Raw genomic sequence first — 56869 nt, 5'->3', positions numbered from 1 at the left:
AGGAGTACTGCAAGCGGATGCCCTACGGCACCCGTCTGGTCCACGGCTGCCTGACCTTTAGCCTTTGCTCCACCGTGAGCGGCATGGCGGGGGTGGACAGCGGACACGAGATCGTGGCCATGGGCTATGACGAGATCCGTTTTTGGAAACCCGTGCGCATTGGGGATACCATCACCGCGGTGTATAAAATTGTGGAGGTCAACGAGGAGAAGGGGAAAACCACCGGCGAGTGCGTCATGACCAACCAGTTTGGGGAGAAGGTCTGCTCCTGCCGGCACTACATGAAGGTGATCCAGCCTATTGCGGAGGTGTCCCAATGAACAAATGGCATAACGATTACTTAGCCGGGAAATTCCAGGGCCAGGGGGCGGAGGCGCAGTACCAACAGCGCCTGGGGACCATCCAAGACGCCCTGGACCTGATCCAGGACGGGGACTGCGTCACTTGGTCCACCCACGGCAGCGAGCCCAAGGCCTTCCTGAGCCAGTTCCATACCATTGCCCCCCGGTTGGAGAAGGGGGTGCAGTGCTGGAACACCATCAGCCGCTATGAGTACCCCGTCACCAGCGACCCGGCCTTGGCGGGGAAATTTCAGATCAACACCTTTTTCTTCGACCGCTGGTCCGTGGCGGCCAGGGGGAGCGGCCTGTACTCCTACTTCCCTGTAAACCAGCACAACTACGGCCAGGAGATCCAGCGCACATTGGCCCCCAACGTGTTTGTGGGGCAGGTGTCCCCCATGGACGCCCACGGCTATGTCCACCTGAGCTGCGACCTTATCATGACCTTGGAGCACCTTTACCGGGCGGACAAGATCATCTTTGAGGTCAACGCCCGTGCCCCCAGGGTGGGGGGCGAGTGTGCCATCCCGGTGTCCATGGCGGATGTGCTCTATGAGGTGGACGAGCCCATCTACCAGCTCAGTGACCCGCCCATCGGGGAGACCGAGACCACCATCGCCGGATACGTGGCGGACATGATCCAGGACGGGGACTGCATCCAACTGGGCTTTGGGGGTATCCCCAACGCCATCGGCTTCAACCTCAAGGACAAGCATGACCTGGGAATCCACACCGAGCAGATCGGCACCTCTATGGCCCACCTGATGGAGTGCGGGGCGGTGACCAACCGCTATAAGCGCATCGACAAGGGCATCACCGTGGGTTCCTTTATCTCCGGGGACAACTTCCTCTATCAGTTTGTGGACCAGCACCCCCGGCTCTCCCTGCGCCGCAGCCGCTACACCAACGACCCCTATGTCATCGCCCAGAACGACAACGTGGTGTCTGTGAATGCCTCCCTACAGATCGACCTGACGGGGCAGGTGAGCGCGGAGTCCATCGGCCCCATGCAGCACTCCGGCACCGGCGGGGCCAGTGACTTCGCCCACGGGGCCTACCACTCCAAGGGCGGCCGGGCGATCTTGGCTCAGTCCTCCACCACCAAGAAGGGGACCCTGTCCCGCATTGTGCCCATCTTGGAGCCAGGGGCCATCGTCAGCGTCTCCCGGAACCTTACGGACATGGTGGTGACGGAGTACGGCGTGGCCAAGCTCCGCCAGCGTACCGTGCGCCAGCGGGTGGAGAACCTCATCGCCGTGGCCCATCCGGACTTCCGGGCGGAACTGCGGAAGGATGCGGTGAAGTATATGTACTTTTAATGAAAACAAAAAGGTGGCCTCTTTTCCAGAGGCCGCCTTTGGGCTATGGTCTGCCGTGCTCCTGGGTCCACTCGTCCACCCGCTTTTGGAGCAGGCGCAGGAAGGTGGCGGTGAGGGCGGTGTTCTTGGCGTCATTGGGGCACAGCAGGCTAATGCTGCGGCATACCGGCTCCTGAAAGGGGATTGCCCGCACCGGCTGTTCTGGGCTGATGTGGTCAAGGCTCAGCCCTGGAATGATGCTCACCCCCACCCCCTGGGCCACCAGGGCAATGGCGGTGCTGTTTTCTGGGGAGTAAATTTTCACCAGGTCGTGTGCCATGAACTGTTTGCGTAACTGCGTATAGCTCTCATCCCAGTCGAAGTCCTCGTTGGTGTGGATGTAGGGATATCGGCCTGCCACCTCCTCCATGGAGACGGCCATGCGGGAGGCCAGGGGGCAGTCCGCGTGGACCAGCAGGTAATACGGGTCCTGGAACAGCGGGAAGCACTGCATCCCTGTGGGGACATTGGAGCCAGAGAAGAAGCTGCAATCCAGCCAGCTTTCCCGTACCCCCAGCTCATCGTCCAGATAGCGGCCCAGGTATTCCATCTGTAGTACGGTGTCCGGGTGCTCCTGGCAAAATTCCCCGACGATTTGGGGCATCCACTGGGTGGCCACGCTCTGGAATACCCCCACACGAAACAGCGCCTTGCGCAGGCGCTTGGCGGTCTCCTGCAAGTAGTATTCCATGCCGTCGATCTGCCGCATGATCTTCACCAGTTTTTCTCCCGTTTCTGTCAGCGTCATGCCGCGCTGGTTCCTGGTGAAGATCTTGACGCCCAGTTCCTCTTCGCAGCGGGTGATAATATGACCCATGTTGGGCTGGGCATAGCCCAGGACCTCCCCAGCACGGGTCAAGCTGCCGCAGTCTGCGGTTACAATGACAGGTAAATACTTTCCCATTGCCCCTCCTGCTCTCAGCCGTTATTTTATTTCAGTATACCATATTTTTATACCCCCTTGTAGTATAGGATTTCAATAATGATATACTTTTTTTGAATTTTACTTTTCTGTATTTTTCGCTATACTTAGAGGTAAGGGACGAGTGCCCCGGATTGAAGGTCCCAGGACCTTCCTGTCCGCCCCATCTTCCAGGCAGGCGGGCGCAGGGCCTCCGGGCGGAGGTGCGCTTGGCACGGGTGTTTTTCTCTTCCTGATTACTCATAAGCAAGGAGCAGTCGCTGGTAGCGGCTGCTCCTTGTCTTTTGCCCGTTTTGGCCTGTTCCATATCAAAACAATATATCGAAATACAAAACTGGTATTTCCCAAAGGCATTGGCATTTTTTATAATGATACTGACTTATACGACCCCTGCTCTCATACAGAATGCCAGGGCAGGGGAGCCGGAGAGAAAGGGGGCGCAGTTTGGCTCCGGTGTGTAAAGCCAGCTTTTTACATTCGCAATCATGGATGTAGAGAGAGTTCCACCAACTTCGCTGAAAAGAAACACAAGCGAAACGGAAAAGAAAAGAGGTATGTTATGAGTAATAGTCCCGAAAAGAAGGGCGTAAGCGCCATTGACTTTTTCTGTATTGGGTTTGGCGCCATCGTCGGGGTCGGCTGGGCCGTGTCTATCAACGGCTGGATGACCAACTGCGGCGGCCCTGTGCCCGCCGGTATCGGCTATCTGCTGTGCCTGATCATGATGGTCCCTGTGGCTCTGTGCTACTGCGAGCTGGTGCCTATGATGCCCGTTGCTGGCGGCGGCATGGCCTTTGCATTTAAGGCCTTCAACGATAAGATTGCCACCATCTCCGGCTGGGCCGCATTTGGTGCTTTCGTGTTTATCATCCCCTGGGAAGCCATCCAGATCACCGACGTGCTGGGCTATCTGATCCCCAGCCTGAAGGAAGGCAACCCCCTGTACAGTGTGATGGGTTCTGACGTTTACCTGTCCACCATCATCATCGGCGTGGTGTGCTCCGTGGTGATTTTCGCCATCAACATGAGAGGCCTGGCCTCCGCCGCCCTGCTGCAGAAGGTGCTGTGCATCTTCCTCATCGGCTGCGCCATCGTGGGCGCCATTGCAGCCCTCGTCGGCGGCAATCCGGAAAACCTCAAGCCCATCTATAGTGTTTCCGATCCCACCATCTATGGCACTGCCGAAGGCCTGAAGTCTGTTTCCCATAACTCCATGTTCGGCGGCTGCTTCGCCATCGTGTCCCAGGCGGCCTTCTTCCTGGCTGGCTTTGAGACCATCCCCCAGGGCGTTGAGGACGCCGGCGGCGACATCAAGGGCGTGGGCAAAACCGTGGTTCTGTCCGTGTCCATGGCTTGTATCTTCTATGCCCTGCTGCTGTTCTGCTTCGGCTACGGCTATGATTGGCAGGAGTTCGCACATCTGCCCCGTCCCGCTGCCGCTTCCATGTTCCCCCTGCTCTTCCCCGGCACTGCGGGCACTGTTCTGTACTGGGTTCTGACCATCGGCGCTGTTGCCGGTCTGTTCACCACCTGGAACGGCTTCTTCACCGCTTCCGCCAACCTGCTCATGGCGATGGCCCGTGGGCGTCTGATCCCCAAGCTGTTCGCCAAGCAGAACGCCAACGGTGTTGCGGTCAACGGCCAGATCGTCTGCCTGGTTCTGTCCCTGGCCGGTCCCTTCGTGGGCGCCAACATGATCGACCCGCTGACCACCTTCTCTGCCGCAGCCTTCATGCTGTCCTGGACCCTCACTGCTTGGTCCCTGGTGCTGCTGCGGAAGAACCATCCTGAGATGGAGCGCCCCTACAAGATCCCCGGCGGCATGGCCATGGGCCTGTTCGCGGCCATCTTGATGACGGTCATCCTGGTGTGCGCGTTCATCCCCGTCAGCCCCTTCTACGTAACGGATATGGCCGTGAAGATGTTCATCATCTGGATGGTCATCGGCCTCGTGTTCTACCTGGTCTCTGGCGGCCAGCGCAAGGGCTTGTCTGAGGCTGAGCTGGAAGCAGGCGTCTTTGGTGAGAAGAACGGATGATTTTACAGTCCCTCTTACATAAGCTGAACGGATGTAGGTCAATGTAGTTGGCCCAAAACGAATCAGCTTAGCAAGATCGTGTAACAAGAGACCCCGGAGGGTGTGCCCTCCGGGGTTTCTTTCTGTCATGCTATCTTAGGCAGCTGCCGGGTCTGCCGGGCCATCATCACGGCCACATACACCGCCACCAGCAGCTCCGCCAAGGGTACCGCCAGCCACAGGGCGTTGGCCCCTGCCACAGCGGGGAGGAGGTAGATGAAAACGCCGCTGACCACTGCACCTCTGGCCACAGAGACGATAAAGGAAGTGGTAGGCTGCAATAGGGCCTGGAAGTAGTAGGTGGAGAACACGTTGAAGGGCAGCAGCAGAAAGCCCAGGGCATAGCTGCGGATGATGCCAGGGGCCACCGCCAGGATTTCCGGGGTGGGGGCCATAAAGAGGCGCACGAATAGGTTGGGGAAGAGCACGGACAGGGCAGTCCAGAGGAGGCCGAAGAAAGCCGCTGTCCCCAGGGCATACTTGAGCAGGGCGCGGATCCGCCCCCCCTGCCGGGCGCCGAAGTTGGCGGAGATGATGGGCTGCGCCGCCTGGCCGATGCTATAGGCGCAGCAGGTGACGAAGGTGCCGACATTGATGAGGATGCCGTACACCGACAGGGCGTTGGTGTCCAGGTAGGCCAAAATCTGCCGGTTGATCATCATCGCCAGGATGCCCATGGCGATGTCCACAAAAAAGGAGGAGAAGCCCGTGACGCAGATGGAGCGGAACATGGAGAGGAATTGGCTGGGTTTTACCAGGCGCAGGGTGTTTTTCCTGCTGCGGAAGTGGGTACACATCAGCACCACCGAGAGCAGGGAACCCACCGAGGTGGCCAGCCCCGCCCCTAGGATGCCCATATCCAGGGTAAAGATGAAAAAGTAGTCCCCAAAGATGTTGAACACGCCCCCAAAGAGCACCGCCTTGGTGGCCAGGCCGGGGTTGCCGTCGTTGCGGAGAAAGGCCGCCAAGAGCTGGGAGAACATGAAGCTGGGGACGGCAAACTTTACCGGCAGCACATACCGTCGGGCCAGGGGCAGCAAGGTCTCCTCCGCCCCGAAGAGCCGGAGCATGGGGGCGTCCCAGAAGATCACCAGCAGCCACACCAGGGTGGCCAGCAGGGCCATCCCCAGCAGGGAGGTGGTGAAGTAGGCGTTGGAGCGTTTCACATTCCCCTCTCCCCGCAGGGTACCGAAGAGCACCGAGCCGCCAATGCCCACCAAAAGCCCTAAGCCATAGATGATATTCCAGATGGGGCTGATCACCGCCAGGGCGGCGGCACCGTCTGGGCCGTGGTACTGACCCACCATCACAGCGTCCACGATGCCGTAGATGGAGACAATGATGGTGCTGCCGAAGGCGGCGTACAGGTAGCGGAAATAGAGGGGACGTATCTTGGCCGTGAGGAACTCCATAGGGGCCAGCTCCTTTCTGTCTATAAAAAGGGCTGGACAGGTCTCAGGCATTCCAGCCTGTGCCTTATCCAGCCCATCATTTCCAACGAATGATTTGCCCTCCGAGCAAGTGAGGCCATTTTACAGGAAGGGACAGAAAATGTCAAGGGGTCGGGGCAGATTGTAGTGCTTTGGTGAGAAAAGAAGTTGGCAGGATTGCGGAAGTGTGCTATACTGGCAGCAGTAAAAATTTTATGAGGAACCGAGGGTATTGTATTATGGAACTGCTGGAATTGAAGGAAGAAACCGTGGCCCAGGAGACCGTGTATGAGGGCATCATTGTCAACGTCCGCCGGGACCAGGCCCGTCTGGCCGACGGCCGGGTCACCAACCGGGAGGTCATTGAGCACCCCGGCGGGGTGGCCGTGTTCGCGGTGGATGAGCAGGAGCGGGTGATTATGGTCCGCCAGTTCCGCTACCCCATGGGGGAAGTGGTGTTGGAGCTCCCCGCCGGGAAGCTGGAGAAGGGGGAGGACCCCCGGGACAGCGGCCTGCGGGAGTTGGAGGAGGAGACTGGCCTGCGGCCGGGGACCTTCCAGTCCATGGGATGCAGCTACTCTTCTCCGGGCATCCTAGAGGAGAAAATCCACCTGTATTTTGCCAAGGACCTGGTCCAGGGTCCCTGCCACCCTGACGACGGGGAGTTTTTGGAGATTGTCCGGGTACCCTATCAGGAGCTGTTGGAGATGGCCCGCAAGGGGGAGATCAAGGACGGTAAGACCTTGGTGGGCATCTTGAAGGCGTCCTTCCTCATGGGAAAGCTGTGAGGCTGGGCCGCCAGACTTTGAATGCGTAGGAGAGGCAGAGAGAACGTATGGACAGGAAGCAGACCGTCCTCATCGTGGAGGACGAAAAGAATATCGTGGATATCCTCCGCTTTAACCTCCAACGGGAGGGCTACGAGACCTTGGAGGCCTACGACGGCGTGACGGGGTTGCAGCTGATTCTGGCGGAGAAACCGGACCTGATCCTGCTGGACCTGATGCTGCCGGGGATGAACGGCTTCGAGGTGTGCAAAACCGTCCGGGACAAGGGATTGAACACCCCTGTGCTCATCATCACCGCCCGGGAGGCGGAGCAGGATAAGATTCTCGGGCTGGGCCTGGGGGCTGACGATTATATCACCAAGCCCTTTTCTGTACGGGAGCTCATGGCCCGGGTGAAAACCAACATCCGCCGCCAGGTTATGACCAGCGGCCAGAGTGCCCCTGGCAGCCGTATGGATTTCGGCCGGGTGGTGGTGGATAAGGGGGCTGGCATTGCCACCAAGGACGGCACCGACCTAGAGCTCACCCAGCGGGAGTTCGACCTTTTGACCTATCTGGCCTCCAACCCCGGCCGGGTGTTCTCCCGGCAGGAGCTGATGGAACGGGTGTGGAACTATGAGGGCTATGTGGGGGATGTCCGGGGGGTGGATGTGGCCATCCGCCGCTTGCGGGAAAAGCTGGAGGACGACCCCGCCCAGCCACGGTTTATCCTCACCCGCCGGGGGGCGGGGTATCTCTTCCAACATGAGTAAGCGTAAGGGAGTGTGACGCCCGTGCTGCGAAGCCTGCACATGAAGCTGGTGTTGATTATGATCCTGCTGGTGGTCTGCTTGATGACCATTGCCGGGGCCTTTCTCACCAGCTCCATCAACCAATTTTATCTCAACGAATTTTACTCCCAGATGTCCGGGGTCTTTCAGGACACAGAGCTGGTCCGGGACCTCACCATCCAGACCGAGGGAGAGGAGGACGGAGGGCTTGCCATGGAGCAAGTCCTCAAGGCCTATATGGGCGCCCTGGGGGTGGATGGCCGGAACCGGAACTACTTCGTTCTCAGCGGTGGGGACCTGCGCTATCTGGCCGGGTCTGATGACGAGGAGGGGGCGGACTTGGAGGTTACCCCCAACTTGCTCATCGCCCTGAATGAGAAGCGGGAGGGCAGCGAGAGCGACCCCACTGCCGGTTACATGGACTTGGCGATCCCCGTCCACCGGGGGGGACAGGACTACATCATCTATATTCTGGACAGCCAGAACAACCTGCGCCAGCTCAACAGCGAAATCTTCCGTCTCATCATTGAAGCCCTGGGCTTTGGACTGGTGATTTCCGTGCTGCTGTCCTTCCTCCTCTCCCGCACCATGGTGACCCCCATCCGGGCCCTGACCCGTGGGGCCAAGCGGGTGGCCGAGGGGGACTTCGGCCATGAGATCCAGGTGGAGTCTCATGACGAGATCGGCGTACTCACCGGCACCTTCAACGACATGGCTGGACAGCTGAAAACCACCCTGGAAGAGGTGGAGAACGAGCGCACCAAGCTCAGCACCCTCTTCCTCCACATGACCGACGGGGTGGTGGCCTTCGACCGGGACGGGGAGGTCATCCACGCCAACCCGGCGGCGGAGGACATGCTAGGCCAGTCCATCCCCATCGGCGGCCCCATCCGTTACTTTGACCTCTTTGGGGAGATCACTGCTTTAGAAAAGGTGCTGAACTTGGAGGGGGATTGTCTGGAAAGCGAGATGGTCCGGGAGGACCGAAGCCTCCTCCTCCTTCTGGCTCCCTTCGACCGGGAGAAGCAGGCGGGGGTCTTGGTGGTGGTCCACGACGTGACCCAACAGGTGAAGAACGAGACCACCCGCCGGGAGTTTGTGGCCAACGTTTCCCACGAGCTGCGCACCCCCCTGACCAACATCCGCAGCTATGCAGAGACCATGGCGGAGACCCCGGACCTGCCCCCGGAGATGACGAAAAACTTCCTGGGCATTATCCTGGGGGAGAGCGACCGGATGACCCACATCGTCCAGGACCTGCTTACCCTCTCCCGCTTCGACTCCGGCTACAGCCAGCTTACCCTGACCCTCTTCCCCTTTGGGGAGGTGCTCCGGGATAGCTGCCAGGCGGTGCGCCTGGACGCAGAGCACCATGGCCACAGCTTGGAGCTGGTGGGGGACAGGAACCTGCCCAACATCCGGGCGGACCGGGAACGGGTGCTGCAAGTGATTATGAACATCCTCTCCAACGCCATCAAATACACCCCCGACGGCGGCCACATCCGCATGACCGCCGGTTGGCGGGAGGACATGGTGTGGGTGGAAGTGGCCGACGACGGCATCGGCATCCCTGACGGGGACCGGGAGCGGATTTTTGAACGCTTCTATCGGGTGGACAAGGCCCGCTCCCGGGAGTCCGGGGGGACAGGCCTGGGGCTGTCCATCGCCCAGGAGATCGTGGCCCGCCATGAGGGCAGCCTCACCCTGGTGGACAGCGACGGCCCCGGCACCACCGTGCGCATGGAGCTGAAGATCGGAGGGCCGGAGGCATGACGGCCAAGAGACGCCGGCTGGACCGGCTGCAAAACCTCCTCATCCTCCTGCTGGTCTGCTCGGCCCTGGTGCTCATCGGCCGGACGGGACTATTTCAAAGCACCCTGGGCCAGGAACGTGGTTTGGCGGGGGTGAGTGTCTCCGATGGCACGGAGACCACCGCCCTCTCCCAGAGTACCCCGGTGGCCCTGGCGGCCCAGGCTGGTGGGGAGCGGTACAGCCTCCAATATGACCAGGAGGCGGTGCGCGCTTGCTACACTGGAGGGCTGGAAGACCTGTTGGCCCAGGCCCTGACCACCATGGGGGATGCCGCCCAGGTGTCGGAACAGGACTGGCAGGCGGCGGTGAGCCAGGGGGAAAACTGGGTGTTCTATGACTTCCTCTACAACCTCTCCTTTTCGGGGAAAAACCAGGGCCAGGCCCGTTGCTTCCTGCTGACCTTCCACAATGGCCATGCCAACAGCCTCTACTATTATGTCAACCAGGACGGATACTACCGCGCCCCGGTGGATTCCAGCGGCTCCCCCAACAGCCTGCTGGGGGGGATGCAGGCTGTCGGCAGCCACTTTGCCTTTGAATTGGAGGAAGTGGAGCTGCCCTCTTACCAACTGGTGCGGGACCGCCCCCCCAACTGTCCGGTGTATGTCACAGCCAACCCTCTGGCGGGGCTGGACAACGACGGCCGGGGGGCCTTGTTGGAGCGCTTGTCCTTCAACCCCAAGGCGGTGTCTATCCATGAGACGGCGGACGGCACCCTGATCCACGAGGGGGCGGACAGCCTGCGCCTTCAGAAAAACGGCAAGCTCATCTACCACGGCGCGGAGAATGGGGAGGCCCGCTACCAGGCCCTTTCCGTCCGGGACCGGGACCTTCAGCGCAAGGCGGAAGAAATCCTCTCCCTGGTGTCTGTGGGCCAGGGGCAGCTGTGCTGCCAGGGGGTCACCAGCCTGGGGGACCAGGGGACGGAAGTGACCTTCTACTACCTCCTCAACGGGGCCCGGGTGAACCTCTGGGACAAGGACTATGGGGCACGCTTCGTCTTTCAGGGGAACAACCTGCTGTCCTATGAGATTTTCCTCCGGGACTACAGCCAGACGGAGCAGCGCTGTGCCATCCCCCCCCTGCGCCAGGCGGCGGCGGCGGCCCAGACCATGGGCCAGGGGGGCCGGGAGCTGCAAGTGTGTTACCAGGACAGCGGGGAAGAGTTTATTTACGCCCACTGGGCAGTGCGGGAGACGGAGTAAGGAGGCGGGAGCATGGAACGTTCCAAGTTAAAGCTGACAGTGATCCTCCTCCTAGCCATCCTCAATGTGGTGCTCCTGGGGAAGATCTTAGCCCAGGACCAGGCCAGCCGGGCCTATGCTGAGACGGGCCGGACCCAGGCGGTGGTCTATCTCCAAAACAACGGCATTGGGGTCCAGGAGGCTGCCGTCCCCTGGGAGAGCGGTTTGCGCAACAAACCGGCTGCGGAGCTGGTGCTCAATGGGGACCAGCTGCCGGAGGGGAAGCTCCCCCAGGCCTATGACATCCTGGAATTGCGGGGGGCGGAGACCTTGCTGACGCAATTCGTGGTGGGCTTGGCCTCCCTGGGGGAGACTTGTACGGCCATCCGGGAGATTCAGGAGGGATATTGGTATTCCAGCGATGGGAAGCAGGCCTTGCTAACGCCGGTGTGGCGGGTGGTAACGGACCGGGGGAGCTATCTGCTGGATGGCAATACGGGGACGTTGCGGCATCTTTATGAGTGAGAAAATAAAAGAAAACCGTGTCAGGATGGTTTGTCCTGACACGGTTTTGTGTTTCTATCTTTGATATTAGCCTTCCTCTTGGATGGCCTTGGCGTCGTCAATGGCCTTCTGCTGTGCGGCAGGGGGAGCCTCCTCATAGCGCACGAAGTGGAAGGAGAAGGAACCACGGCTCTGGGTGATGGAGCGCAGGTCGATGGCATAGGTGGTCATCTCAGCCATGGGCACCTCAGCTTCGAGGATTTGGTCCCCGTCGGGGGTGGGGTTCATGCCCATGACCCGGCCACGGCGCTTGTTCAGGTCGCCCATAACGTCGCCCAGATAGCTGTCGGGGATGGTGACCTTCAGCTCACCAATGGGCTCCAGAATGGTGGGGTTGGCGTTGGCGATGCCCTCTTTATAGGCCAGTTGTGCGGCGGTCTTGAAGGCCATTTCGTTGGAGTCCACGGGGTGGTAGGAGCCGTCGTACAGGGTGGCTTTCAGGCCCACCAGGGGATAGCCAGCCAACACGCCCCGGTTCACGGCGTCCCGCAGGCCCTTTTCCACGGCGGGGAAGAAGTTCTTGGGCACGGAGCCGCCGAACACTTCCTCGGCAAAGATCATTTCTTCGGATTCGTCCTGGGGCTCGAAGCGGATCCACACGTCACCGAACTGGCCGGAACCGCCGGTCTGCTTTTTGTGGCGGCCGTGGGCCTCCACGCTCTTGCGGATCTTTTCACGATAGGCCACCCGGGCGTCGGAGAGCTCAGCGTCTACGCTGAAGCGGCTTTTCAGGCGGGACACCAGCACGTCCAGCTGGATGTCGCCGGCGCCGGAGAGCACCACCTGGTGGGTCTCGGCGTTGTTGACGATGGTGAAGGTGGGGTCCTCCTCGTTCATGCGGATGAGGCCGGAGGCCACCTTGTCGTCCTGCCCCCGGGTCTTGGGGGAGATGGCCTTGGAGAAGCAGGGCTCGGCGAAGGGGATGGGGGCGGGCTTCACAGCGAACTTGGGGTCGCACAGGGCCTCGCCGGTTTTGAGGCGGTCCATTTTGCCGATGGTGCCGATGTCGCCGCAGATGATCTCCTTGACCTCGTCGTTCTTCTTGCCCTTCATGGTGTACAGGCGGCCCAGCTTTTCCGTGTTGCCGCTGGTGGTGTTCACCAGGCCCATGTCGGAGGTGAGCTTGCCGGAGAGGAGCTTGACGAAGGAGTATTTGCCATACTGGTCAGAGACGGTCTTGAACACAAAGGCCACAGTGGGGCCATTGGGGTCGCACTTGATCTCTACGGCCTCGCCGTTGTCATCCTGGCCCTGGACGGGGGCCACCTCATTGGGGGCGGGGGCCAGGTCCACGATGCAGTCCATCAGGTAGTTGGTGCCCAGGCCTGTGGCGGCGCTGCCGCAGACCACGGGGGCGATGCTGCCGTCCTTCACACCGGCTTTCAGGCCCTGGATGATCTCCTGGGCGCTGAGGCTGCCCTCGTCGAAGTATTTTTCCATCAGGGCTTCGTCCGCCCCGGCGGCAGCCTCCATGAGGGCGTCGTAGGCGGCGTCCACGTCCCCGGCGGCGTCGGCGGGGATGGGGGCCTCACCCTTTTCGTTGTAGGCTTTCTTGTGGAGCAGGTCCACGAAGGTGGTGACCACGCCGCCGGCCCCGACGATGGGGTGGACGATGGGGGTCACGGCGGTGCCGAACTTCTCCTTCAGGGCGTCCACGGTGCCGTTGAAGTCGGCGTTCTCCTCGTCGCAGCGGGAGATATAAATCATCCGGGGCATATTCCGTTCCCGGAGCATTTTCCAGGCCCGGTCGGCGCCCACGCTGAGGCCGTCCTTGGCGGAGCAGACCATCACGCCGGTGTCGGCGGCGTAGAGAGCGGAGCACACTTCACCGGCAAAGTCGAAGTTGCCCGGCGTATCCAGCACGTTCAGCTTGTGATCCCGGTAGGTGAGGGGGGCACAGGCCATGGAGATGGAGATCTGGCGCTTTACTTCCTCCTGGTCGTAGTCGCAGGTGGTGTTGCCGTCGGGAGTTTTGCCCAGGCGGTCAATGGCCCCAGTGAGGAAAAGCATGCTTTCAGCCAGAGAGGTCTTTCCGTTGCCGCCGTGGCCCAGCAGGCAGACGTTGCGGATCTTGTCGGTGGAATAGCTCATAACTGTGTTCTCTCCTTATTTAGACTAAAGCGGGAGGATTGGTCCCGCGCCATAACGGGGGAAATGGCTTCATAAGATTAAGTATACAACAAGAGGCAGGAACTGACAACAGAAAAAACAGAAAAAACGGGAAAATTTTTGGCAAAAGCGCCGGGACTTCCCCTCAATCCTCCCCGGGCGGGTCTTTCAGCTCCCGTTTGATACCGGCGGTGACCCGGTAGACGTCCTCTAAGGTGGTGATTTTGGAGATTTCTCCCTTCCAGTAGGCGGCGTGGGGCACACCCTTTAAGTACCAGGCATAGTGTTTCCGGGCTTCCAGACAGGCAATGCGCTCCCCCTTGTGTTGGGCGGCCAGCTCAAATTGGTGTACAGCTGTATCGCAGCGCACCGACAGGGGAGGCAGGGGGGGGATCTCCTGGCCGTGGATGGCCGCCAGGGCTTGCTGGAACAGCCAGGGGTTGCCAAAGACGCCTCGGGCCAGCATCACCCCGTCCGCCCCGGTATAGGATAGGATACGGGCGGCGTCCCGTCCAGAGAACACGTCCCCGTTGGCGATGAGGGGGATGGAGAGCTGTTGCTTCATCTCCCGGATGGCATCCCAGTTGGCGGTGCCGGCGTACATCTGCACCTTGGTGCGGCCGTGGAGGGTGATGGCCGCCACCCCCAGCCCTTCCAGGGCTTTGGCCAGCTCAAAACAGACGATGCTGCCCTTGTCCCAGCCCAGGCGCATTTTCACCGTGACCGGCTTGCCCCTGGCCCCCTTGAGGACGGCCTCGGCCACCTGACAGGCCTTGTCCAAATCCTTGAGCAGACCGGAGCCGTCGCCGTTGTTGGCGATCTTGGGCACAGGGCAGCCCATGTTGATGTCAATGAGGTCCGCTGTGGTCTCCTCTGCCACAATAGCGGCGGCCTCTTCCATGCAGCTGGGGTCGCTGCCAAAGAGCTGTACCCCGGCGGGGTGCTCCTCTGGGCCCAGCTCCATCAGGGGGCGGGTCTTTTTGTCCTGGTAGCACAGGGCCTTGGCGCTGACCATTTCACTAAAGGTGCAGCCTGCCCCCAGTGCCCGGCACACGGCCCGAAAGGCGATGTCCGTGACCCCCGCCATGGGGGCCAGGAGCAGGGGGGTGGGGAGGGGGATGGGACCGATCTGCATGGGGAACGCCTCACTTTCAAACAACAGGGGGTTTCCTGCATCTTACCATAAACCCTGGGGGTTTGACAAGTGGGCGGATTGTTGCTATAGTGTGGGAACTAGGTTCAAAAGCTTGGAGGGAGCAGGAGATGAGGGAGAAAGAGACCCCGGTGAAATCCCGGCCCAAAGACCACATCCTCCGGCGGCTGTATGCGGAGCTGCGTTTTTCTGGGGAGAGCCTGCGCATCAACGGCCGTGCCATGGTGTTTGCCCTGGCGGTGGGGGTGGTGGTGGGCCTGTGCGGTGGCAGCTTCGTCTACCTGCTGGGCCAGGCGGAGCTGCTGTGCAACGACAGTGCTTGGGCATCGCTGCTGCTGCCCTTGGCGGGGCTGGTGGTGGTGTGGCTTTACCGCCGGGGCGGCATCAAAACCGCCGGGGGGACGGACCTGATCGTCCAGGCAGCCCGGGGGGAACAGCCGGTGTCCCGGCTGCTGGCCCCGGTGATTTTCCTCTCCACCCTGCTCACCCACGCCTTTGGCGGCTCCTCGGGACGGGAGGGGGCGGCCTTACAGCTGGGAGGGTCCCTGGCAGAGCTGGTGCGCAAGGGTTTCCGGATTGGGGATGAGTTCTCAGACCTGGCTATCATGACCGGTATGAGTGCGGGGTTCTCCGCGGTCTTTGGCAACCCCATTTCTGCCGCTATTTTCGCGTTGGAAATCTCCTGCGTGGGCATCCTGCCCTTGGGGGCTATGTTTCCCTGCGTGGTGGCCTCCCTCACCGCCAAGACCGTGGCCCGGACCCTGGGCAGCCGGGGGGTGAATTTTTACATCCACTCCCCCGGCGCGGATTTGCTTTTTTATGGCCAGGTTTTGATTCTGGCCGCTGCCTGCGGCCTGCTGAGTATCCTGGTGTGCTATACTTTTTCCGGGATACGCACCGGGCTGGAACGGCTGCTGCCCAACCCCTACCTCCGGGTATTGGCCGGGGGGAGCGTGGTGGTGGTGCTGACCCTGCTGATGGGCACCAAGCTGTATTTGGGCACCGGGGAGGGCATCATTGCCGCTGCCATCAACCGGGGGGAGGGCCATCCTCTGGACTTCTTGTTGAAGCTCTTCTTCACCGCCCTGACCTTGGGGGCGGGGCTGAAGGGGGGAGAAATCGTCCCCTCCTTCGCCATTGGCGCGGCCTTTGGCTGTGCCGTTGGCCCCTTGCTGGGCCTGCCTGCCCACTACGCCGCTGCGGTGGGGATGATCGCCCTGTTTTGCGCCGTGACCAACTGTCCCCTCACCGCCCTGGTGCTGAGCTTTGAGGTGTTCTCCTTCTGCAACGCCGGGGGGTTCCTTTTGGCGGTGTCCGCCAGCTTCCTGTTCTCCGGCTATGGGGGGCTGTACGCCAAGCAGAAGTTTGCCTTTTCCAAAACGGCAGACGCCGGGGGGACCCTCCACTATTCCAGGGACCACCGCCCCCCTAACGCCCCCAGATAAAATTCCCTAGGTTCTGTGGGCCTCCTCTGGTAAAATGCCTTCCATACTTTACCAGAGGAGGAAACGCCTATGAAGTATGTGTGGAAGGGAATGGCCACCCTGGCTGTCACCCTGCTTGTCCTCAGCGGCTGTGGTGGGGAGGCACCGGAAGCGGCCCAGGTACCAGAGCCGGCGGAGGACCAGCTCCGGGCGGGGGTCACCCAGGAGCTGGAACGGATCAAAGCCCTGAGCCGGGGCACCATGGGGGGCCTGGGGTCGGAGACGGTGGTGTCCCTAGAGGACTACACCGTAGACCCCCAGGCCCTGATCCAGGCGGCCATGGCCGAGTTTGATTACCGCATTGAGCAGGTGGCCCTCAACGAAGGGGAGACTGCCGCCGATGTGACCATGCGTTTCACCATCAAGCCCACGGGCAAGGCGCTGGTGGGGTGGTTGGAGTCCCAGGACCGGGCTCAGCTCTCCGACCTGGCTACCCTGCCCAAGGAAGAGCTGGGGCGGCAGCTCCGGGTGGACCTGGTAAAAGCCATCCACGCGGCCCCGGCGGTGGAGACCAGCTTGGTGCTGCCCTGGGCCTACATAGAGGGGTGCTGGACCCTCACCCAGGAGGGACAGGAGGCCCTTACCGCTCTGTTTTTGGGAGAAGGGGTTTGACGGCTCAAAAAACTTTTTGGAACGCACTGCATAATCTCCCCTGCCTGCGCCAAACTAGCTCCTGAGGTGATAAAACATGACCGAAAAGGAACTTTTGTATGTGGAAGATGCCCTGGGCCATGAGCAGTACTTCCAAACACAGTGCAAGCAGACGGCCCAAGACCTGAAAAATGCCAAGCTCCGCGCCTGCGTGGAGGACATGGCCAAGAAGCACCAGCAGCTCTTCCAGAGCTTCTATGACCTGCTGTAAGGGAGGGACGGACAGTGAACGACAAGAACCTGATGGAGAACATCCTCTTATTGGAGAAGGGCGGCTGCGACCTTTTCCTCCACGGCACCATCGAGTCCGGTACGGAGAACGTACACCAGGCCTTCCAGACGGCCCTGAATGCCTCCCTAAACATGCAGGACAGCATCTACGATGAGATGACCGACATGGGCTGGTATCCTACCCAGCAGGTGGAGCAGAAGAAAATCAACACCGTGAAACAGAAGTTCAGCGCCCAGAGCCAGAGCGCGCAGTAAACAAGTCAGGGCCGGCAGCAAAGCTGCCGGCCCTTAGCGTATCAAGGTCCTGTAGAAACTATGCCTGCAGGCCGGTGGTACAGCTTACAGTCCGCTTGCCCACGCAACCACAGCGTCGGTGTTGTCCTCTGGTTCTCCATCCACCTTCAGGACGGGGCAGACCAGATTTCCACCGCACTCCGTGACTTTTTTGCTCAGAATGTCCGCGGCCCAGCAGAAATAATCCTCATAATTTTCCTTGTCTCCCAGGCCAAAGACGGCTACATTTTTCCCCTTGAGCAATGCGGGGGTCATCCTGTCCTGATAGTAGGGGATGAAATCCTCTTGCAGCTCGCCCAGGCCCATGGTGGAGCAGCCGTACAAAACCAGGTCAGACTCTGCCACGACGCTGTCGTCCTTCACGTCAGTGACATAGACCACCTGAACATCATAGCCTTGCATGGTTTCTGCGATTTTGTTGGCCACCGCCTCTGTGTTACCGGTGGTGCTGCCAAAGATAATTGTTGCTTTCTTCATTTGAGAACACTCCAATCTAGTTAGTTGATGCTAACTGGTATACAGAGATATTAGCATAGGCTAACTGAATTGTCAAGAGGAAAAATACATCCGGCAGGTCCACTTGCATGAAAAAACGCCGGCAGGAGGCGGTTCGGGCATCCTGCCGGCGGCTATGTTTCCCTATTTTTGCCCCTTGGTGAGCATGGACAGCAAGCGCTCCATCTGCCGGATTCCCGCACTCTGGGAACGGATGATGGACTGAAGGATGGGCTGCAATTCCTCGCACAGGGGGAAGCGCAAGGCGTTGTCCGCCATCTGGATGGCCCCCTGGTGGTGGGGGATCATCTCCCGGATGAAGTTGGCGTTGATGTCGTTGGTGGCTTTGGCCTGGGCCATCCGGCAGAACATTTGGCGGCTGACTTGCTCGAACTGACGGGCGTAGAGCCCCAGGTCTTGGGGGCTGCTGGTGCAGGCCATGCAGTGCTCCAAGGCGGCTTCCATGGCGGCAATGCTCTGGTTCTGCTCTTGGATGATACCCTGGGCCACCTCTTGCAGGGGGACGAAGGTGGTGTAGTGCAGGATATTCTGGGCCATTTCTATGGCCCCCTGGTGATGGGGGATCATCTGGACGATGAAGTTATAGGAGACGCTGTCCCGCAGGGCCGCGCTGGTCATCCCCTCCTCCATCTGGTCCAAGATCTCATAGAAGTTGCTCAAATAGGTTTTCGTGACGTTGCTGAATGTCTGGGACATAGGTACTCGACTCCTCTCTGCCCCCATTGTATGGGGGAGAGAGAAAAATGTGCTATAGAGCGGGGGGATGAGGAATCCTGGGGTTCAAGGCCGGTTGTTGTCCCCCATTCACACAGGGCATCCCCAATAGGGATCAGGGACAGGGTGCAACTGAAGCCTGTGTCCCCCAGGTGTTCCTGTGCAATGCATCGTTCCAGCATGGTAGAGGCGCTTTCCTTTGGGTAAGTGTCACACCTAAAGGTGCGTACTTGATTTTTGTTCTGTTCTTGTTACAATCATATCATTGACTGTGGGGGTACGTCAAGCTCCACAAATACGGGAGGTAGAGCTTTATGAGCGGGAATATCGTTATTTTGAATGGCAGCCCTCGGAAGAAGGGGAACACAAGCACCTTGGTGCAGGCGTTCCGGGAGGGGGCGGAGAGCGCCGGACATCAGGTGACGGAGCTTTTCCTGGGGGATTTGGAAATCCACGGCTGCAAGGGTTGTTTTGGCGGACATAGCGGCAAGGAGTATCCCTGCGTGCAGCGGGACGGCATGGAGAAGCTATACCCGGCGGTGCGAGACTGTGACGTGATCGTGCTGGCGTCCCCGCTGTATTACTGGAGCCTGAGCGGCCAACTGAAAACGGCCCTGGACCGGCTGTTCGCCCTGGAGGAGGCGGAGGGCAATCTCCTTCGGGGGAACGGCCGCTCCTGCGCCCTGCTGATGGCGGCGGAGGGCACTGGCTTTGACGACGTGGTTCTGTACTACGACCATCTCATGGAGCATTTGCAGTGGAAGGACCTGGGCAAGGTCCTCTGCGGCGGTGTGATGGAGGTGGGGGATATCACGGGCAGAAGCGAGCTCCAGGACGCTTACGCTTTGGGGCGATCCATCACCTAAGCACAGAGAAAACACAAAAACAGGTCATCCAAACGGTGGGACAACACCGTTTGGATGACCTGTTTTTTCTGCCGGGAGCCCTCAGCCCCTGGCGAAATATTCCCTGGTCTGCTCCACGTTGTGGGCGATCTCTGCCTTGAGGGCGTCGAAGGAGGGGAACTTGCGCTCCTCCCGGAGGTATTCATAAAACTCCATCTGAATCTTCTGGCCGTAGAGGTCCCCGTCGAAGTCCAGGATGAAGCCCTCGATGGTCAGTTCCAGCCCGTCGTCTACCGTGGGGCGGTTGCCCACATTGGTGACGGCGATGTGCTCTTGTCCGTTTTCCAGCCGTACCCTGGTGGCATAGACCCCCTTGGCTGGGGCCAGGACGTTCTGTCCCAGCTTCAGGTTCACCGTGGGGAAACCCAGGGTGGTGCCCAGTTTCTTCCCGTGGGACACATGGTCGCTGAGGGTATAGGGATGCCCTAAAAACTCGTTGGCCCGCTGGATTTCCCCTTGGGCGATGAGGGAGCGGATATAGGTGGAGGAGACGGTGATGCTGTCCTGCTCCACCTTGGGGATGATGTCACAGCCAATGCCCAGCTCCTTGCAGGTCTCCTGCAAGCGCTGGGGGTTGCCCTCCCCCTTATAGCCAAAGTGGTAGTCGTGTCCGGCCACCAGGTGGACGGCGTGTAGGTTATGCACCAAGGTTTCCTCTAAAAAAGTCCGCCAGGGCTGCTTCATGAAGTCCGGGGTGAAGGGTTGGACGATCACGTCCTGGATGCCATAATAGTGGCGCATCAGGTCTGCCCGGTCCTCCGGGGAGGAGATCAGGGGCGTGGGCTTGCCCAGGATCACGTCCTGGGGATGGGGGTCGAAGGTAAAAGCAGCGGGGACAGCGCCTGTGGCCTCGGCCACCTCGGCGGTCCGGTGCAGCAATGCGCCGTGGCCTTTGTGGACCCCGTCGAAAAAGCCCAGGGCAATGACTCGTGTTTGCTCGTCCATAGTTACACCTCGAAAAAGCTCTTGATGGTTGTCAGACGGCCCCGCTCTAGCCGGGCCAGGGCCAGGAATTCCTGCCGGGAGCTGTAAACCCGATAGGTTCCGTCGCGCCCGTCCAGGGAGAGGGGGCTGCCGTTGCGCAGCCGCTTCTCCGCCGCGCCCTCTTTCAAAAGGAGGATGGGATGGCCGGCGAAATAGCTGTCCACCGGCAGCAGCAGGGCGGTGGGATCCTCTGCCTGGGCCACCTGCTCTAAGGTTACAGCCTCGTTTAGGGAAAAACCTGCCGAGCGGGTCCGCCGCAGGGCGGCCAGGGTGCCACCGCAGCCCAGGGCCTGTCCGATGTCGTGGCAGAGGGTGCGCACATAGGTCCCCTTGGAGCACAGCACCCGGAGGGTGAAGTCCGTGGGGGAGGGCTGGTCCAGCAGTTCCAGTTCGTGAATGGTGATGGGCCGGGGAGTCCGCTCCACCTCCTGGCCCCGACGGGCCAGCTCGTAGAGCTTTTTCCCCTCCCGCTTGATGGCGGAGTACATGGGCGGGACCTGTTGGATGTCCCCCCGAAAGCCCGCTAGGGCTTCCTCCACCGCCTCCCGTGTCGCGGTGATGGGTTGGGTGGAGAGGATGGTGCCGGTGATGTCCTGGGTGTCGGTGACAGTCCCCAGGCGCAGGGTGGCCAGGTATTCCTTCTCCCGTTCCGCGGCGAACTCCACCGCCCGGGTGGCCCGCCCCACAAACACCGGCAGGACACCGGTAGCCATGGGGTCTAGGGTTCCTGCGTGGCCGATGCGCCGCTCATGGAGAAGCCCCCGGAGCTTGGCCACCACGTCATGGGAGGTCCAGTCCCCGGGCTTGTCGATGATGAGGATGCCGTTAGCCATGGCGCACCGCCTGGATGGCCTCCATCAGGGCGTCGTGGACCTCCTTGGGGGAGCCGGGGATCATGCACCCTGCCGCCGCTGGATGGCCGCCCCCGCCAAAGCGGGCGCAGACGGCGGAGGCGTTGAGGCTCTTCCCGTCGGTGCGCAGGGAGACCTTACAGCCCCCCTTTGGCAGCTCCTTAAGGGTTACAGCATTTACTACCCCGGACAGCAGGCCGATGAAGGAGGAGATGTCGTCTAAATCCTCCTCGGTGGCCTTTAAGTCCTGGACAAGGGCCTGGGTGACGTAGGCAAAAGCCAAGGTACCCTCCTCCTCCAAGTCCATTTCCTCCACCAGGCGGCTCTCCACCAGGATACGGGTACGGCTCTTGATTCGGAAGTGGCGCTTGTTCACCCACTGGGTATCACAGCCGGATTCCATAAGCGCGGCGGCAATGCGGTGGGTCTGGGGGGTGGTGTTGGAGTAGACGAAACAGCCCGTATCCGTAGCGATGGCCATATACAGGGGAAGGGCAATCTCCGGGGTGATGGAGACGTTCAAAAGGCCGAAGATACGAAACAGCAGTTCCCCGCAGGCAGCACAGCTGGGGTCTACACAGTTGTTTTGCGCATACCCCTCGTTGGAGCCGTGGTGGTCCAGTGCCAAGACAATCTTGTCCTGGTAGGGCTTGGCGCTTTTGGGGAGCATCCCCAGGGAGGCGGTGTCCACGCTGACCACCTGTTTGGGCACAAAGCCTTTTGGGGCCAGCACCCCTTCAAAATAGGGGTCAAAGAGATGGTGGGCGTCCTCGTTGGGAAGGACGTAGGCGGCCTTGCCCAACTGCCGCAGGGCCAGGCACAGGGCCACGGCACAGCCGATGGTATCCCCGTCCGGGCGGCGGTGGGTGAGGATGAGCACGTCCTCTAGCCCGCCCAGGAGGGCGGCGGCTTCTCGCTCAGTCATGGTGCTCCTCCGCCTCCTTGCGCTCAATGTCGTTGAGCAGTTTTAGGATATGTGCGCCCTGGTCAATGGAGTCGTCCTCCTGGAAGATCAGCTCCGGGGTGTGGCGCAGGGAGAGGGCCCTCCCCAGCTCCCGGCGCAGGTAGCCCCCAGCCGAGCGCAGGCCCTTCAAGACCTCCTTGCCGTCCTCCTTGTTCAGGACACTGACGTATATTTTCGCGTAGTGGAGGTCCGGGGTGGTGTCCACCCGGACGATGGACACCAGGCCGTGGACCCGTGGGTCCTTCACCGAGCGCAGCAGGTCGCTGAGCTCCCGTTGGATCTCCTCGTTGATGCGTCCGATTCGATTGGAGGCCATAGGATCACACCTCGATCTGCTCCATCACGAAGGCTTCAATGATGTCGCCCACCTTGATGTCGCTGTATTTCTCAATGCTGATGCCGCACTCGTAGCCCTGGGCCACTTCCTTCACAGAATCCTTGAAGCGTTGGAGGGAGGCCACGTTGCCCTCGTGAATCACGATGCCGTCCCGCACCAGACGCAGCTGGGCGGAGCGCAGGATCTTGCCCTCGGTGACGTAGCAGCCGGCCACGATGCCCACGCCGGTGATCTTGTAGACCTCCCGGACCTCCACGCTGCCCAAGGCCACTTCCTTGAACTTGGGGGAGAGCATGCCCTTCATGGCGGATTCCATCTCGTTGATGCAGTCGTAGATGACCCGGTACATCCGCATATCCACCTTGTTCCGGGCGGCGGAGTCCTTGGCGGCGGCATCGGGGCGGACATTGAAGGCCACGATGATGGCGTTGGAGGTGGAGGCCAGCATCACGTCGGATTCGTTGATGGCGCCCACGGCGCAGTGGATCACCCGCACCCGGACCTCCTCGTTGCTCAGCTTTTCCAGGGAGCTCTTGATGGCCTCGGCGGAGCCCTGGACGTCGGCCTTGACGATGATGTTCAGGTCCTTCAGCTCGCCCTGCTGGATCTGAGAGAACAAATCGTCCAGGGTGACCTTCTGGCTTCCGGCGCTGGCGGCCATTTTGTTTTCATGCTTACGCTGCTCCACCAATTCCCGGGCCATACGCTCGTCGGCCACGGCGTGGAAGTCGTCCCCGGCGCCGGGGACCTCGCCCATGCCTGTGATCTCCACAGGGACGGAGGGACCGGCCAGGTTGATCTTCCGGCCTTTGGCGTCGGTCATGGCGCGGACACGGCCTACGGCAGTCCCGGCGATGATGACGTCCCCCTGGTGGAGGGTACCCTTCTGCACCAGCAGGGTGGCGATGGGGCCCCGGCCCTTGTCCAAACGGGCCTCGATGACGGCGCCGTGGGCGGAGCGGTTGGGGTTGGCCTTCAGCTCCCGCATCTCGGCGGTGAGGGCCACCATCTCCAGCAGGTTGTCGATGCCCATGCCGGTTTTGGCGGAGATGGGGCAGCAGATGGTGTCACCGCCCCATTCCTCTGTGACCAGGCCGTATTCGGTGAGCTGCTGCTTCACCCGGTCGGGGTTGGCTTCGGGCTTATCCATTTTATTGATGGCCACGATCACAGGGATTTCTGCGGCCTTGGCGTGGTTGATGGACTCCACCGTCTGGGGCATGATGCCGTCGTCGGCAGCCACCACCAGGATGGCGATGTCGGTAATCATGGCGCCCCGGGCACGCATGGCGGTGAAGGCCTCGTGGCCAGGGGTGTCCAGGAAGGTGATGGGCTTGCCCTTCACCTCCACCTGATAGGCGCCGATGTGCTGGGTGATGCCGCCGGCCTCGCCCTCGGCGACCTGGGAATGGCGGATATAGTCCAGCAGGGAGGTCTTGCCGTGGTCCACGTGGCCCATGACCACCACCACGGGGGCCCGGGAGACCAGGTCCTCTTCCTTGTCCTCGGCGGTGTCGATGAGCTTTTCCTCAATGGTGACAATGACTTCCTTCTCCACCTTGCAGCCCAGCTCTTCGGCGATGATGGCGGCGGTGTCGAAGTCGATGATATCGCTGAGGGAGGCCATGACGCCGTTCTTGATGAGGCACTTTACCACATCTGCCCCGGTCTTTTTCATCCGGGAGGCCAGCTCGCCCACGCCGATCTCGTCGGGGATTTTCACGGTGAGGGGGGTCTTTTTGGCGATCTCCAATTGGAGCCGGCGCATCTTCTCCTGCTCCTCCTGGCGGCGCTTGTTGCCAAAGTTCCCGCCCCGGCGCTGGTTGCCCCGGTTCTGGATCTTCTGCTTGCCGCTCTGCATCCGGTTGGCCCGTTCCGGGGCCAGCTTTTCCAGCTTTTCGTCGTATTTGTCCAGGTTGACGTCGCCGCCCTTGCGGGTGTCCACCAGCTTCTTTTCCGGCACGCGGGTGGTGGGCTTCTGGGGCTGGGGGGCCTCCGCCTTGGGGGCGTTGCCCTGGTTCTGGCGGGCTGCCTTGTCCTTGGTGGGTTCGGCCTTGGGGGCATTCTTGCCGCCCTTGGGGGCGGATTTGCCCTTGCCGTCCTTGCTGCCTTCGGCCTTATCCTTGCCCTTGCCGCTGTCGCCCTTGGCTGCCTTGGGCTTGGGGGCGGGGGCGTTGGCAAAGACGGTTTCCAGGCTTTCCACCTGGTTATGCTGGGTGAGATACTCAAAGATGATGGAGAGCTCCTTGTCCTCCAGCACCTGCATGTGGTTCTTGGGCGTGGTAGCGTACGTGCTGAGGATTTGGGTGATGTCCTTGGTCTGCTTCCCAAAATCCTTGGCTACCTCATGCACACGATATTTTTCAAAACTCAAATAAGCCACCTCCGTTATGGCCGCTGGGCGCTCTGGCCTGCGGCCTATGCCTCACCGGCCCTTGAAAGGCCGGGATCACTTTTTCTTCTCCTGCTTCCCTTGGCTGGGACGTTTCTTCCGGGCCTGGGTCGCTTTGCGGCGCTGTTTGGCCCGGGCGGCCCACTGGGCCAGGGTATCTCTCCCCTGGCCGTAGGCCTCTGGGTCTAACTGGGCCAGCTTTTCCGCCACCGAGGCGGCCAGACCTACGTCGGTGAGGGCCACCATGGCGCAGCTCTTCCGGCCCAGGCAGGCCCCCAGGGCCGTCTTGTCCAGGGGCAGGGGCAGGGTTATGGTCTTTACGGCTTGGGTGAACTGGTGAGCCCGGCGGATGGTGTTGTCCGCAGCGTCGCAGGCCAGCAGCAGCAGGTACGCTTTGTGCGCCCGGCAGGCCGCCCCGACTGGCTCCTCCCCCACGGCAAGCCGTCCCGCTCTGAGCGCCAGGCCCAGAAGGGAGGTCATGCTATCCATCCGTGCCGCCCCCTTCCATCTGGCCCTCTAGCGCATCGTAGACCTCCCCGGGGATGGGGAGGCTGAAGGCGCGTTCCAGGGCTTTGGACTTGCGCACCTTCTTCAGGCAACTGGGGTCAGGGCAGAGGTAAGCGCCCCGGCCGGGCTGTTTGCCGTGGAAGTCCAAGGAAATCTCCCCCTGGGGAGAGCGGACCACCCGGATCAGCTCCCGCTTGGGCTTCATTTCCCGGCAGCCAAGGCATTGCCGCAATGGGATTTTTTTTGGCATGGGGACGCCTCCTTTTTTATCGTAACCAACAGGCGGATAAGCCGCCTGGGGTTCTTACAGGGTATCTTCGCTGTTCTCTTCCTCCGGCTGGGACACCTCTGCTGGGGCTGCGCTGTCCTCAGCCTCGGGGCTGTCCTCTTCCAGCATTTCCGCCTCCGAGTCGGTGGCGGGGGCCTCGGTGCCCACGGCTGGTTCTGTTTCTTGGGAATCTTCCTCGGGATCAGCAGGGTCAGCCGTCATGCTGTCCGCCAGGTCTGCTTCCAGACCGTCTTCCTCGGGGAAGCTGTCGTCCTCTTCCAGGGCTGCCTGGGCCTCGGCCAGGGCGGCTTCGGCGGCGGCAGCGGCGTCCTCTTCCTCCCACTCGTGGGCGGAGGACTGGGACTTGATGTCGATTTTATAGCCGGTGAGCTTGGCGGCCAGGCGGGCGTTTTGGCCCTCCTTGCCGATGGCCAGGGAGAGCTGGTCGTCGGGGACCATCACCCGGCAGCTCTTGCTCTCCTCCCTGGGGACGACGGAGAGCACGTCGGCAGGGGAGAGGGCGGCGGCGATGTACACCGCCGGGTCGTCGTTGTATTTGATGATATCTACCTTTTCGTTGAGCAGCTCCGCCACCACGTTGTTCACCCGCTGGCCCTTGGGGCCTACGCAGGCGCCGATGGGGTCCACGTTCTCGTCGGCGGACCACACCGCGATTTTGGTGCGGCTCCCGGCCTCCCGGGCGATAGAGCGGATTTCCACGGTGCCGTCGTAGATTTCCGGCACTTCCAGCTCGAACAGGCGCTTTACCAGCCCCGGATGGGTCCGGGAGATGAGCACCTGGGGGCCCCGGCTGGCCCGGCGGACCTCCACCACATAGACCTTGATGCGCTCCCCTTCCCGGATGACCTCCCCCCGGACCTGCTCGGAGGGGGAGAGGTAGGCGTCGGTGGTCTCACCGTTGCTGGAAATGCGCAGGGACACGGCCCCGTTGCGGGGGTCCACCCGGGTGACGGTGCCCAGGAGCATTTCGTGTTCCTTGGAGCTGAACATGTCATAGATCATGTTGTGCTCCGCCTCACGCATTCCCTGGATAATCACCTGGCGGGCGGTTTGGGCGGCGATGCGGCCGAAGTTGCGGGGTTTGATCTCCATGCGCACCACGTCGCCGATCTGGGCGGTGGGGAGGCTGGCACGGGCTTCGGTGAGGGAAATCTCCGTATAGGGGTTATCCACTTCTTCCACCACGTCTTTTTTGACAAACATACGGACGGTGCCGGCGGCCTCGTTGGCGTCGATCATCACATTGTCGGTGATGCCCTCGTGGTCCCGCTTATAGGCGGTAATCAGGGCCTGGGTGATCTTCTCCATCATATAACTTTTAGGGATGCCCTTTTCCTGTTCGATGAGGGCGATGGCGGCGAAAAATTCTGCGCCGTCTAGCTCGTTGCTCTTTGCTGCTTTCGCTGATCTTTTAGCCATGGCGAAATATTCTCCTCATTGCAATTGCATAAACTATATCTGAAGGGTCAAAGGGGTTCAAAAACTCAAGTGCAGGCGCACAACGGCCACGTCTTTCTTGGGCAGGGTCACCTGTTCCCCGTCCAGATCCAGGACCACATCCCCGCCGTCATAGCCCATCAGGGTGCCGGTGCAGCTCTTTTGGCCGTTCACCGCCTGGTAGAACTTCACGTCCACCTGGGCCCCCAGGTAGGCGGCGAAATGCTCCGGCTTTTTCAGGGGCCGGTCGGCGCCAGCGGAGGAGACCTCAAAGGTGTAGGCGTCCTGGATAGGGTCGGCTTCGTCCAGCAGGGGGTCCACGGCGCGGCTGACGGCCTCGCAGTCGTCAATGGACACGCCGCCTTCCTTATCGATATACAGGCGCAGGTACCAGCTCCCGGCCTCTTTGAGATATTCCACATCCCACAGGGAGCAGCCGTTGTCCTCCACCACGGGTCGGGCCAGGTCAGTCACCAGTTCAGTGATCTTAGACATGAGAAACCTCCATAAAGAAAGAGCGGGGCAAGCCCCACTCTCTTATACTTCCATCTTGAAAACACGCTTATTATACCACGCCGGGGGGATGCTTGCAAGGGGCTTGGGTCAAATTCATGAAAAAATATGGAGGGATTTGCAAACAATAGAAGGGACGCCCCGCCAATGCCCGTCCAGGAGGCATAGTGCCGGCCTTTTGAGGATAAGGTATCGTGTATATGGCGATGTTGGGGAAAATGTGAAGGAATTATAAACAATGGAAAAACTTCCCCTGGGGGCCTTGCCGAAAAACCTTCCTTTATGTATAATGGTTAAAATTATAACGTGGGACACCATGGGGATGCAGGCGCATCCTTGCGGAAGAGGAGTAAAAGGAGGACCCGATTTTGGCTCAAACTCCAAATGATTATCACCGGAACCGCCCCTCTGGCGGGTCGAGAGACTCTCAGGGCAGGTATCCGAACCGAAATATAGATGGGCAGAACAGGAATCAACAGTCAGAACTGGACTATGAGTGGCTGTCCTATGACGACCAGCCCCGGCGCAGAGGGGAGAGCCGCAGTGCTTACGACAGCTGGGAGGATGGGCCCTACCGGGGGGGCGGACAGCACCGCGCCTCGTCCTCCGGCCCCGCCCCAGGGGGGAATGGGCCCAGGAAGAAGAAACGAAAGAAAAAGGGACACGGAGTCTTGAAGGCCATCTACGGCACCGTTGTGATTTTGGCGGCGGTGATTGTGGTGTGTTACGGCGTCTATAAAGTCGTCCTGCCTGCCCCGGAGATTCCCGCGGACAACATCGGGAACCAGCAGATGCAAGAGGGCGTGGCCCCCAGGGTGGGCGGCGGCCTCTATCCACGCAGGGAGCAGACCTATACCTTCCTGCTCACCTGCCCCGACCAGGAGAGCGGCAACGCCGACGCCATCATGGTGGTCACCTATGACGTGCCAAACCAGAAGCTGGGGATGCTCTCAGTTCCCAGGGATACCCTGGTCAAGGAGGACTATCCGAAGATCAATGCCTCCTATCATGGTGGCATTGAAAACTTGGAGCGGGTGGTGACGGAGCTGCTGGGGATCCCCATCGACTTCACGGTGGAGATCGACCTGAACGGCTTCATTCAACTGGTGGACGCCGTGGGGGGCATTGACTTTGACGTCCCGGTGGAGATGTATTATGAGGACTACACCCAGGACCTGGAAATTTACTACCAGCCGGGGATGCAGCACTTGACCGGCCAACAGGCTATGGAGATTTGCCGCTTCCGAAAGAATCCTGATGGCACTGGCTACCCCTTGGGGGACGTCCAGCGCTCGGAGACCATCCAGAACGTGATGAAAACCGTGGCAAAAAAGGTTGTTTCCTGGTCCAGCATCACCAAGGTCAATGACTATTTGAAGATATTCCAGGACAATGTGAAAACCAACCTCAGCGCCACCAATATGGCATGGTTCGCCAGCCAGGCTCTGAGCTTGGATTTGGGCACAGGGATCCAAGGGGGCACCCTGCCAGGGGATGGTACGGTGAAATACAGGGATGTGGACTGGTGTTATCAGCTCTATCCAGAGGAAGCCCTGACCCTGATCAACGACCTGGTGAACCCCTATACCCAGACCATGAGCCTGACGGATTTGAATATCTTCCAGGCAAAGAAATAAGGGAAACAAAAAGCGGAGGGATGGCCCTCCGCTTTTTTAGTCTTTTTGTGTGGGGAAGTGGGGGACATCAGTGGAAGGGATGAAGCCCCCAAGCCTCCCGCAGGCCTTCCAGCTCCCGTACCGTGGATTCCGGCATCACCCGTGTACAGTTCAGGGCGTTCAAGTGCAGGCTCACCTGGGCCAGCTGTTCCAGGCTTTCCATGCGGAACCAGGCCCGCTCCATGGTGGCCCCCCAGGTTACGGCCCCATGGTATTCCAGCAGGGCCCCCCGGCAGCTCCGGCAATGGGGGGCCACACCGTCGGCCACCTCTTGGGTCCCTGGCAGGGCAAAGGGGATTAGGGGCACAGCCCCCAACTGGACCACTGCCTCTTGCAGGACAGGCTTGTCCAAGGGGATGCCTGCTGCGGCAAAGGCGGTAGCGGCAGGGGGGTGGGCGTGAACCACAGCCCGGACCTCCGGGTTTTCCTGATAGATGCGCAGGTGCAGCTTGGATTCGGAGGAGGGCTTCCAGTGGCCTTCCAGCACCTGTCCCTCCATGTCCAGCTTTACCAGCATTTCCTCCCCCAGGGCCCCCTTGGATACCCCAGAAGGGGTCACCCACAGGGCGTTGCCGCCCACCCGGAGGCTGAGGTTGCCGTCGTTGGCAGCCACCAGCCCCCGCTGGTAGAGCCGCAGGGCGGCAGAGAGGATTTCTTGCCGGGCCTGGTGGTCGCTGATGTAGTGGCTCATAGGGAGGCCTCCTTCCAACGGGGCCCAAAGAGCTGGGCAAAGCTCTCGGCAAAGGGAGGGTAACAGATACCCTTCTCCGTGACGATGGCGGTGATGAGGCTATGGTCGGTGACATCAAAGGCGGGGTTGTAGCACGTTACCTCCGGTAGGGCGGAGGGGGCGGCGAAAAACTTCTCCTTGATTTCCTCCCCGCTGCGCAGCTCAATGGGGATATGGTCTCCGTCGGGGCAGGAGAAGTCGATGGTGGAGGAGGGGCCCAGCACGTAGAAGGGGATGCCGTAGTGCTTGGCCAGGATGGCCACCCCAGAGGTGCCGATCTTGTTGGCGGTGTCCCCGTTCCGGGCCACCCGGTCGCAGCCCACGAAGCAGGCGTTGATCTTTCCCTCCTTCATTACCAGGCTAGCCATGTTGTCGCAGATCAGGGTGCAGTCCACCCCTGCCCGTTGGAGCTCATAGGCGGTGAGCCGGGCGCCTTGGAGCAGGGGGCGGGTCTCGTCACACCAGGCGTGGAGGGGGATGCCCCGCTCCTTGGCCAGGAAGAGGGGGCCCAGGCCGGTGCCATAGCGGGAGGTGGCCAGAGGCCCCGCGTTGCAGTGGGTGAGGATGCCGTCCCCCGCCTTCACCAGAGAGAGGCCGTATTCCGAGATGGCCCGGCACATCTCAATATCCTCCCGGTGGATGGCCAGGGCCGCTTCCCGCATGGCATCCTGGATGGAGGCCACGTCCATGCAGGGCATAGAGGCTGCCACCGCCACCATCCGGTCCAGGGCGTGGCGCAGGTTCACCGCTGTGGGACGGGAGGCGTTGAGGTAGTCCCGGTGGCGCTGGCACTCCGCCAGGAACGGGGCGTAGTGGGGGGCCTTGCTTTGGAGGGCCAGCACATACAGGGCGTAGGCGGCGAAAATCCCAATGGCGGGGGCCCCCCGGACCCGTAGGCTGGCGATGGCCTCATAAAGTTCCTCTGGGGTAGACAGCTCCAAATAGACCGTCTGATTGGGCAGCAGGCTCTGGTCCAGAATCCGCACCGCCCGCCCGTCATCGGAGAGGCGGACATTGTCCACATGGGTGACTTGTTCCAGTTCCAATGTATGTCACATCCTTTGCATTCCAGTTTATTTGCTACCATTGTAACAAGAAGCGTGGGGAAAAGCAACGCGGAAGGATGTCCCGGCGGGAGAAAGGGAGAAATAGGGGCGGGTGAAAAAATGGATTGTGCAAAATGCCGAAGGGCAAAATGACCAAAGGAGACAGAAAACTCCCGGGCTAAGACAAAAAAAGTGGACAAAAGAGGGTTTTCTAAGAATTAAAACCTGTTTTTTTCCGGGAAAACAAAAACGAAGGGAGAAATTGCGACAAAAAGTGCAGGATTTCTTGCATAAACCTGGCTGTTTTTGCAGGAAATATGCTGGAATAATTTGTGCAAAAGGTGTATTTCATTTTTGAGAAAATGATGTTATTATGTTCACAAGTTACAGGACAACCGATGTTAAGTCCCGTATTCTTAAGATTCACAACAGCTTGTCTACCTAGTGGAGAGCTGTCGCGAATACTGGTTTCGGAACGCCGGAGCCAGCGGATCCCTAAATTATTTTTATATTTGAATGGGAGGAAATCTATTATGAGACTGAAAGACACTGGCATGAGCGCCGCTGAACTGAAGGCCCAGGTCAAAAAGTACATGATCGAGACCTATGAGCGTATGGACTTCGTCTGCGACCATGCAGAGGGCATCTATATGTATGACGAGAACGGTGAGCCCTACCTGGACTTCTATGCAGGTATCGCTGTTAACTCCCTGGGTAACTGTAACCCCAAGGTCGTTGCTGCTGTCATCGACCAGGTTCAGGACGTCATGCACACCTTCAACTATCCGTACACCATTCCCCAGGCCATCCTCTCCAAGGAGATCTGCGAGGCCGCCGGCATGGACAAGATCATCTATCAGAACTCCGGTTCCGAGGCCAACGAGGCCATGATCAAGATGGCTCGTAAGTACGGTGTTGACCATCATGGTCCCGAGCATTTCGAGATCATCACCGCTAAGAAGTCCTTCCACGGTCGTACCCTGGGCGCCATGACCGCTACCGGTCAGCCCGAGTCCGCCATCCAGGTCGGTTTCGGCACCCTGCCCGTCGGCTTTAAGTATGCCGAGTACAACAACGTGCAGGCTTTCGCTGACGCCATCACTCCCAACACCTGCGCTATCATGTTCGAGCCTGTTCAGGGCGAGGGCGGCGTGTTCCCCGCAACCCAGGAGTTCATGGAAGGCATCCGTAAGCTCTGCGACGAGAAGGGCATCATGTTCCTGCTGGACGAAGTCCAGGCTGGCTGGGGCCGTTGCGGCGCTTTCATGTGCTATCAGACCTACGGCGTGAAGCCCGACGGCGTGTCCATGGCTAAGGCTATGGGCGGCGGCATGCCCATCGCTGCTGTCTGCGCTACCAACGAGCTGGCTTCTGCTTTCACCCCCGGCTCCCATGGTTCCACCTATGCTGGTCATCCTGTGGCTTGCGCCGCTTCCCTGGCTCAGCTGCGTGAGATGCTGCGCATCGACGCTCCCAAGAACGCTCAGATCGTTGGCGATTACTTCGCTGAGAAGCTGGCTAAGATGCCTCACGTCAAGGCTGTCCGTCATCGCGGCCTGTTCGTCGGCGTCGAGCTGGAAGACGGCATCAACTCCGTGGAAGTCAAGCATCACTGCATCGACAACCACCTGCTGGTCACCGCTATCGGCTCCAACATCATCCGTATGGTGCCTCCTCTGATCATCCGTGCTGTTGACTGCGACGTCGCTGTCGAGAGACTGTCTGCCGCTATCAACGCTGTTGCGAAGTAATTTTTGCAAGATTAAGAGTTGAACAGCAATCAACCCCCGCTGGCTTCGGCCAGCGGGGGTTCTTATCTTTTCGGAATCAGTATGTGAAAAAGCCTCCCAAAGCTTGGGCCCACAGGCACGAATCAGAACGCGTCAGGCTATATCCCCTCATTGAAAACGGCGAAGTTCTTTTTGTGACCTGTTTGAGCCTTAAAAAAGAGGGCCTCCCATACGGGAGGCCCTCTTTTATTATGAACTTAGAACGTGTTATTCTTCTTCATCCAAAATGAAGGAAACCAACAGATCCTCTGCGTTCACCCGGTCGCCGGGGACCACATAGAGTTTATCCACCTTGCCGTTGACCTTGGAGACAAAGGTGGTTTCCATCTTCATGGCCTCCACGATCATCAGCGGCTGGTTGACCTTCACCTCGTCGCCCTCCTTCACCAGGACGGTTTCCACAGTGCCGGGGATGGTGGAGCCCAGGTGGCAGGGGTTGTTTTTGTCGGCCTTGAGCTTACGGTCTTCCAGGACTTCCAGGGTCTTATCCAAGACCTTCAGTTCCCGGAGCACGCCGTTGACCTCGAAGGTCAGGATGCGGTAGCCCTCCTTGTCCGGATCAGACATGTGGTCGAATTTGATGATGATATCCTGGCCATTGCCCGCCTTGAGCACGGTCTCCTCGCCCTGGCGCAAACCATAGAAGTATACATGGCTTTCCAGGTTGGTGACGTCGTTATAGGCCTCGAAGTGGGTGCAGTAGTCCTCGTAGACCTTGGGATACAAGGCATAGCTGACGGCTTTTTGGGCCATCTCGAAGTCGGAATAGCCGGACATGTCGTACTTTTCCTTGAGGTGGGCGATGATCTCCTCAAAGTTTACATCAGGCAGCAGGGTGCCCGGGCGGACCGTGATGGGCTCGATGTCCTTCAGGACGATCTTTTGCAGCTCCTTGGGGAAGCCGCCGTCAGGCTGGCCGATCATGCCCTTGAAGAAGTCCACCACGGAGTCGGGGTAGGACAGGCCTACGCCGTCGGTGAGGATGTTGTCCATGGTCAAATCGTTCTTGAGCATGAAAATGGCCATATCGCCCACCACCTTGGAGGAGGGGGTGACCTTAATCAGGTTGCCCAAGAGGATGTTAGCCTGACGGTAGAGCTCTTTGATTTTTTCAAACTCGTCCTTGGAGCCCATCTCTGTGACCTGGGCCAGGAGGTTGGAGTACTGGCCGCCGGGGATCTCATACTTGTAGATCTGGGCGTTGGGGGCGACCATGCCGCTTTCGTTGGACTTATAGACCTTGCGGACGTGCTCATAGTAACGACTTAACTCATCCAAGCCCTCGAAGTCTAGGCCGGTGTCCCGCTCGGTCCCCCGGAGGGCTTCCACCACAGCGTTCAGGGAGGGCTGGCTGGTGCAGGAGCTCATGGACTCAATGGCCAGGTCCGCGATATCCACCCCGGCCTCGGCAGCTTTCAGCACGGTGGCCACACCGGCACCGGTGGTGTCGTGGGTGTGCAGGTGGATGGGGATGTGCAGCTCGCTCTTGAGGGTTTCCACCAGCTTCTGGGCGGCATAGGGCTTCAGCAGACCTGCCATGTCCTTGATGGCCAGGATGTGGACGCCCATATTTTCCAGCTCGTGGGCCTTTTTGACATAGTAGTCCAGGGTGTACTTGACCTCGTTGGGGTTGAGGATATCGCCGGTGTAGCAAAGGGCGCCCTCTACGATCTTGCCGGTTTTCAAGGCTTCCTCAATGGGCATCTTCATGTTCTCGATCCAGTTCAGGGAGTCGAACACACGGAAGACGTCAATGCCGTTGATGCCGGAGATGCGAATGAACTCCTTCACCAGATTGTCGGGGTAGTTGCTGTAGCCCACGGCATTGGAGGCCCGGAGAAGCATCTGGATCAGGGTGTTGGGCATCCGCTCGCTGAGGATTTCCAGGCGCTTCCAGGGGGATTCCTTCAGGAAGCGGTAAGCGGTGTCATAAGTGGCCCCGCCCCAGGCTTCCACGGAGAACGCGTTTTGGAACACGTAGTTAGAGGCACGGGCGGCCCCCACGATGTCCTTGGTACGCATCCGGGTGGCGATGAGGGACTGTTGGGCATCACGCATGGAGGTGTCTGTCACATACAGTCGCTTTTCCCCCAGGATTTTCTGGGTGAAGCCCTTGGCGCCCAGCTTCTTGAACTCATCCTTGGCACCGTAGATGGGGATGGTCTCGTCAAACTTGGGCAGCACCCGGTCCTCGAAGTAGGGCTTGTTGCCAGCGGAGACGTTGACGATCTTGTCCCCCAGGAAGTCCAGGATTTTGGAGGCCCGGTCCAGGGAGTGGGTGAGGGTGAAGAGCTCCGGGGTCTCCTCAATGAAGGTGGTGTAGCAGCGCCCATCCTGGAAGGTGGGGTTGTTGATAACGTTGATGAGGAAGGAGATGTTGGTCTTGATCCCCTGGATTTTGATCTCCCGCAGGGCACGGCGGGACTTGGCCACAGCGCCCATAAAGGTACGGTCGAAGGAGCAGATTTTTACCAGCAGGGAGTCATAATAGGGCAATATCTCTGCGCCGGTGTAGATGTTGCCGCCGTCCAGACGGATGCCGTTGCCGGAGCCGGAGTGGTAGACGCTGACCTTGCCGGTGTCGGGGAGGAAGTTGTTGGAGGGGTCCTCGGAGGTGACACGAGTCTGGATGGCGTAGCCGTGGCACTGGATGGACTCCTGGGAGGGGATGTTGATCTCCGGGGAGTTCAGGGGATAGCCCTCGGCAATGAGGATTTGGGAGCGGACGATGTCCACGTCGGTGACCAGCTCTGTGACGGTGTGCTCCACCTGGATTCTGGGGTTCATCTCGATGAAGTAGGGGTTGCCCTCCAAGTCCACCAGGAATTCACAGGTGCCGGCATTGCGGTAACCCACCTGCTTGCACAGGCGCAGGGAGCTTTCGAAAATTTCCTGACGGGTCTTTTCCGGCACGGAGAAAGCGGGGGCGTATTCCACCACCTTCTGGTGGCGGCGCTGGACGGAGCAGTCGCGGTCGTAGAGGTGGACTACGTTGCCATAGTGGTCCGCCAGGACCTGGACCTCCACGTGCTTGGGGCCCCGCAGGTATTTTTCGATAAAGACCTGGTCGTCACCAAAGGCCTTTTTGGACTCGTCGATGGCCTCTTTGAACTCTTTGGCCATATCGGCTTCCTTGTAGACGATACGCATGCCACGTCCGCCGCCGCCGTTGGAGGCCTTGAGCATGATGGGGTAGCCTACCTTCTTGGCCACCTCGATGGCTTCGTCCAAGGTTTTCATGGCGTGGTCCACACCGGGGATGATGGGGACCTGGGAGGCGATGGCGATCTGCTTGGAGGAGATTTTGTCGCCCATGGCGTTCATGCTCTCCACTGTGGGGCCGATGAAGGTGATGCCGTTGCGCTCGCATTCCTCCACCAGGTTGGGGTTTTCTGCCAGGAAGCCATAGCCGGGGTGGATGGCGTCGATGTTGTGTTCTTTGGCGATTTTCAGAATGCCTTCAATATCCAAATACGCATCGATGGGCCCCTTGCCAGGGTTCAAGGGGTAGGACTCATCGGCGATGGTCCGGAACATGGCGTATTTGTCCTCCTTGGAGTAGACGGCCACCGAGGTGATGCCCAGCTCCTTGAGGGCGCGGAAAACGCGGATGGCGATTTCGCCCCGGTTGGCGACCAACACGCGCTTGAAGGTTTTGATGCGTACTTCACTCATAGAGACAAACTCCTTACTTGTGTGGGTTTGCATGGGAAGCCCCATACTTTGATTCAATTTTATTATACACGAAAGGCAAAACCCCCGCAAGGGCTAGCCCTTGGGGGAAAACTACAAAATTCATCTTTACAAGCGGGAGGAAAAGAGATATAATGCGCCTGATCGTGACAAAACGCAGATTTTTCCAAAAACCGACATGGTCAGTCCGCCGCCGGCACCATGCCGCAGCCGGGAAAGGGGGCCTCTATTTTGCTGACCTATTCCTTTGAAAGCATTGATGCAGAGAGCATGTATGAGCATCTCTACCGCTGCATCAAGCAGGATATCCTGCAAAAGAAACTGAAGTCCGGGGAGAAGCTCCCCTCCAAGCGCAGCTTTGCCAAAAACCTGGGGGTGAGCACCATCACCGTGGAGAGTGCCTATGCCCAGCTGGTGGCGGAGGGCTATCTCTATACCCTGCCCAAACGGGGGTACTATGTGTGCGAGCTGGAAAAAGGGGAGACGCCCCCCCCGCCACCCCGGCGGGAGGCCCCCGTCCAGGGGAAGCCCTCCCAGCGGGTCTACTTTGCCGACTTCGTGGGCAGCTCTGTGGCCAAGGAGATGTTTCCCTTTTCCATCTGGGTGAAGCTGCTGCGGGACGTGACAGCAGGGGAGGACGAGACGGCGCTGCTCACGGACACCTCCGCCGGGGGTATCCAGCAGCTTCGCCAGGCCATCTCGGACCACCTCTACCAGTTCCGGGGCATGTCCATCCACCCGGAACAGATTGTGGTGGGGGCGGGGACAGAGTACCTTTATAGTGTCCTCATCCAGCTCTTGGGCCGCAGCCGGGGCTACGCCGTGGAGGACCCAGGCTACTTACGCCTGAGTAAGATTTATGAGAAGAACGACGTGCAGACCTTTCATATCCCCATGGACGCTGCGGGGATCATCCCCCAGAAGCTAGAGGAGAGTGGGGCGGAGATTTTGCACATTACCCCCTCCCACCACTTTCCCACAGGGACAGTGATGCCTGTGAGCCGCCGGTATGAGTTTTTGAGCTGGGCCTCCAAGGGGGAGAACCGCTACATCATTGAGGACGACTATGACTGTGAGTTCCGCCTCTCCGGCCGCCCCATTCCAACCTTACAGAGCATTGATGTGATGGAGAAGGTGATTTATATCAACACCTTTTCAAAAAGCCTGGCGCCGGCCTTCCGCATCAGCTACTTGGTGCTGCCCGAGCACCTGGTCACCCGCTTCTATGAGACCTTGGGCTTTTATTCCGGCACCGTCTCCTGTTTGGAGCAGATGACCCTAGCCCGCTTCCTCTCTAAGGGCTATTTTGAAAAGCACATCAACCGGATGCGCAACCATTACCGGGGGCTTCGGGATAGGCTCCTGGGGGAGCTGCGGAAAAGTGCCCTGGCAGATCGGGTCAAGATCAGCGAGGAAAATGCTGGGCTCCACTTCCTTCTGGAGGTGGATACCCAGCGCAGTGACGAGGAGATCATCCAGGCCGCGCAGGCCCTGGATCTGCGCCTCTCCTTCATCTCCCAGTACTATTTTACCCAGGAAAACCGCCGCCCCCATGTGCTGGTGATGAATTATTCCGGTTTGGAAGAGGGGCGTATCCCGGAGGCTGTGGAACGGCTGTGCCGGGCGGTGCTGGGGACGTGAATTGCACAGAAAGGAGGGCTTGCCTTGGCTGCCCGGACCAGGGACCTGACCCAAGGTCCTGTGATGCGTGCCATGCTGGGCTTTGCCGTCCCCATGATTCTGGGGGACCTGCTCCAACAGGGCTATAATATCGCGGACACCCTCATTGTGGGTCAGTTGCTGGGGAAAAACGCCCTGGCTGCGGTGGGGGCCTCCTTCACCCTGATGACCTTTTTGACCTCCATCCTTCTGGGGCTGTGTATGGGCAGCGGGGCCATGTTTTCCATCCGCTTTGGACAGCGGGATGAGGAGGCTCTGCGGGAAGGGGTGTACGCTGCCTTTGTACTCATTGCGTCCCTGACGGTGGTACTGAATCTGCTGTCCTTCGCCTGCCTGGATCTGCTCCAAGGCTTCCTCCATGTGCCGGAGGAGGTGTGGGGGCTGATGCGGGACTATTTGAAGATCATCTTCTGTGGCATTGCTGCCACCTTCCTCTATAACTTCTTCGCCTCCTACCTGCGTTCTGTGGGCAATTCCCTGGTGCCCCTGCTGTTCCTGGCAGTCTCCGCCCTGCTGAACATTGCCCTGGACCTCTGGTTTGTCCTGGGGCTGGGGCGGGGGGTAGCTGGGGCGGCGGAGGCTACCGTCATTGCCCAATATGTTTCCGGCTTGGGCATCCTGGGTTACACCCTCCTCCGGCATCCCCAGCTCCGCCCTACCAAGGGGCGCTTCCGCCTGCGGTGGCGGCGGGTGGGGGACGTGGCGTCTCTCTCGATCCTGACTTGCGTGCAGCAGTCGGTGATGAACTTTGGCATCTTATTGGTCCAGGGGCTGGTAAACAGCTTCGGGCCCACTGTGATGGCGGCCTTCGCCGCGGCGGTGAAGATTGACGCATTTGCCTACATGCCTGTACAGGACTTCGGCAATGCCGTCTCTACCTTCATTGCCCAGAACTACGGGGCCCAGCGGGAGGACCGGATCAACGCTGGATGGAAGGGGGCGCTGGGGACGGTGCTGTGCTTCTGTGTGGTGATTTCTGCGGCGGTGTTCCTGTTTGCCGGGCCTCTCATGGGTCTGTTCATCGAGCCGGGGGAGACGGAGATCATCCAGGAAGGGGTACGCTACCTGCGCATCGAAGGGGCCTTTTATGCTGGGATCGGCTGTCTGTTCCTTCTCTATGGCCTCTACCGGGCCTTGGGGCGGCCGGGGATGTCTGTTGTGCTCACCGTCCTCTCCCTGGGCACCCGTGTGGCCCTGGCCTATGCCCTGGCGCCTGCTGTGGGGGTGACGGGTATCTGGTGGGCTGTGCCCATCGGCTGGGCACTTGCGGATGCCGTGGGGGTGGGGTATTTCCTGGCAAAACGAAAGGGGCTGCTCTCTTGGGAGTAATGCCGGGGATTTTCCCAAAGATACCGCCCAACCCCTTGCAACCCAACGGAGATAATGGTAAAATAAACAGGATGTTTAGAAAAAAGACGATCCATCTATATTTTTGGAGGTAAAATCATGTTTGCAAAGCTGATCGAGACCCTGAAAGCCAATCCCCGCACCCTGGTGTTCACCGAGGGCGCTGACGCCCGCATCCTAGAGGCGACCCACCGCCTGAAGAAGGATGGCTTCCTCACCCCCATCCTGGTGGGCGTGGAGTCCGAGGTCAAGGAGGCCGCTGCCAAGGGGGACTTTGACATTGAGGGCGTACGCATTGTGGACCCCGCCACTTATCCCGGTATGGACGCCATGGTGGAAAAGATGGTGGAGCTGCGCAAGGGCAAGATGAGCCCCGAGGACTGCCGCAAGAACCTGATGAAGGGCAACTACTTCGGCACCATGCTGGTGAAGATGGGCGAGGCCGACTGCCTGCTGGGCGGCGCTACCTACTCCACTGCTGACACCGTCCGTCCTGCGCTTCAGCTCATCAAGACCAAGCCCGGCAACAACAACGTCAGCTCCTGCTTTATTTTGCAGCGGGAGAAGGACGGTGCCGACGAGCGCCTGTGCATGGGCGACTGCGCCATCCAGATTGACCCCGACGAGGATGCCCTGGTAGAGACCGCCATTGAGTGCGCCAAGACTGCCGCCATCTTCGGTATCGACCCCAAGGTGGCGTTCCTGAGCTACTCCACCAAGGGCTCCGGCAAGGGCGACGCTGTGGATAAAATGAAGAACGCCTGCGACAAGGCCAAGGCCGCTGCCCCCGAGCTGGCCATTGACGGCGAGATGCAGTTCGACGCCGCTGTCTCCCCTGTGGTAGGCCAGCAGAAGTTCCCCGGCTCCAAGGTGGCCGGCCATGCCAACACCTTCATCTTCCCTGAAATCCAGTCCGGCAACATCGGCTATAAGATTGCCCAGCGCCTGGGCGGCTTCGCCGCTTATGGCCCCATCCTTCAGGGCTTGAATGCCCCCATCAACGACCTCTCCCGTGGCTGTGACGCCGACGAGGTCTACAAGATGGCTATCATCACCGCCGCGCTGGCCTAAGTCCAGTTTTGGTACATACCGGATCAGCGAAAGCGCCCGTCCCTATTTCTGGGGACGGGCGTTTCTTGTCTCCTCACAGGTGGTCCAACTGCGTTCGGTACTGCCGCAGCTGTGCCTCGCCCATCCCCCGGCTGATATGGTCCAGGAGGGTGGACAGAGTGGCCTTGTCCTTGGGGAGGATGCCCTCCATGGGGATGGCGTTGGAGGCCCCTAGGGCTCCGAACCACACGGGGATGTCCAGGGCGTCCACCAGGGCTTTCAGCTCCCGGTACTTTTCCAGCTCCCCCGCCTCCTGCCACCGTCCTGCCTGGGCCTCTTGGTAGAGGGCGGAGTCGGGGTAGAGGGTGAGCATACTGGTTCCGATCCGCCGGGGGTGGAGTTGGTTGCATACCGCCGCTGTGGCTCTGGCCCCTTCTTCCCCTCGCCCCGCGCCGGAGATGCCGGTGAGGTAGAAGAAGTGGTAGCCGATGCCCGCCAAGTCCAGGCGACGGCATTGCTGCAGGATATCCGACGCCCGATAGCCCTTGTTCATGAAGGCTAGGGCTTGGTCGTCCCCGGTCTCAATGCCGATGGTGAGGCCGTCGTAACCCGCCGCCTGAAGGGCGGACAGTTCTTCATCGGACTTTTGGGTGATGTCCGTGACCCGGGCGAAGCAGCCGATGGTCTCGTTTTGGGGGAAGTGGTGCTTGACCCGTGCGGCAATGTCCAACAGGCGCTGGGGGTGGAGGACGAAGGGGTTGCCGCCGGTGAGGAAGGTCCGCCGGACCTTGTGCCGCTGGCCCCAGAGTTCCAGTTGTGCCTGGGCCTCTTGCAAGTCCCCTTCCACGTGGGCCATGGGGGAGAGCTTGAAGGGGGCGGGCAGGTCGCTGTAGAGGGTGCAGAATTTGCAGCCGTGGTGGGTACAGCCTGCGGTGACTTCTAAAAGCAGGGAGGAGGCCTCATAGGGGGGCCGCCATATCGTTCCAGTGTAGTGCATAGAGTGTGCCTCCTTTGGTGTTTCCTCTACCATAGCGCAAGGGGCACGCCCTGACAAGTACGGTCATTTTTTGGGCTTGGTATCCTTTTTTGTACCAACAGGCGGCAGGGAGATTGACAGGGGAGGTAAAATCATCTAAAATTTTATATCAGAAGAGGTTCCGGACAGTTGAAGATGCTAGAATGTGCTGAGAAGGGAGGCCGTCCCATGTCCGACAACAAGTTTTCCCAGGCGGACGCCATCGCCCGCTGTGAGCCCATGAGCCGCCTGCAAAGCCTCATCGGCGGGAAGTGGAAAATCCTCATCCTGTGGTATGTGGCCTTTTATGGCGTCCAGCGTTTTGGGGAGCTCCAGCGGCGGCTGGAGGGAATCACCCAATCCACCCTCACCAAGCAGCTCCGGGAGCTGGAAGGGGACGGCTTCCTCCGCCGGGAAGTCTTTCCCGAGGTACCTCCCAGGGTGGAATACAGCCTGACGGAGTTCGGCCGCAGCTTCCTCCCAGTGCTGGACACCATGCTCAAGTGGAGCGAAACCTATCTCTGTCCCGACTTTGTGAATCCATACGAATAAAAAACGCCTGGCCTCTCCGCAAGGGGGGAGGCCAGGCGTTGCGCTATGCTGGGAAAACGATAGGCTCAAAGCTCTTTCTTCTGGAAAATACCGCAGCTGATCCGGTACATGAGATAGGCCCACACCAGCACCAGCACGGGGGATACGGAGAAGAACGTGACCACCATCTGGTCCGTTGGCTGGATTCCGACATGCTCCATCAGCTTGACCACAGCCAAGACCAGAAAAGCCGGCAGGACAAAGGTGCCCATGAGCATCAGCCTTGCTTTTTCGGCACCAAACTTGAAGATTAAGGGGATGGAGGTACTGCCCATAAAGATGGAGATGGTGAAACCGGGGAGCATGTAAAAGGCCTGTTCTCCCAGGTCCAGGGTGGCGTTGGGGACAATGGCGGCAGAGAGAAGGCCCACCAAAAGCCCCAGCACAGCACCCGACAGGCCAAGGAGAAGGAGGACGGCAAACTTCCCCCGGACCACATCCTGCCGGGTAATGGGCAGGATCATGGCGTAGTGCTCCCAGTTGGAGAGGGTGTCATAGGAAAAGCTGGTGATGACCATCAAGCTAAACATGATGGCGCAAAAGATGCTGTAGAAGCTGATGTTCCCGTCGGTGGTGAAGGTGAGGAACACCCCCATGAGTATGATCACCGCCAGGGTGGACTTCATATTGTGGCCCACATTGTAGAGGTCTTTCAAAACAAGGCTTTTCATTTCTTCTGCTCTCCCTTCACATATAGCAATAGGATGTCGTCGATGGTGGCGTCGTCCACCACCGCCTGCCTGTACTTGCGTCGGGCGGCCTCTTTATCCGCCACCAGGACGCTATATTGGTATTCCTCCCGCCGCCAGGCCAGAACGTCCTCCGGGGCAATGGCGGCAAACTGCTCTGCACCGCAGCGGACGATGCCGTATTGATAGCGCAGCTCGTCCTTGCTCTTGCAGAAGAGGACCTTGCCCTGGTGGATGAAGGTGATGTAATCGGCCACTTTTTCCAGGTCGGTGGAGATGTGGGAGGACATGAGGATGGAGTGGCTCTCATCCTGGACGAAGTCCAAGAACACTTCTAGGATATCGTCCCGGATCACCGGGTCCAGGCCGCTGGTGGCCTCGTCTAGGACCAGGAGCTTGGGCCGGTGGGAGAGGGCTACGGCGATGCACAGCTTGGTTTTCATGCCCTTGGAAAAGCTCTTGATGGGCTTGGACAGGGGGAGCTGGAAGCGGGTGAGGTAGTTTTGATACAGGTTGTTGTCCCACTGGCGATAAGCCTCGGCGGAGATCCGTCCCACCTGGGCAGGGGTGAGGGTCTCATAGAAGTTGATGCCGTCGAACACCACGCCGATGTCCTCCTTGAGGGCGGGGGTGGCGGAGAGCTCCTGGCCCCAGAAGCTGACCCGCCCCTCGTCCTTGTGGATCAGGTCTAGGATGGCGTTGATGGTGGTGCTCTTTCCCGCGCCATTTTCCCCGATGAGGCCCATGATGGCTCCCTTGGGAAGGGAGAAGCTCACGTGGTCCAGCAGAAAGCCGGGGTACTGTTTGGTCAAATTCTTTACTTGTAGGCTTGCTTCCATTGTTAGTCCTCCTCTTGGTAAAACATGGTCAGCAGTTCCACGAGCTTATCCAGGGTGATGCCACTGGTGCGGGCGATGTCCGCCGCAGCCTCCAAATGCTCCTCTGCCAAGCGCTGCTGTTCTTCCTGGTAAAAATCTTTGTTTTGTGCCGCTACGAAGCTCCCCCGTCCCACAGTGGTCTCGATGAAGCCGTCCCGCTGCAAGTCCTCATAGGCCTTTTGGACGGTGATGACACTGACGTGGATGGACTTAGCCAGGGCACGCATGGAGGGGATGGGGTCCCCCGCCTGGAGCTTGCCGCTCATGATCATGGCCTTCATCTGGGAGGTGATCTGTTCGTAGATGGGTTTACTGGTGTTGCTGCTTATGATGATCTCCACATAGGCCCTCCTTTGAGGTGTAGTGTACTGATTGACTAAGTACATTATAGGCAGATAAGTGCGGCTTGTCAAGGGGGAATTTCCAGGGAAATGAAATTTTTTCCCTGCCGTGCTGGGACTGAAAAAACGGCCCCACCCAGATGACTGGATGGGACCGTTTTTTGAGGGGGAGTTCTGGTTTTTGTTGCGGAGCCTGCCGAAGCCTGGTATACTAAACTCGCTGGCCCACCCCACACCGGCCACAGGAGGGGGTGAACATATGGCGATACTGATAGCCTTTCTTGTGTCGGTCGCAGCAGGTATTACTTGCCATTATATCTGCAAGTGGCTTGACCGGCGCAAGAAGAAATAAGGGTCCAGTAAGCACGTCCCAGAAAAAATGCCCCCGGAAAGAATGCCGTCTTTCCGGGGGCGCCTTTTGTGAACATATGGTGAATTGATAGCCTTCTTCACGAGGTCATTATACCACGCATCCCAAGTATATGCAAGAGCGAAACGAAAATTCCTTTACGCTTTATCCTCCCGTTTTCCGCCCCATTTGGGCAACCCATCCCAAGAGAACAGCAGCACCGCCAGCAGGCAGAGGGCGATGAATAGGAAGCGTTTGATACTGTAACAGGCGGGTTGCAGTCCACCAACAGAGGTGGGCAGGGCTGTCAACCGGTGGTTGCATCGGGGGAACATAAGGCGACGCCCACCCTTGCGTGCCGTGGAAGGGTGGGCGTTTGAGGGAAGGCCTTTTTACTCTGACGGCCCGTCGGGGCTGTCAGCGGCGGGGACGGGTTTCGTGCCTTGGGGACGGTCGAAGTCTGGCAGAAGGAAAGTGCCCACCAGGAAGGTGAGGGAGTAGAGGGCGGTGACCAGCATCCCGATGTACCAGCCGTAGTGATTGACCATGCGCACGATCACGGCGTAAATGATCATTTGCAGGGTGTAGGCCCCCGTCCAGTAGAGGGTGAGCACCACGGCCACTTTTTGTGGGGTGGCGCCGGGGAGCCGGGTGGGCAGGGTGAAAAGGGAGGGGGTGGAGATGAAGATTACAAACCCCAGCAGGATGGCGCACACCGTGGCCAGCACGGCGTTGTCACAGAGGATCATGACGAAGAACAACAGGGACTGGGCGATGCCGGAGAAGCGGAAGAGTTGGATTTGCCGCTTGAGCTTCCGGGCCAGGATGATGCCGATGACGGTGCCTGGGATGCCCGTTAGGGCAATCATCAGGGAGATGAATTGGGCATCCACTGTGAAGTCTGGGTTCAGGGGGAAGAGGTAGAGCATCACCGTGTACATCACCAGCCGCCCGGTCATGGTGAAGAGGAATTGGTAGAGGAAGGGCTCTTTCAAGCCATCCCGGTAGCGGTAGGTTACAGAACCCTTGGAGGGGTCCTCCTTGGGGGACTCCGCAATGGGATAGTCCTCGCCCACCGCCATCCAGAGGATCAACAGCACGGCGCTGAAGATGCCATAGAAGAGGATCACCTGCCGCCAAGAGCCCAGCCAGCCCCGGACAGCCGTGATGCTCAACAGGGCAATGAGGTTGCCTGTGTTGGGTCCGGCGTTGTTGATGCCGATGAACAGGGACTGGCGCTTTGTCTCAAAGCAGTAGACCACATAGGGGGTCATGCAGATCATCAGCACAGCCCCGCCAAAGCCCAGCAGGAAGCGGGTGATGACAAAGACAGACAGGTTGGGGGCCACGGCCCCCACCACCACTGCGGTGATGAGCAGGCAGGAGAAAAAGACCGTTTCTTTGGCCCCAGCTTTACGAGAATCCAGGCGGCAACGAAGTTGCCTGCGATCTTTGCCGCGGAGATGGCGTTGTTGACCGACGAGGGGAGGTGCGCGATGCCGAACTCTGCGGTCATGTCCGGGGTGATGATGGAGCCCACCATCCAGGAGGCGCTGAAGAAGGAGTAGGCCAGGAAAAGGATGAGTTCAATGGCCAGGGAGCGCTGGGGAGTGATGACTTTCTGTGGCAAGGGAATCCCTCCTTAATACTTGGGAAACGAGGCGGTTGGTCTGGTCTCTCAGGGGATTACGTCGGGGTCAATAGTCCATGTCAAACAGGGCTGCGCTCATGGGCAGCCGGTCCGGGCGGCTGTTTTGGAAGGTGACATGGCCGTTCGTCCCCGGCGGGCGCAGCAGGCCCGCCTGCTCTAGCTGCCGCTTGAGCTGCCGGGCGGTGCCGTCACTGCCGTCGATGATCTCCACCGGCCGGCCAAAATTGGCCCGGATGGCCCGGCGGATGAAGGGGTAGTGGGTGCAGCCCAGGACGATGTAGTCCACGCTGCAATGGCGCAGGGGCAGGAGCAGCTCTTGGAGGTAGGCGTCCAGCACCGGCCCGGACCACTGGCCCTGCTCCACCAGCTCTGCCAGCCCCCGGCAGGGCAGGGAGATGACGTTGGCCTGACCCTGGAAGGTGGAGGCCAGCTTTTGGTACTTGTCCTCATGGATGGTCAGGGGGGTGGCCATGACCACCACAAAGGAGTTGCTCCGGGCCTGGGCAGCGGGCTTCACCGCCGGCTCGATGCCGATGATGGGCAGCTGGGGATAGGTCTCCCGCAGGCGGGTGATGGCTGCGCTGGTGGCGGTGTTGCAGGCCACCACCACTGCCTTGACCCCCTGTTCCAGCAGCCGCTGTACCCCGGCCATGGTCAGTTCCTGGACCTGGGGGAGGGGCTTTTCCCCATAGGGGGCGTTGGCGGAGTCCCCGAAAAAGAGGAAATCTTCCTGGGGGAGCAGGGCGGTGCAGGCCCGCAGGACGCTGATCCCCCCCAGGCCGGAATCGAATACGCCGATGGGGCGGGTGGGCTTGTCCATGGATCTCCTCCTCTCTGCATTTGGGCCGCCCTGGCAAGGGGCGGCTACAGTTCTGGGGTATAGTTTACCACGTTTTCCCGCTGTGCGCCATCTTTTTTTCTGTTTGGGGTCGAAACAGGCGCGAAGGGGGCGGCAGGCGCATACAGTGGAACGAGGGCAGCGTGCCCTCCAACGAAGCAGAACCGCTCATGCGGAGAAAGGAAGTACTATGAAGCGTTACCAATGTGGTGACTTCGGTTCCCAGCGTCCTTGCTGCCATCCCTGCCAGCCCACTTGCACGCCGGTCTGCCCGCCGCCTTGCCGGCCAGTGTGTCCGCCATCCCCTTGCCCACCGCCCCGGCCCGTGCCGGTGCCCTTTGTGGAGGGTGGCACCTATTACGCCGGGCAATTGGTCACATACCAGGGACAGCTCTACCAGGTGCTGGTGGATAATCCCCGGGGTATCCCAGGTATGTCTGACGAGTTCCTCCGGGTGTCCGACTGGGGGCCCGTAGGCCCCACCGGCCCCATGGGTCCCCAAGGTCCCCAGGGACCCGCGGGTGCACCTGGCCCCGCAGGCCCCACCGGTCCTATGGGCCCCACGGGGGCTACGGCGGCAGGAAACTCTGCGCCACCAGGACCGGGCGCTGGGATAAATTCCACGGATTTCTGACATTTCTGTGAACTCTGAAGATCGGGGCGAAAAGAGGGGGAAAACCGGGAATTTTGGTGCACTATTGGTGCAGAAAATTCAGTATAATAATCAAACTTATCCCATGGTTTGGGAACAGGGATCGACAGCTTGGGAACTGGAAGGTGATTGGGTTGAAAGGGAAGTGGATCAAGCAGACACTCTGCTGGTTTCTGGTATTCGTTGTCTTGTTTTCTGCGGCCTCATTGATCCGCAAAAAAATCGAACAAAACCGGCCCTGGGAGAACCCTTATTCCGATGTGACGGACTCGCTGTGGAGCTATGGCAACATCAAGGCTCTGAACCAGGCTGGGGTCCTGCCCAGCTGGGAGACGCTGGAACCCGCGGAGGATGAGACCCGGGGAAAGCTGGTTCTTTACCTATATAATATGGACCAAGCCGTCTTCCCGGAGAAGAAGAAAAAGAAGGACAAGAAGCGGGAGGAGCAGGAGACCCCTGTGTTTTCCGATGTGGCCCCCGAGGATGAATACTATGACGCGGTGCTCTGGGCCAAGGAAAAGGGCCTGGTCAGCGGCATCGGGGAGGGGAAGTTCGGCCCCGGGGAGCTGCTCACCCGGGAGCAGGTGTGTACCATCCTGGCCCGTTTTGCGGCCTTGAAGGATCTGTCCCTGCCCAAAATCAAGGAGCCGGACCAGTTCGTGGACTCCCTGTATATCCAGGACTACGCCCGCAGCAGCGTCACCGCCTGCCAGATTTCGGGGCTGGTGAACGGCTATGAAAACGGCTATTTCTACCCAGAGGACAGCATGACCCGCCAGGAGTGCATCACCGTCCTGTGCCGCCTGATGAACGTGGCCCAGGAGAAGCCCCACAAGGGGACGGAGCTGGTGAACCTGTCCGCCGGGGCCTATGACAGCCTGTATGAGAACTATGTGGACATCCCCTTCACTGTCCTGGTGCCCCAGGGGCCGGCGGTGGATCTGAGCTTCTTCGACCGGGCGGTGTTCATTGGGGATTCTGTGTCCCTGACCTTGGAGAGCTATTGCAAGGCCAACGGGGCCCTGGGCGGGGCCAAGTTCCTCTGCGCCGGGAGCATGAGCGCCTCCAATATGCTCAGCGGCATCATCCTGCCGGAGTACCCCAAGGGGTCCGGGCAGAAGCCCGCCATTGAGGAGAGCGTGGCCGCCTGCGGCGCGGATGTGGTATATGTCATGCTGGGCATGGACAACATCGCCTACGGCGTGGACCGGGCCACTGGGGACATGGTCAAGATCCTTACCAACATCACCGAGCGCAACCCCAAGGCCCAGATCATCATCCAGTCAGTGACCCCCATGGCGGATTCCAGCACCAGCTATTCCGACAAGTTGAACAACAACCTCATCAACGCCTACAACCAGCGGATGCAGGAGCTGTGTGAGGAACACCGGTGGTACTACCTCAACGTGGCCGAGGTGTTCAAGGACGAAAACGGCTGCCTGATCAAGGACTATTGCAGCGACTATGGCAAGATGGGCATGCACTTCACCTACGCCGGTGCAGAGATCTGGGTGAACTATCTCAAGACCCACGTGCCCGAAGCGTTGCTGGGCAGATGAGAGATTTCCACCGGATTCTCCAAATATCGCCCCAAGGGTGTTGACAGGGCCTGTGGGCATTTGGTAAGATTAAAAAAACAGGCCTGCCCAATGCGGCGCGGGCCCGGAGAATTTTTGGGAAGGAAGTAATGAGTAGTGAAACGGTTGATTTCTCTTGCAGCGCTCCTATTGGCACTGAGCATGACCCTGTGCGCCTGTGGCGACAAGGCGCCGGAGGAGGGGCAGGGAGACACGCCCCCGTCTGATGGCCAGAGCACCCAGGTCGATGCCCAGACCCCACCGGAAGGCGAGGGCGGCACAGTGGACCTGGCGGCAATCAAGAGCCAGTTCCTCAGCGATTTTGACTATAAGGACTACGTGGACGTGGACACCGCTGGCCTAGGCGCGGTCTATGGCATCGACACCAGCAAGGTGGCGGCTTCCGCCGCATTCAATGCCACCAAGGGTGGGGCGTTCCCCCACGAGGTGGTGATGATCCAAGCCACGGACGAGGCGGCTGCCAAGGAGATGCAAACGCTCCTGACAAACCACTTGGCCGACATCGCCCAGCAGGCAGCCTCCTATGACCCGGCCAGTGAGGCTTTGGCAAAGTCCTGCGGCGTGGTGGCCTATGATACTTACGTGGGGATGTTCTTCACCGAGAACTGCAAGGATATGACGGAGGATTTCGCGGCTGCCGTGTCCTGAGCCCCCAACCCAATATGACCGTTTTGACTGCCGGGCAATCGTTTTGACTGCCCGGCAGTTTTGGGAGAATTGACCATGGTTTTTTCAAGTTTACCCTTCCTGTTCCTATTTTTGACGGTGGTGCTGCTGCTGAGCCACCTCCTGCCCTTCCGCCTGCGCAACGGTTTCCTGCTGCTGGCCAACCTGGTGTTCTACGCCTACGGGGAGCCGGTGTACATCCTCATCATGCTGGGCTCCATCCTGGTGAATTTCTTTGCCGGGGTGCTCATGGGCCGGCAGAGAAGCCAGGGGGGCCGGCGGGCGGTGCTGGTGGTGGGCATTGTGCTGAACCTGGCGGCCCTGGGTGTGTTCAAATACGCGGGGCTGTTCGTGGGGACCTTAAGGCAGATCCCCGCCCTCGCAGGCCTGCCGGAGGTGGACATCTCCCTGCCCATCGGCATCTCCTTCTACACCTTCCAGGCGGTGTCCTACCTCATCGACGTGTATTGGAAGGACTGCAAGCCTTCGGGGAATTTCATCAACTTTGCCTGCTACATCTCCCTCTTCCCTCAGCTCATCGCTGGCCCCATCGTCCGCTACCGGGATGTTAATGAACAGCTGGTCTCCCGGAAGGAGACCCCAATGCTGTTCAGTTCCGGGGCCCGGCTCTTCGTGGTGGGTATGGCCAAGAAGGTACTCCTGGCCAACCAGTTCGGCCTGGTGTGGGACGCCATATCTGCCGACCCCGTGGCGGCGGGGGCTGTGGGCGCCTGGTGGGGGGCCTGCGCCTACACCTTACAGATCTATTTCGACTTTGCCGGGTATTCCGACATGGCCCGGGGCCTGGGGCGGATGCTGGGCTTTGAGTTTTGCATCAACTTCAACTACCCCTACATCTCCAAAAGCGTCACGGAGTTTTGGCGGCGGTGGCACATCTCCCTGTCCACTTGGTTCCGGGACTATGTGTACATCCCCCTGGGGGGCAACCGCTGCGGGAAGCTGCGCCAGTGCGTGAACATCCTGGTGGTGTGGGCCCTGACCGGGTTCTGGCACGGGGCCGGATGGAACTTCCTCTTCTGGGGCTTCTACTATGGCGTGCTGCTGCTGGTGGAAAAGCTGGTTTTGGGGAGATACCTGCGGAAAGCCCCGGCGCTGATCCAGCACCTTTACACCATGGTGATTGTCATCATTGGCTGGGTGTTTTTCGCCTCCCCGAACCTGTCCATTGCCCTGAGCTACCTGGGCGTGATGTTCTCCCTGAACCCTGGGACCACGGGGACCATGACCCTTGTGGGCCCTTGGATCGGGATGGCCATTCTGGGTATCCTGGCCTCCACGCCCTTGGCAAAAGGGCTCTGGGAGCGGTTCCAGGACCGGAAGGCCATGCCTCTGGTGGAGGCGGTGCTGTGTTTGGCGGCGCTGCTGCTGTGTACCGCCAGCCTGGTCAGCGACAGCTATAATCCCTTCCTTTACTTCCGTTTTTAAGGGGGAAGGAGGGCGGAATGGCCCGGTTTTTGCTGAAAAGTATTTTTCCTTTACAGCGCAGGATATAGAGGCTGATGTGTGTTTGACACCGACATAAGGGAGGAACCTATGAAAACCTTGTGGAAGGCCCTGCCGGGCCTGGTATTCGTGCTATTTCTGGCCGTGATGGCCTTGGGGCTGCTGTTTTTGCCCACGAAGGAGTATTCCGAGAACGAAAAACGCTACCTGGCAAAGCCGCCAGAGCTCAGCGTTTCTGAGATTATGGAGGGGAAAACCCAGGAGAAGTTGGAGGACTACACCGCGGACCAGCTCCCCGGCCGGGACTTCTTTGTGGGCGTCAATGCCTATTGGAACCTGGCCACCGGGCGCAACGCCGCCCAGGATATCTACCTGTGCCGGGAGGACTATCTCATCAATGCCCCCAAGCAGGCGAAGCCGGAGGTATATCAAAGCAACCTGACCCGCTTTGACGAGTTTGCCCAGTCCACGGGCCTGCCGGCGGATATGGTGATCATCCCCTCTACGGGCTATCTCATGGAGCCGGTGCTCCCGGCGTTCCACGGCCGTTACGATGACGACGCCCTCTTTGCCCAGGCTCAGGGGGCTTTGCAGCATATCCGCTTCCTGGATGTAAGGGAGTCTTTGAAAACAGCGGCAGCCCAGCGGCAGGTGTGCTACCGCACGGACCACCATCTCACCGCCTATGGCAACTACCTGATCTACCAGGCCTACCAGCAGGCCCTGGGGCAGCCGTTCACTGCCCAGACGGAGTATACCATGGAGGTCTACGGGGGCTTTTACGGCACCACCTGGTCCGGCAGCGGCTGCTGGTTTACCCCCCCAGACAATGTGGAGCTGTGGTGCCGGGACTTCCCGGTGACGGTACAGTTTGACGACGGCGCGGAGCAGAAAACAGAGGACCGCTTGTTCTATCGGGAGAAATTGGAGGGGCTGGATAAGTACCCGGTGTATCTGGACGGCAACCACAGCTTGGTGACCATCCAGAACCCCCAGGCCCAGGGGGGGAGCCTTTTGGTGATCCGGGACTCCTATGGCCACTGCCTGGCCCCCTTCCTGGCGGAGCACTACCAGACCATCTACCTGGTGGACCTGCGTTACTACCGCAGCGCCCTGTCGGAGTTCTTGGCGGAGCATCCGGTGGACCGCATCCTCTACCTCTATGGGATTGACAACCTGCTGACGGATACCAACTCCGCCTGGCTGCAATAAGGGGGGAGGATCATGACCCCTATACAAATTGGTGTGGCCCTCCTGGTGCTGGCCCTGGCCCTGTTGGGGGTGGTGCTGTACCGGGAATACCGCTTGAAGGAGAAGGACCGGGTGCTGGCGGAGAAAAAGATTGCCCTGCTCCTCAGCCAGATCCAGCCCCATTTCCTCTATAACATTTTAGGTAGCATCGAATGGCTGTGCGAGACAGACCCCAAGAAGGCCCAGGAGGCCACAGAACAGCTCTCCCGCTTCCTCCGGGGGAATATGGACAGCCTGCAAAGCGTCACCACCATCCCCGCTGCCCGGGAGCTGGAACATATCCGCTGCTACCTGAGTTTGGAAGGCATCCGCTTTGGGGAGAAGCTCCACACGGTCTACGACATTGAGACGGAGGACTTCTTCGTCCCCGCCCTGGGACTGCAGCCCCTGGTGGAGAACGCTGTGCGCCACGGGGTTACCAAGCGGGAGGAGGGGGGCACCGTCAGCATCCGTACCTGCCAGACCCAGTGGGCCTATCTGGTGGTCATTGAGGACGACGGCGTGGGCTTTGACCCCGCTGCCCCCCAGGAGGGCAGCCACCTGGGGATTGAGAACGTCCGCAGCCGCCTGGAAGCCCAGTGCGGGGGGAGCCTGACCGTGGACAGCCAGCCGGGAGTGGGCACCCGGGTGGAGGTGTGTATCCCCAAGGCGCGGAAGCGGGGAAGGAGGGAGAGCCATGCGCGTTTTGGCGGTGGATGACGAGCAGCTCATGCTGGACATGCTGGTGGACCGCATCCGCCAGGCCCGTCCCCAGGCGGAGGTGCTGCCCTTTGGCAGCTCCCGTGCCCTGTTGGCGTGGTTGGAGGATACCGGCGCCCCCTTCGATGCCGCGTTCCTGGACATTGAGATGCCGGGAATCAGCGGCATCGCCCTGGCCCAGCGAATTAAGGAGCTGAGCCCCGACGGGAATATCATCTTCGTCACGGGGTTTTCCCAATATATGGCGGAGGCGTTCCAGCTCCACGCCAGCGGCTATATCATGAAGCCGGTGAGTGTGAAAGCGGTGGAGGAGGAATTGGACAACCTCCGCCGCCCGCTGCCCCAGGCCCGGCCCCACCGGCTGCGGGTGCAGACCTTTGGGAACTTCGAGGTGTTCTGTGACGGCAAGCCCATCCATTTCAGCCGCAGCCGCACCAAGGAGCTCTTTGCCTACCTCATTGACCGCCGGGGGGCGGGGAGCACCATGGGGGAGCTGATCTCCGTCCTCTGGGAGGGACGGCCGGACACGGGCAGTGTCCGCAGCCAGCTGCGCAGCCTCATTACCGACCTGCGTACCACCCTGCGGCAGTTGGAGGAGAAGTCCATCATCATCAAGCGTCGGGATTTGATTGCCATTGACCCCGAGCGGGTGGACTGCGACTACTATCGCTTTCTGGCGGGGGATATGACGGCGGTGAATGCGTTCCGGGGGGAGTACATGAGCAACTACTCCTGGGCAGAGCCCACAGTGGGGGCGCTGCATAGCCTGGATGCCCGGGGACCGGAGCCAAAGGAAAAACACTGAAAGAATGGGGATGCCGTGGAGGGACGGCATCCCCGTTTTGCCCCCATACAGCAGTTCGAGATTCATAACACCCCCGCTCCCGGCGTAAGGATAAGGAAATGCAGGAGGGGAGGGGAACCCGTGGGCAGGAAGCAAACGCTGTGGCGGGTGGGGCTGTATATCCGTTTGTCCAAGGACGACGGGCATAAGGAGAGCTTAAGCGTCCAGAACCAGCGAAAAATTTTACTGGATTTTTTAGAGCATGAGTTCCAGGGGGCGTGGGTCCTAGAGGGCCAGTATATTGACGACGGGAGCTCTGGGACAGACGACACCCGGGAGAGCTTCCAACGCCTCATCGCCCAGGTGAAGCGGGGGGCGGTGAACTGTGTGCTGTGCAAAACCCTCTCCCGGGCCTTTCGCAACTACGCTGACCAGGGCTACTTTTTGGAAGAGTTTTTCCCCCGCTGCCGCACCCGCTTCATTGCCTTAGGCAGCCCGCGGGTGGACAGCTATTTGGACCCGGAGGCGGTGCAGCTGGGCTTGGAGATTCCCATCAACGGCATTTTGAACGACCGCTATGCCGCCAAGACCTCCGCCGATGTCCGCCGGACCCTGGACATGAAGCGCCGCCGGGGGGAGTTCATCGGCTCTTTTGCCCCCTACGGCTACGCCAAGGACCCGGCGGACAAAAACGCCCTGGTCCCAGACCCAGAGGCGGCGGCGGTGGTGCGGGATATCTTCCGCCGCTGCCTCCAGGGGGAGAGCAAGGGGGCCATTGCCGCTGCCCTGAACGCCGCCCAGGTCCCCAATCCCACCGCCTATAAGGCCCGGCAGGGCTCCCGCTACGCCCGCCCAGGTCCTGGCAATGACGGCCTCTGGACCCCTACCACCGTGGCCCGGCTTTTGAAAAACCCGGTCTATGGGGGAACCCTGGTTCAGGGGCGGCAGCGGGTGGTGAGTTATAAGGTCCACCAGACGGTATCCGTGCCCCCAGAGGACTGGTACCGGGTGGAGGGGACCCATGCGCCCTTGGTCTCCCCGGAGGACTTCCAGCGGGTTCAGGCTTTGGGGGAGGGGGTCCGCTGCGCCCCTGGGGGGGAGGGGCCCCACCTCTTTGCAGGCCTTCTCCGCTGCGCCGACTGTGGCAAGGCCATGACCCGGCGGCGAGCCAGGGGGACGGTGTACTACCACTGCTCCACCTACCGCCGCAAGTCCAAGGCCGCCTGCACCAAGCACACCATCCGAGAGGACGTTTTGTGCCGGGAGACGGCTGCGGCGTTGGGGGTGCCAGAGCTGAGCCGCCCCCTGCTCTTTGCCCAGCTAGAGGGCATCCTGATCCACGAGGGGGGCGGGGTGGAGCTGCTGCGGCACTAGGGAAGTCTTTACAAACTGTTAACAGAATATGGAACATTTCGTTACAAAACCGTGGTAATATAGCATTGTTCAGGTCGGGGTGCAGAAAAGCCAGTGCCCCAAAGCCAACCCCTGGATAGGAACGACGGCCTAGAGAGACCACTCGCTTTGGGCCATCGAAAAAAGGAGGACTTCATTGGTAACATTTGAAAGCATCAAACAAGACGCCAGTATTCGCACGTACATACAGAAGGCAGACGAATCCTTGCGGGCCCTGGGCTTCACGGAGCATAGCCTTGCCCATGTGGGCCTGGTGGCCGCCAACAGCAAGTATATTTTAGAGACCCTGGGCTATGAGCCCCGCCAGGTGGAGCTGGTGCAGATTGCTGCGTACCTCCACGACATAGGCAATCTGGTCAACCGCATCGACCACTCCCAGAGCGGAGCGGTGATGGCGTTTCGCCTGCTGGACCACTTACATATGGACCCCGCGGAGATTGCGGAGATCGTCACCGCCATCGGCAACCACGATGAGGGCACCGGTACCCCGGTGAGCCCCTTGGCGGCGGCCCTGATTCTGGCAGATAAGTCAGACGTCCGCCGGAGCCGGGTGCGCAATGAGGACATATCCAGCTTTGACATCCATGACCGGGTAAACTACTCCGTCACCAAGGCGGAGATGAAAATCAACGAGAGCAAGACCCTCATCAAGCTCAAGCTGCACATCGATACCCGCTATGGCTCTGTGATGGATTATTTTGAGATATTCCTCAACCGGATGATCCTCTGCCGCCGGGCGGCGGAAACCTTGGGGCTGCAATTCAAGCTCATCATCAACGAGCAGCCGCTGGTCTGATTTACCTCTTGACAACAACACATGCAAAAGGCGCTGCCTCTCACGACCGTTCCAGGCGTGGGAGGCAGCGCTTTTTTCGTTGTGGTGGCGCAGGGAGGACGGCTTCCACCGGTGCCACGGGCGCCACAGGTGCCACCGGCGCACCCGGCCCCATGGGTCCCACCGGGCCTATGGGTATGACTGGCGCCACAGGGGCTACCGGCGCCACTGGCGCTGTGGGACCCACCGGCCCTGTTGGTGCAACGGGTGCCACCGGCGCTATGGGTCCCACTGGCCCTGCCGGTGCAACCGGTGCCACCGGAGCTGCTGGCCCCACTGGGCCGACGGGTGCTACCGGCGCCACCGGTGCTATGGGTCCCACTGGCCCCGCTGGTGCCACAGGTGCCACCGGAGCTGCTGGCCCCACTGGGCCGACGGGTGCCACCGGTGCAACGGGGGCTTTAGGCCCCACCGGGCCTGCTGGTGCTACCGGTGCCACGGGTGCTGTGGGCGCTATGGGTCCCACTGGCCCTGCTGGCGCCACCGGTGCAACAGGTGCCACGGGCGCGACCGGCCCGGCCGGTCCCATGGGCCCCACCGGCCCTGCAGGCCCTGCCGGTGCGGCA

Annotated in this window: 53 protein-coding genes and 1 pseudogene (1 of these 54 cut by a window edge); 28 read left to right on the top strand and 26 right to left on the bottom strand. The window is 60.2% G+C overall.

Going from position 1 to position 56869, the window contains the following annotated elements; all coding sequences use genetic code 11:
• Both ACTOZL_RS02250 and ACTOZL_RS02245 read left to right on the top strand, forming a co-directional pair.
• Window positions 1-320, top strand: partial view of a MaoC family dehydratase gene (locus ACTOZL_RS02250; protein WP_482476453.1) — the 3' portion only. Its footprint begins 118 nt before the window's first position; only the last 320 of its 438 coding nucleotides appear in the window; the start codon falls outside the window, past its left edge; its stop codon occupies window positions 318-320.
• The gene (locus ACTOZL_RS02245) at window positions 317-1660 is read left to right on the top strand and encodes an acetyl-CoA hydrolase/transferase family protein (RefSeq protein WP_482476452.1); all 1344 of its coding nucleotides are present in this window, start codon (window positions 317-319) and stop codon (window positions 1658-1660) included. Before ACTOZL_RS02250 ends, ACTOZL_RS02245 begins: the two co-directional genes overlap by 4 nt.
• Window positions 1661-1703: 43 nt before the next feature.
• Here ACTOZL_RS02245 and ACTOZL_RS02240 read toward each other — a convergent pair whose 3' ends face one another.
• Entirely contained in the window at window positions 1704-2603 is a 900-nt protein-coding gene (locus ACTOZL_RS02240) for a LysR family transcriptional regulator (protein ID WP_482476451.1), read from the bottom strand.
• A gap of 577 nt (window positions 2604-3180) precedes the next feature.
• Here ACTOZL_RS02240 and ACTOZL_RS02235 point away from each other — a divergent pair.
• The gene (locus ACTOZL_RS02235) at window positions 3181-4659 is read left to right on the top strand and encodes an APC family permease (protein ID WP_482476450.1); all 1479 of its coding nucleotides are present in this window, start codon (window positions 3181-3183) and stop codon (window positions 4657-4659) included.
• A 125-nt stretch (window positions 4660-4784) separates the two neighbouring features.
• On the opposite strand, the gene ACTOZL_RS02230 is transcribed toward ACTOZL_RS02235, so the two are convergent.
• A complete protein-coding gene (locus tag ACTOZL_RS02230; RefSeq protein ID WP_482476449.1) occupies window positions 4785-6110 on the bottom strand; it encodes an MATE family efflux transporter in 1326 nt (441 codons plus the stop codon).
• A 233-nt stretch (window positions 6111-6343) separates the two neighbouring features.
• On the opposite strand from ACTOZL_RS02230, the gene ACTOZL_RS02225 reads away from it, so the two are divergent.
• Genes ACTOZL_RS02225 through ACTOZL_RS02205 form a run of 5 tightly spaced genes read left to right on the top strand, consistent with a single transcriptional unit; the run spans window position 6344 to window position 11207 of the window.
• Window positions 6344-6916 (top strand): NUDIX hydrolase, encoded by a 573-nt coding sequence (locus tag ACTOZL_RS02225; RefSeq protein WP_482476448.1) that lies wholly within the window; start codon window positions 6344-6346, stop codon window positions 6914-6916.
• Window positions 6917-6963: 47 nt separating this feature from the next.
• Window positions 6964-7668 (top strand): response regulator, encoded by a 705-nt coding sequence (locus ACTOZL_RS02220; protein WP_482476447.1) that lies wholly within the window; start codon window positions 6964-6966, stop codon window positions 7666-7668.
• A gap of 21 nt (window positions 7669-7689) precedes the next feature.
• The gene (locus tag ACTOZL_RS02215) at window positions 7690-9459 is read left to right on the top strand and encodes an ATP-binding protein (RefSeq protein ID WP_482476446.1); all 1770 of its coding nucleotides are present in this window, start codon (window positions 7690-7692) and stop codon (window positions 9457-9459) included.
• On the top strand, window positions 9456-10703 hold the full coding sequence (locus tag ACTOZL_RS02210; RefSeq protein WP_482476445.1) for a hypothetical protein: 1248 nt from the start codon (window positions 9456-9458) through the stop codon (window positions 10701-10703). Before ACTOZL_RS02215 ends, ACTOZL_RS02210 begins: the two co-directional genes overlap by 4 nt.
• A gap of 12 nt (window positions 10704-10715) precedes the next feature.
• Window positions 10716-11207, top strand: a complete 492-nt coding sequence (locus ACTOZL_RS02205) for a hypothetical protein (protein ID WP_482476444.1) — start codon at window positions 10716-10718, stop codon at window positions 11205-11207.
• A gap of 66 nt (window positions 11208-11273) precedes the next feature.
• On the opposite strand, the gene fusA is transcribed toward ACTOZL_RS02205, so the two are convergent.
• Window positions 11274-13337 carry an elongation factor G gene (gene fusA / locus ACTOZL_RS02200; RefSeq protein WP_482476443.1) on the bottom strand — a complete coding sequence of 688 codons (2064 nt, stop codon included), beginning with the start codon at window positions 13335-13337 and terminating at the stop codon, window positions 11274-11276.
• Between the two features lie 163 nt (window positions 13338-13500).
• The gene (dusB, locus tag ACTOZL_RS02195; protein ID WP_482476442.1) at window positions 13501-14514 is read right to left on the bottom strand and encodes a tRNA dihydrouridine synthase DusB; all 1014 of its coding nucleotides are present in this window, start codon (window positions 14512-14514) and stop codon (window positions 13501-13503) included.
• Window positions 14515-14618: 104 nt separating this feature from the next.
• Here dusB and ACTOZL_RS02190 point away from each other — a divergent pair, with 104 nt between their 5' ends.
• From ACTOZL_RS02190 to ACTOZL_RS02175, 4 genes are all read left to right on the top strand, one after another.
• Complete coding sequence (locus ACTOZL_RS02190; RefSeq protein WP_482476441.1) at window positions 14619-15953, top strand: chloride channel protein; 1335 nt, start codon at window positions 14619-14621, stop codon at window positions 15951-15953.
• 69 nt (window positions 15954-16022) lie between these two features.
• Window positions 16023-16604 carry a hypothetical protein gene (locus ACTOZL_RS02185; protein WP_482476440.1) on the top strand — a complete coding sequence of 194 codons (582 nt, stop codon included), beginning with the start codon at window positions 16023-16025 and terminating at the stop codon, window positions 16602-16604.
• Between the two features lie 76 nt (window positions 16605-16680).
• Complete coding sequence (locus ACTOZL_RS02180; protein ID WP_482476439.1) at window positions 16681-16854, top strand: hypothetical protein; 174 nt, start codon at window positions 16681-16683, stop codon at window positions 16852-16854.
• Window positions 16855-16868: 14 nt separating this feature from the next.
• Entirely contained in the window at window positions 16869-17129 is a 261-nt protein-coding gene (locus ACTOZL_RS02175; protein WP_482476438.1) for a spore coat protein, read from the top strand.
• A gap of 84 nt (window positions 17130-17213) precedes the next feature.
• On the opposite strand, the gene ACTOZL_RS02170 is transcribed toward ACTOZL_RS02175, so the two are convergent.
• A complete protein-coding gene (locus ACTOZL_RS02170) occupies window positions 17214-17645 on the bottom strand; it encodes a flavodoxin domain-containing protein (protein WP_482476437.1) in 432 nt (143 codons plus the stop codon).
• Between the two features lie 162 nt (window positions 17646-17807).
• The gene (locus ACTOZL_RS02165) at window positions 17808-18380 is read right to left on the bottom strand and encodes a DUF305 domain-containing protein (protein ID WP_482476436.1); all 573 of its coding nucleotides are present in this window, start codon (window positions 18378-18380) and stop codon (window positions 17808-17810) included.
• Between the two features lie 332 nt (window positions 18381-18712).
• On the opposite strand from ACTOZL_RS02165, the gene ACTOZL_RS02160 reads away from it, so the two are divergent.
• Window positions 18713-19264, top strand: coding sequence for a flavodoxin family protein (locus tag ACTOZL_RS02160; RefSeq protein WP_482476435.1), 552 nt, complete (start codon window positions 18713-18715; stop codon window positions 19262-19264).
• A gap of 81 nt (window positions 19265-19345) precedes the next feature.
• Here the strand turns inward: ACTOZL_RS02160 and ACTOZL_RS02155 are convergent, their stop codons facing one another.
• The 9 genes and pseudogenes from ACTOZL_RS02155 to rimP all read right to left on the bottom strand — a co-directional run bounded on the left by ACTOZL_RS02155 (window position 19346) and on the right by rimP (window position 27559).
• Complete coding sequence (locus ACTOZL_RS02155) at window positions 19346-20248, bottom strand: bifunctional riboflavin kinase/FAD synthetase (protein ID WP_482476434.1); 903 nt, start codon at window positions 20246-20248, stop codon at window positions 19346-19348.
• A 2-nt stretch (window positions 20249-20250) separates the two neighbouring features.
• Window positions 20251-21120 (bottom strand): tRNA pseudouridine(55) synthase TruB, encoded by an 870-nt coding sequence (truB, locus tag ACTOZL_RS02150; protein ID WP_482476433.1) that lies wholly within the window; start codon window positions 21118-21120, stop codon window positions 20251-20253.
• A complete protein-coding gene (locus ACTOZL_RS02145; RefSeq protein WP_482476432.1) occupies window positions 21113-22063 on the bottom strand; it encodes a DHH family phosphoesterase in 951 nt (316 codons plus the stop codon). The genes truB and ACTOZL_RS02145 overlap by 8 nt, the downstream gene beginning before the upstream one ends.
• Window positions 22056-22418, bottom strand: coding sequence for a 30S ribosome-binding factor RbfA (gene rbfA, locus ACTOZL_RS02140; protein WP_482476431.1), 363 nt, complete (start codon window positions 22416-22418; stop codon window positions 22056-22058). Before rbfA ends, ACTOZL_RS02145 begins: the two co-directional genes overlap by 8 nt.
• A 4-nt stretch (window positions 22419-22422) precedes the next feature.
• Window positions 22423-24813, bottom strand: coding sequence for a translation initiation factor IF-2 (gene infB, locus ACTOZL_RS02135; protein WP_482476430.1), 2391 nt, complete (start codon window positions 24811-24813; stop codon window positions 22423-22425).
• 75 nt (window positions 24814-24888) lie between these two features.
• Complete coding sequence (locus ACTOZL_RS02130) at window positions 24889-25320, bottom strand: L7Ae/L30e/S12e/Gadd45 family ribosomal protein (protein WP_482476429.1); 432 nt, start codon at window positions 25318-25320, stop codon at window positions 24889-24891.
• Entirely contained in the window at window positions 25313-25588 is a 276-nt protein-coding gene (gene rnpM, locus ACTOZL_RS02125) for an RNase P modulator RnpM (protein WP_482476428.1), read from the bottom strand. The genes ACTOZL_RS02130 and rnpM overlap by 8 nt, the downstream gene beginning before the upstream one ends.
• Window positions 25589-25927: 339 nt before the next feature.
• Window positions 25928-27046 (bottom strand): annotated as a pseudogene (gene nusA, locus ACTOZL_RS02120) (transcription termination factor NusA); the annotation flags it as partial.
• Window positions 27047-27103: 57 nt separating this feature from the next.
• A complete protein-coding gene (rimP, locus tag ACTOZL_RS02115) occupies window positions 27104-27559 on the bottom strand; it encodes a ribosome maturation factor RimP (RefSeq protein WP_482476427.1) in 456 nt (151 codons plus the stop codon).
• 386 nt (window positions 27560-27945) lie between these two features.
• Here rimP and ACTOZL_RS02110 point away from each other — a divergent pair, with 386 nt between their 5' ends.
• The gene (locus ACTOZL_RS02110; RefSeq protein WP_482476426.1) at window positions 27946-29214 is read left to right on the top strand and encodes an LCP family protein; all 1269 of its coding nucleotides are present in this window, start codon (window positions 27946-27948) and stop codon (window positions 29212-29214) included.
• A 67-nt stretch (window positions 29215-29281) separates the two neighbouring features.
• Here the strand turns inward: ACTOZL_RS02110 and ACTOZL_RS02105 are convergent, their stop codons facing one another.
• Together ACTOZL_RS02105 and mtnA are read right to left on the bottom strand one after the other, a co-directional pair.
• The gene (locus ACTOZL_RS02105) at window positions 29282-29944 is read right to left on the bottom strand and encodes a class II aldolase/adducin family protein (RefSeq protein WP_482476425.1); all 663 of its coding nucleotides are present in this window, start codon (window positions 29942-29944) and stop codon (window positions 29282-29284) included.
• Window positions 29941-31029, bottom strand: a complete 1089-nt coding sequence (mtnA, locus tag ACTOZL_RS02100; protein WP_482476424.1) for an S-methyl-5-thioribose-1-phosphate isomerase — start codon at window positions 31027-31029, stop codon at window positions 29941-29943. Before mtnA ends, ACTOZL_RS02105 begins: the two co-directional genes overlap by 4 nt.
• Before the next feature lie 112 nt (window positions 31030-31141).
• Between mtnA and ACTOZL_RS02095 the strand changes: the two genes are divergently transcribed.
• Entirely contained in the window at window positions 31142-31387 is a 246-nt protein-coding gene (locus ACTOZL_RS02095; protein ID WP_482476423.1) for a hypothetical protein, read from the top strand.
• A 175-nt stretch (window positions 31388-31562) separates the two neighbouring features.
• The gene (locus ACTOZL_RS02090; protein WP_482476422.1) at window positions 31563-32780 is read left to right on the top strand and encodes an aspartate aminotransferase family protein; all 1218 of its coding nucleotides are present in this window, start codon (window positions 31563-31565) and stop codon (window positions 32778-32780) included.
• 246 nt (window positions 32781-33026) lie between these two features.
• On the opposite strand, the gene ACTOZL_RS02085 is transcribed toward ACTOZL_RS02090, so the two are convergent.
• Window positions 33027-36494: a pyruvate carboxylase gene (locus ACTOZL_RS02085; RefSeq protein WP_482476421.1), complete on the bottom strand. Its 3468-nt coding sequence runs from the start codon at window positions 36492-36494 to the stop codon at window positions 33027-33029.
• Between the two features lie 249 nt (window positions 36495-36743).
• Here ACTOZL_RS02085 and pdxR point away from each other — a divergent pair, with 249 nt between their 5' ends.
• From pdxR to pta, 3 genes are all read left to right on the top strand, one after another.
• Entirely contained in the window at window positions 36744-38153 is a 1410-nt protein-coding gene (gene pdxR, locus ACTOZL_RS02080; RefSeq protein WP_482476420.1) for a MocR-like pyridoxine biosynthesis transcription factor PdxR, read from the top strand.
• Window positions 38154-38216: 63 nt separating this feature from the next.
• Entirely contained in the window at window positions 38217-39521 is a 1305-nt protein-coding gene (locus ACTOZL_RS02075; RefSeq protein ID WP_482476473.1) for an MATE family efflux transporter, read from the top strand.
• A gap of 117 nt (window positions 39522-39638) precedes the next feature.
• Entirely contained in the window at window positions 39639-40610 is a 972-nt protein-coding gene (gene pta, locus ACTOZL_RS02070) for a phosphate acetyltransferase (protein ID WP_482476419.1), read from the top strand.
• Window positions 40611-40683: 73 nt separating this feature from the next.
• On the opposite strand, the gene ACTOZL_RS02065 is transcribed toward pta, so the two are convergent.
• The gene (locus tag ACTOZL_RS02065; protein WP_482476418.1) at window positions 40684-41586 is read right to left on the bottom strand and encodes a radical SAM protein; all 903 of its coding nucleotides are present in this window, start codon (window positions 41584-41586) and stop codon (window positions 40684-40686) included.
• A gap of 207 nt (window positions 41587-41793) precedes the next feature.
• On the opposite strand from ACTOZL_RS02065, the gene ACTOZL_RS02060 reads away from it, so the two are divergent.
• A complete protein-coding gene (locus ACTOZL_RS02060) occupies window positions 41794-42156 on the top strand; it encodes a winged helix-turn-helix transcriptional regulator (RefSeq protein WP_482476417.1) in 363 nt (120 codons plus the stop codon).
• A gap of 65 nt (window positions 42157-42221) precedes the next feature.
• Here ACTOZL_RS02060 and ACTOZL_RS02055 read toward each other — a convergent pair whose 3' ends face one another.
• The 7 genes from ACTOZL_RS02055 to murI all read right to left on the bottom strand — a co-directional run bounded on the left by ACTOZL_RS02055 (window position 42222) and on the right by murI (window position 46923).
• Window positions 42222-42866 (bottom strand): ABC-2 transporter permease, encoded by a 645-nt coding sequence (locus ACTOZL_RS02055; protein WP_482476416.1) that lies wholly within the window; start codon window positions 42864-42866, stop codon window positions 42222-42224.
• A complete protein-coding gene (locus tag ACTOZL_RS02050) occupies window positions 42863-43723 on the bottom strand; it encodes an ABC transporter ATP-binding protein (protein WP_482476415.1) in 861 nt (286 codons plus the stop codon). Before ACTOZL_RS02050 ends, ACTOZL_RS02055 begins: the two co-directional genes overlap by 4 nt.
• Window positions 43724-43725: 2 nt before the next feature.
• Window positions 43726-44103 carry a GntR family transcriptional regulator gene (locus tag ACTOZL_RS02045; protein ID WP_482476414.1) on the bottom strand — a complete coding sequence of 126 codons (378 nt, stop codon included), beginning with the start codon at window positions 44101-44103 and terminating at the stop codon, window positions 43726-43728.
• 507 nt (window positions 44104-44610) lie between these two features.
• Window positions 44611-44787, bottom strand: coding sequence for a hypothetical protein (locus ACTOZL_RS02040; RefSeq protein ID WP_482476413.1), 177 nt, complete (start codon window positions 44785-44787; stop codon window positions 44611-44613).
• A 57-nt stretch (window positions 44788-44844) separates the two neighbouring features.
• Complete coding sequence (locus ACTOZL_RS02035; protein WP_482476412.1) at window positions 44845-45810, bottom strand: MFS transporter; 966 nt, start codon at window positions 45808-45810, stop codon at window positions 44845-44847.
• Window positions 45735-46082, bottom strand: a complete 348-nt coding sequence (locus ACTOZL_RS02030; protein WP_482476411.1) for a hypothetical protein — start codon at window positions 46080-46082, stop codon at window positions 45735-45737. The genes ACTOZL_RS02035 and ACTOZL_RS02030 overlap by 76 nt, the downstream gene beginning before the upstream one ends.
• Before the next feature lie 67 nt (window positions 46083-46149).
• On the bottom strand, window positions 46150-46923 hold the full coding sequence (murI, locus tag ACTOZL_RS02025; protein WP_482476410.1) for a glutamate racemase: 774 nt from the start codon (window positions 46921-46923) through the stop codon (window positions 46150-46152).
• Between the two features lie 930 nt (window positions 46924-47853).
• Between murI and ACTOZL_RS02020 the strand changes: the two genes are divergently transcribed.
• The 8 genes from ACTOZL_RS02020 (at window position 47854) to ACTOZL_RS01985 (ending at window position 56264) form a co-directional block, all read left to right on the top strand.
• Window positions 47854-49152, top strand: coding sequence for an S-layer homology domain-containing protein (locus tag ACTOZL_RS02020; protein WP_482476409.1), 1299 nt, complete (start codon window positions 47854-47856; stop codon window positions 49150-49152).
• A 135-nt stretch (window positions 49153-49287) separates the two neighbouring features.
• Window positions 49288-49839, top strand: a complete 552-nt coding sequence (locus tag ACTOZL_RS02015) for a DUF4358 domain-containing protein (protein WP_482476408.1) — start codon at window positions 49288-49290, stop codon at window positions 49837-49839.
• A gap of 75 nt (window positions 49840-49914) precedes the next feature.
• Window positions 49915-51303, top strand: coding sequence for an MBOAT family O-acyltransferase (locus ACTOZL_RS02010; protein WP_482476407.1), 1389 nt, complete (start codon window positions 49915-49917; stop codon window positions 51301-51303).
• A 108-nt stretch (window positions 51304-51411) separates the two neighbouring features.
• The gene (locus ACTOZL_RS02005) at window positions 51412-52533 is read left to right on the top strand and encodes a DHHW family protein (RefSeq protein WP_482476406.1); all 1122 of its coding nucleotides are present in this window, start codon (window positions 51412-51414) and stop codon (window positions 52531-52533) included.
• 12 nt (window positions 52534-52545) lie between these two features.
• Window positions 52546-53271 (top strand): sensor histidine kinase, encoded by a 726-nt coding sequence (locus ACTOZL_RS02000; RefSeq protein WP_482476405.1) that lies wholly within the window; start codon window positions 52546-52548, stop codon window positions 53269-53271.
• Window positions 53249-54076, top strand: a complete 828-nt coding sequence (locus tag ACTOZL_RS01995; RefSeq protein ID WP_482476404.1) for a response regulator — start codon at window positions 53249-53251, stop codon at window positions 54074-54076. The genes ACTOZL_RS02000 and ACTOZL_RS01995 overlap by 23 nt, the downstream gene beginning before the upstream one ends.
• 120 nt (window positions 54077-54196) lie before the next feature.
• Window positions 54197-55429, top strand: coding sequence for a recombinase family protein (locus ACTOZL_RS01990; RefSeq protein WP_482476403.1), 1233 nt, complete (start codon window positions 54197-54199; stop codon window positions 55427-55429).
• 175 nt (window positions 55430-55604) lie between these two features.
• Complete coding sequence (locus ACTOZL_RS01985; protein WP_482476402.1) at window positions 55605-56264, top strand: HD domain-containing protein; 660 nt, start codon at window positions 55605-55607, stop codon at window positions 56262-56264.
• Window positions 56265-56869 lie beyond the last annotated feature (605 nt).

This window comes from Evtepia sp., assembly GCF_056797215.1.
Note: the sequence above shows the minus strand (reverse complement) of the source record. Positions and strands in the feature narration are given on the sequence as shown.

Bases quoted from the DNA above. Each gene is read 5' to 3' on its own strand.
- ACTOZL_RS02245 (WP_482476452.1), top strand. From the start codon at position 317: ATGAACAAATGGCATAACGATTACTTAGCCGGGAAATTCCAGGGCCAG.
- ACTOZL_RS02240 (WP_482476451.1), bottom strand. From the start codon at position 2,603: ATGGGAAAGTATTTACCTGTCATTGTAACCGCAGACTGCGGCAGCTTG.
- ACTOZL_RS02235 (WP_482476450.1), top strand. From the start codon at position 3,181: ATGAGTAATAGTCCCGAAAAGAAGGGCGTAAGCGCCATTGACTTTTTC.
- ACTOZL_RS02230 (WP_482476449.1), bottom strand. From the start codon at position 6,110: ATGGAGTTCCTCACGGCCAAGATACGTCCCCTCTATTTCCGCTACCTG.
- ACTOZL_RS02225 (WP_482476448.1), top strand. From the start codon at position 6,344: ATGAGGAACCGAGGGTATTGTATTATGGAACTGCTGGAATTGAAGGAA.
- ACTOZL_RS02220 (WP_482476447.1), top strand. From the start codon at position 6,964: ATGGACAGGAAGCAGACCGTCCTCATCGTGGAGGACGAAAAGAATATC.
- ACTOZL_RS02210 (WP_482476445.1), top strand. From the start codon at position 9,456: ATGACGGCCAAGAGACGCCGGCTGGACCGGCTGCAAAACCTCCTCATC.
- ACTOZL_RS02205 (WP_482476444.1), top strand. From the start codon at position 10,716: ATGGAACGTTCCAAGTTAAAGCTGACAGTGATCCTCCTCCTAGCCATC.
- fusA (WP_482476443.1), bottom strand. From the start codon at position 13,337: ATGAGCTATTCCACCGACAAGATCCGCAACGTCTGCCTGCTGGGCCAC.
- ACTOZL_RS02190 (WP_482476441.1), top strand. From the start codon at position 14,619: ATGAGGGAGAAAGAGACCCCGGTGAAATCCCGGCCCAAAGACCACATC.
- ACTOZL_RS02185 (WP_482476440.1), top strand. From the start codon at position 16,023: ATGAAGTATGTGTGGAAGGGAATGGCCACCCTGGCTGTCACCCTGCTT.
- ACTOZL_RS02180 (WP_482476439.1), top strand. From the start codon at position 16,681: ATGACCGAAAAGGAACTTTTGTATGTGGAAGATGCCCTGGGCCATGAG.
- ACTOZL_RS02170 (WP_482476437.1), bottom strand. From the start codon at position 17,645: ATGAAGAAAGCAACAATTATCTTTGGCAGCACCACCGGTAACACAGAG.
- ACTOZL_RS02165 (WP_482476436.1), bottom strand. From the start codon at position 18,380: ATGTCCCAGACATTCAGCAACGTCACGAAAACCTATTTGAGCAACTTC.
- ACTOZL_RS02160 (WP_482476435.1), top strand. From the start codon at position 18,713: ATGAGCGGGAATATCGTTATTTTGAATGGCAGCCCTCGGAAGAAGGGG.
- ACTOZL_RS02155 (WP_482476434.1), bottom strand. From the start codon at position 20,248: ATGGACGAGCAAACACGAGTCATTGCCCTGGGCTTTTTCGACGGGGTC.
- truB (WP_482476433.1), bottom strand. From the start codon at position 21,120: ATGGCTAACGGCATCCTCATCATCGACAAGCCCGGGGACTGGACCTCC.
- ACTOZL_RS02145 (WP_482476432.1), bottom strand. From the start codon at position 22,063: ATGACTGAGCGAGAAGCCGCCGCCCTCCTGGGCGGGCTAGAGGACGTG.
- rbfA (WP_482476431.1), bottom strand. From the start codon at position 22,418: ATGGCCTCCAATCGAATCGGACGCATCAACGAGGAGATCCAACGGGAG.
- ACTOZL_RS02130 (WP_482476429.1), bottom strand. From the start codon at position 25,320: ATGGATAGCATGACCTCCCTTCTGGGCCTGGCGCTCAGAGCGGGACGG.
- rnpM (WP_482476428.1), bottom strand. From the start codon at position 25,588: ATGCCAAAAAAAATCCCATTGCGGCAATGCCTTGGCTGCCGGGAAATG.
- rimP (WP_482476427.1), bottom strand. From the start codon at position 27,559: ATGTCTAAGATCACTGAACTGGTGACTGACCTGGCCCGACCCGTGGTG.
- ACTOZL_RS02105 (WP_482476425.1), bottom strand. From the start codon at position 29,944: ATGAGCCACTACATCAGCGACCACCAGGCCCGGCAAGAAATCCTCTCT.
- ACTOZL_RS02090 (WP_482476422.1), top strand. From the start codon at position 31,563: ATGAGACTGAAAGACACTGGCATGAGCGCCGCTGAACTGAAGGCCCAG.
- ACTOZL_RS02085 (WP_482476421.1), bottom strand. From the start codon at position 36,494: ATGAGTGAAGTACGCATCAAAACCTTCAAGCGCGTGTTGGTCGCCAAC.
- ACTOZL_RS02075 (WP_482476473.1), top strand. From the start codon at position 38,217: ATGCGTGCCATGCTGGGCTTTGCCGTCCCCATGATTCTGGGGGACCTG.
- pta (WP_482476419.1), top strand. From the start codon at position 39,639: ATGTTTGCAAAGCTGATCGAGACCCTGAAAGCCAATCCCCGCACCCTG.
- ACTOZL_RS02065 (WP_482476418.1), bottom strand. From the start codon at position 41,586: ATGCACTACACTGGAACGATATGGCGGCCCCCCTATGAGGCCTCCTCC.
- ACTOZL_RS02060 (WP_482476417.1), top strand. From the start codon at position 41,794: ATGTCCGACAACAAGTTTTCCCAGGCGGACGCCATCGCCCGCTGTGAG.
- ACTOZL_RS02055 (WP_482476416.1), bottom strand. From the start codon at position 42,866: ATGAAAAGCCTTGTTTTGAAAGACCTCTACAATGTGGGCCACAATATG.
- ACTOZL_RS02050 (WP_482476415.1), bottom strand. From the start codon at position 43,723: ATGGAAGCAAGCCTACAAGTAAAGAATTTGACCAAACAGTACCCCGGC.
- ACTOZL_RS02040 (WP_482476413.1), bottom strand. From the start codon at position 44,787: ATGTTCCCCCGATGCAACCACCGGTTGACAGCCCTGCCCACCTCTGTT.
- murI (WP_482476410.1), bottom strand. From the start codon at position 46,923: ATGGACAAGCCCACCCGCCCCATCGGCGTATTCGATTCCGGCCTGGGG.
- ACTOZL_RS02010 (WP_482476407.1), top strand. From the start codon at position 49,915: ATGGTTTTTTCAAGTTTACCCTTCCTGTTCCTATTTTTGACGGTGGTG.
- ACTOZL_RS02005 (WP_482476406.1), top strand. From the start codon at position 51,412: ATGAAAACCTTGTGGAAGGCCCTGCCGGGCCTGGTATTCGTGCTATTT.
- ACTOZL_RS02000 (WP_482476405.1), top strand. From the start codon at position 52,546: ATGACCCCTATACAAATTGGTGTGGCCCTCCTGGTGCTGGCCCTGGCC.
- ACTOZL_RS01995 (WP_482476404.1), top strand. From the start codon at position 53,249: ATGCGCGTTTTGGCGGTGGATGACGAGCAGCTCATGCTGGACATGCTG.